Consider the following 57671-nt stretch of genomic DNA (forward strand, 5'->3'; position numbering starts at 1 on the left):
CCATCTGTAAGAACAATAAGTTTCTAAACAGTGATTGACCTTTGAACTGCATTTTGGCCAGCGCGAAGCCAATAAACATCGAGCTTAACGTTACCGCTACCGTCACCACCGTCGAAATAAAGAATGAGTTCAGCAATGTCTTTAAAAATGGCTTTTCCACCCGGCCACTGTTTTCAAAAAGAAAACGATAGTTATCAAGTGAATAAGCGGTATCAAACAGCCCGGAAGTGTAAATGTCGGCCGACTGTTTAAAGGAAGATAGCACCATCCAGATATAGGGATAGAGCCATGAGAGCGCCAGAGCAAACATAATCAGATGGACGATGAGACTGCTGATGTTTTTTTTCATTTAAACGATCTCTACCTTTCTTTCCAGCAATTTTCTGACCGCCAAAATGATCCCAAAACTGGTGAGCGCGATAAAAATTGACATGGTGGCCGCCCAGCTTGGCTGCATCTTCATAAACGCGGTTTCATACATCACAATCATCGGTGTAGTGGTGCTATTAAGTGGCCCGCCACCAGTAATAAGGTATGGCTCGGTAAAAATAGCGAAGGAGACCGTAATAGCGAGAACTAACACCATAATTAATTGCGGGTTGATCATCGGTAACGTGATATGGAATAAGCGCTTGACGGAACCAGTATTATCTAATGTCGCCGCTGAATAAATTTCTTTAGGAATACTGTTCAGCCCAGAAAATAAAATCAACCCGTAATATCCAACAAACTTCCATGTCACCACCAAGGCGATAGATAACATGGCTAAATCCGGGCTGGTTAACCAAGGCAGGGTAAAGCCAAACCAGTCATATAAAAAAGTATTCAACGGCCCATCCTGACTAAATATCTTGGAGAACACGATGGAATAGGCCACGCCGGATGAAACATTAGCCAGTAAAAAGCTCAGCCCAACAAAGGTTCTGCCATACTTCAATTTCTGTAAGCCAAACGCGAACAGGAATGAAGCGATAAACACAATCGGTAAGTAATACATTAAGAAACGCAGCACGTTTAACATCGACTTCCAGAACAATGGGTCCTGCAACACCAGAATAAAGTTATTCAGGCCATTGAACGTAGGGGTGCCGACAAATCGCCATTCAGTTAGCGATAAAACCGCCAGCCAAATAAAAGGATAAAACCAAAATATGCTGGTATATCCCAGATAGGAGGCAGCCAATATGCTGCCTACATGTTTATCTTTAAGCTTTAAAAAAGTCATAATGCAAGGCCACCTGCTTACTTTGATGCACAAAACGATAAATTAACTCATTCTTATTATTCGTGTTTTAAAATTCAGTGTTTTAAAATCGCATTCACTTCTTTTACTGACTGTTGCAGCGCTGCATCGGGAGTTGCGGTATTAAACGCCGTCTTCTCAATCATTTGTGTCATGCTGCGTTGGATTTCTACCGTTTCACCACTGGAAACAGGCGGGATCGCCACGTTGACATATTCGGCGTAGGCCGCTGCGTACGGGTGTTCCTGATAGTATTCTGCGAAGAAAGGATTGGTGAGCAAATCCCCTCTGGCGGGTGGCATGCCGGTCAGTTCCATCCAGCGTTTATCGAACTTTGGCTGGCTGAATACCCACTGAATAAACTCCCACGCCTCGGGCTTAACTTTAGAGTGGCTGAACAGCACCAGTCCTTTGCCATCAGCGAAGGTATGGGGTTTATCTTGCGTATTCTTGACCAGCATCGGGCCAATTTTTATGTGTTTTAAAATTTCTGGATATTGTTGCTGATAACGACTGATATCCCAGGGGCCGCGTACTGCGCCCAAGACTTTGCCGGTGACTAAGGGATCATCCTGGCCAAAGTCGTACAGAGTCCATTTTTTTGAAAACAGAGTATGCATAAAACCCAAAACGTCATGCCCGGCCTGGCTATCATAGGTGGCTTGTTGGTTGGAGATATAAGATTTACCGCCACTTTCGGCATAATAGAGGGCGATAAAATCAAACCAGCGGTCCCACCAGTTACGGCCAGAAGTGGCTTGTATCGCATAACGTTTATCCGGGATGGTGTATTTTTCGGAGAGGGCGTACACCTCGTCATAGGTTTTCGGAACATCGCTAAAACCCTGCTCGGCTAACAAATCGCCACGCCACCAAAATAGCACCGGGTTCATGTAAATTGGCAGGATGTAATTTTTGCCGTTATAGCGCCAATTATCCATGATATCCGTCATCTGGCGGGTATCAATTAAATTGTCATAACCCTCCATCGTCGAAAGATCAACCACCTGGCCTAAATCAGCAAGCTGAGAGCCAAAACCGGTAAAAATATTTTCTGAGATGTCAGGTGCGCGATCAGAAGCAATTGCATTCATTATGGCTTCTTCAGAGCTACCCGCTGCCGGAATGGTTGAAAAAACCACTTTCTTTTTATCCGGTTGTTTATTCCACTCCCCAACCACTTCGCTCCAGAAAGCTTCCTGAACATTATTCGGCGCGATCCACAGAGTGATATCCTGTTTTTCATTTTTAGTCGAAGTAGCATCATTGTCGCAGCCAGTCAGCACCACACAACTGGAGGCAATCGCCAAAGAAATCAGGGTGTTCTTTATTTTATCTAACATTGCTTTATTCCCAGGGCCATCGTTGAATGAAAAGGCTGGAAGACCAATTTTAACGTTAAAATAAAATAGCAGCGTAATTCCCATAATGATGTGAGGTATTTCACATCTCATCATTTTAAGTTTAACGTTAAAATCGTGACATTCATTCAAATTTTAACGTTAAAATTGATGTAGCATGCAGTTAGTAAGCTGTGGGTTTGATCATTTCACATGGAGGAGGATCTGATACAGGCAATTTGATTCATTCTTCTTCCCGGAGATTTTAACATGACCACAAGTAAGAAAAGAGAAACGCTTAAAACAATAGCTGAGGCGCTTAACGTGACACATACCACTGTCTCGAATGTGTTTAATCGGCCGGAAAAAGTATCACCTGAATTACGAGAAAAAATTTTAGCCTACACCGAATCGATCAATTATCACGGTCCTGCGGGGGCTGGGCGCTTTCTGCGGACCGGGCAATGCGGGACACTCGGTGTCATATTTAACGACAACCTGAGTTATGTTTTCTCTGATCGACATGATATTGCGTTGATGCGTGGCATTGCCGAAGAGTGTGAAAAGAATGGCATTAATATCGCTTTAATGCCGTTAAAAGCGAATAACGCGCTAAAAAAGCGGATGATGGGCGCCCTGGTAGATGGTTATATTTTAAATGCGACCTATAACAATGACGAAATTGTTCAGGCGGCATTAACCAGCGGGCTACCGGTGATTACCACCGATATCAAACTCCAGAGTTTCGCCTGTGTTTCGATAGATGACGGGGCCGCGATGCAAACCATCTGCCACCACTTGCTGGCAGCCGGACATAAAAAGTTCGGTATTGTCTCTTTCCCGGTGAACAGGCAGCCCGACGTGCTGTCATCTCTGGCTCAATTCTCTACTGAGTATGATAACGGGGTGGCCTTCGGGCGAATTAACGCCTGTATCAAGGCACTGGCTACCGCCGGAGTTGATTTACACACCAGCTATGTGGCCGAACAGCCGCACAGTGAAGCTGGCGGAGAAACTGCGGCCAAAGCGTTACTGGCAGCGCAGCCGGATATCTCGGCCATTATCTGTTTATCTGACCGTTTTGCGTTCGGCGTTTATCAGTTTTGCCAAAGCCACAATATTTCAGTACCCGGCCAGATTGCGATTACCGGATTTGACGATATCGACATTCAGGATCCTCCCATTGGTTTAACGACTATTCGTCAACCTATTGTTTTGAAAGGTCGAGAAGCTGCGAGAGCGCTTATTTCTGGCCAATTGGCCCGTGACATATCTTTAGATTTTGAACTTATCGTTCGTGATTCTGCATAATCAGATGGAAAGGAAATGGAAAAATTAACCTGTTTTAAAGCTTACGATATTCGGGGAAAACTCGGTACGCAGTTGAACGAAGAGATAGCCTATCGAATCGGGCGCGCCTATTGCCAGTGGTTAAAACCAGCAAAAGTGGTGGTCGGCGGAGATGCCAGGGCCACCAGTGCCGCTTTAAAAAACGCATTGGCAAAAGGGTTAATGGATGGCGGAGCTGATGTGATTGATATCGGCATGGTTGGCACTGAGGAAGTTTATTTTGCCACCCGCTTTTATGGTGTCGATGGCGGAATTCAGGTGACCGCCAGCCATAACCCGATTGACTATAACGGGATGAAGCTCGTTAAAAAAGATGCGCAACCCATTAGCGGTGATAATGGGTTGTATGAGATTCAGAAGCTGGCACAGGATAATCATTTTCTCCCCTCGGCAGTCAAGGGCCAGCTCGAAACCCAGTGCGTTCGCGAACACTATATTGAGCACTTATTAAGCTATATCGATCTGACTACATTAAAACCAATGAAAATTGTGGTTAATGCTGGCAATGGCGCAGCTGGCCCAACGCTTGATGCATTGGAAGCGCTAATGGCCAAACACAAGGTGCCGGTCAGTTTTATTAAAATTAACCATCAACCGGATAGCCGCTTCCCCAATGGCATCCCAAACCCGATGTTAGCGGAAAACCAGTGGTCAACCCGACAAGCGGTATGTGAACATCAAGCGGATCTAGGGATTGCCTGGGATGGGGATTTTGACCGTTGCTTCTTCTTCGACCACCTTGGTCATTTCATTGAAGGCTATTACCTTGTTGGCGTGCTGGCGGAAAGGTTCCTGCACGCCAACAATACCGAGAAAATAGCCAAAAATAGCGGGGAAATAGCCCACAGTACGGGGAAAATAATCCACGATCCCAGATTGATCTGGAATACCATAGATATTGTACAGTCACTGAATGGTACCGCGATCGAATCTAAAACCGGCCATGCTTTTATTAAAGACGCTATGCGCCACCATGATGCTATCTATGGCGGGGAAATGAGCGCCCACCACTATTTCCGCGATTTTGGCTACTGCGATAGCGGTATGATCCCTTGGTTATTAGTGATTGAATTACTGTCACACAGAGAAACATCACTATTTTCATTAATTGAATCCCGCAAAGCACTGTTCCCAGTATCGGGCGAGCTTAATTTCACCATTGACGATCCGGTAGCCAAAATTCAGCAAATAAAACAGTTTTATGCCGATAGCGCCATCAATATCACCGGAATTGATGGCCTGAGTATGGAGTTTGAATGCTGGCGCTTTAATATCCGCGCATCGAACACTGAGCCACTGGTGCGTTTAAATATTGAAACCCGCAGTGATATCAATCTGCTGGAGCAAAAAATCGCGCAATTGACTCAACTGTTACAAAAATGAATGACCTGAACGTTAAAAACCAATTCAATCTATCTTGCGTATTTGCTAAACGCGAGAATAAGTTACAGCATATTGTTGGAGCATATAATGGCTAGCGTTTCTCTCGCAAATGTCGTGAAGTACTATGATAAAATTAAAACCATTGATAACGTCAATCTTGAAATTGCATCAAAAGAGTTTATTGTCCTGGTTGGCCCTTCTGGCTGTGGAAAATCCACGTTATTAAGAATGATCGCCGGTCTGGAGGAAGTTAACAGCGGTGAAATTAAAATAGAGAATAAAGATGTGACCCATACGAATGCCGGTGCGCGCGGTGTCTCTATGGTATTCCAATCTTATGCACTTTACCCCCATATGACGGTGCGTGAGAATTTGGCATTTGGCCTTAAAAATATCAAAATTCCAAAGCCAGAAATCGCTGCCAGAATTGCCAATGCATCAGGTATTCTGCAACTGGATAATTATCTTGAGCGCCTACCACAGCATTTATCCGGTGGCCAACGTCAGCGCGTGGCTATTGGTCGATCCATTGTCAGTTGTGCCAACGTGTTTTTATTTGATGAGCCTTTATCTAACCTTGATGCCTCACTGCGTATCCAGATGCGACAGGAAATTGGCAAACTGCATGAGCGCTTGGGTAAAACCACAATATATGTCACTCATGACCAAATAGAAGCCATGACACTGGCGGACCGGATCGTGATTTTGAATCAGGGAAGAATAGAACAGATAGGAACCCCTGAGGAGGTTTATAACCATCCGGCCAATATATTTGTCGCCGGTTTTATCGGTGCGCCTAAAATAAACCTATTTAACGCAGTTTATGAGCAGGCTGGCTACGTTAATATTAATGGGCTCAGTACGTTTATTCCACGATTGGCGAAACTAAACCTGCCGGTGGGGGCCCCACTGACGTTAGCCATCCGCCCCGAACACTTTTCCTTAACTGACGGTACCGAACTGTCTCTGGTGGTGAAGACTGACATCACCGAAATGCAGGGTGACTCCACTGTAGTGCTATTTAATTCAGCGGAGCACGGTACGCTGCAAATGAAAGTCCCCTATCAACTGAAACTTACCGTTGGTAAAGAGGTGACTATCGGTGCTTCCTGCCATCATATTCTGGTGTTTGATGAACACGGCCAGGCAATACGCACTGAGCCAGTGTCGGGAACTGACCACGTCAAATAAACGAGTTGAGCTTTTAGGGCGCGCGATCTGACCCCCTAAAAGCGCGACCTTAAACCAGCAAATAGCCATCTACTCATTTAGTCGCATAATTATTCTAATTTATGATGATACGCAACCCAACCGCCGTGAAATCAATGAGCAAACTTGTTCCAGCTCATCATTCACCCTATCCATTTTTTGTGTCATTCGATGGGTCGGGCCCGCAACACTGATTGCACCAATAATATTGCCTGTATAATTAAATACCGGCCGCGCAATACAAGTCAGGCCCTCTTCATTTTCTTCATCATCGACGGAATAACCTTTCAAACGAATATCGGCCAATATTTCATACAGTTTTACCCGATCGATAATGGTTTTATCTGTAATGCGGGCCAGTGGCTTACCCAGCACGCAATCAATCTCTTCCAAGGGTTGGAAAGCCAACAGCGCCTTACCAATACCCGTACAATAAGCGGGCAGACGCGCACCTAATTTCGCATTAGTTTGAATCGACAGTGTCCCTTCATTTTTATATAGATAGACGACAAAACCACTGCTATAAACGCCCAGGAAACAGGTTTCTGATGTTTTCGCCGAGAGCTTTTTTAGATAAGGGATAGCAACCTCAACCAGGTTGATATTCATCAATCCTTTCATGCCTAGCTCCAGGCTTTTAAGATCCAAAATATACCGTTCAGTTATCGCATCTAATGCAACATATTGCCGTTCTTTTAACGTCTCTAATATCCTAAACGCAGTGGTTTTAGGGATCCCCGTGTGTTTAACCAATTCGGCTAATGATATTCCATCAGAGTGTTCGCTAATCTCTTCCAGAATGGTTAACACCTTATCGATATTGGAAGAGTTGGTGCTATCGCTCTTGGGCATCATCGTGCTCCTGTTTAAAAATCATCGTTTATTGTACCTGCCCTTATCAGACAGACAAACATCATCAATGGTCTTAACTGTGATCTACCTCTCTTTATTGATAAAATCGGAACGACATTCCTTATAATTGGATCTACTGTATTTAAAACGGAATGTCATTCCAATTTATTAATTTTGATTTTTGGTTCTGGTTAAGGAAAAAACATGCTTATTGTCACCATCGACTCCGGTACGACTAACACCAGAGTAAGAATATGGAAAGGCAGAACTGTCATAGCAAATGCCTGTGAAGCTGTCGGCATTCGCGACACGGTAAAAACAGGAAATCAGGACAGGTTAATAAAAGGAATCAAAAAAGCATTGGATTTGGCTCTTGGCCAAATCCAGGATGGCCCCACCCTGCCACAAATTATCGTGGCTTCAGGTATGATCACCTCCGAGGTTGGATTATGTCATCTTCCTCACTTAACCGTACCCGTTTCCCTGAAGACTCTGGCTAGAGGCACAATATCCAAAACCCTCCCTGAAATTAGCCCACATCCCATTTGGTTTATACCGGGTGTCAAAAATAGTGTTGCTGATATTGGGCTGCATAATTATGAAATGATGGATGTCATGCGTGGTGAAGAAGTTGAAACCTTCGGCCTACTTTCTCAACATAAAGTTGACGGACCTGCATTAATCATTTTACCGGGATCTCACTCAAAGTTTATTCACATAGACGAAAAACACCAAATTGTCAGTTCTGCCACCACCATGGCCGGTGAGTTATTAGATGTATTAACAAACCAAACCATTTTAGCCAATTCACTCCATCATCAATTTGCCAATGAGCTGGATATTGAATATCTCCTTAAAGGTGCCACCGCCTGCCAACAGGTCGGTATTGCACGTAGCTGCTTTTCTGTACGGATTCTAGATTTATTTACCGCAGCATCCACTAATCAAAAGGCCAACTTTCTGTTAGGTGCCGCGCTGTATTCAGATCTATTAGCGATCAAAAACAGTGAAGCGTTAGCGTTACAGAAAAATATCACTGTCATTATTAGCGGTAAAGCCATTATGAAAGAAGCGCTTGCCGTATTAATTAAACAAGATGCGTCCTTCACCGGGGAAGTGATTCTTATTAATGAAGATCCAAACAGCCCATTCTCAGGAATAGGTGCCATAGAGCTAATGAAAGAAAAAATTCCGAATATTATTCAAAAAAGCGTCATAGACCATCACTGATTAATTATTTTTACTGGGGAATCTAATGAAAACACCACTTGTAGCCATCCTTAGGGGTATCACCGCTAAGGAAGTCGATATACATATCCCAATATTAATTGACGCTGGATTTGATGCAATTGAGATCCCTCTCAATTCCCCTGATTGGGCAACCAGTATTGCTATCGCGGTAAAAAACTATGGTGAAAAAACGCTTATTGGTGCAGGTACTGTGCTTGACGTCATCAGCGTGGATAAACTCGCTAAATTAGGCTGTAGGTTGATTGTCACACCTAATACTAATTCTGATGTTATTAAGCAAGCGATTAAATATGGTATGGAAATTTTACCCGGATGTGCAACCGCAACTGAAGCATTCATCGCTATTGCCGCAGGTGCCAGCAAAATAAAACTGTTTCCTTCCAGCGTTTTTGGTCCCGATTATATCCGGGCATTGAAGTCAGTCTTACCACCACAGATACAGGTTTTTGCTGTTGGCGGTGTGACCCCTGATAATTTGGCTGAATATATGCAGGCAGGATGTGTCGGTGCAGGACTTGGTAGTGATCTTTACCGAGCTGGCCAATCAGCAGAAATAACAAAATCAAAAGCATTAGCATTTATTGCGTCATATCAGAACGCAAAAAAAAATTAGCTTTTTTAAGCTTATCTAACCCTATATTTCGAGGAATAAGTATGGAATATAATTATTTATTCAAAAACGCCATGGTTATTGATGGTTCAGGGCATGCCGAATATATTGCCGATGTTGCTATCAAAGACGATCGTATCGTCAAAATTTCCCCTCAGATTAATGATCCATCAGAACATATTATTGACTGTACCGGGCTTGTATTATCACCGGGATTTATAGATGTTCATACTCATGATGATTTGATCGTGATTAAACAACCCGAATATATTGAAAAAACCTCTCAAGGTGTCACCAGTATTATTGTCGGGAACTGTGGTATCAGCGCTGTCTGTGCAACTCTTAAGAATGAAGTCCCTGACCCTATTAATCTATTAGGTCAGCTCGAAGAGTTCACTTATCCAGACTTAGCCGCTTATCAGCAAAAAATTGCCGAGGTTGTCCCCTCAGTTAATGTCGGAACACTGATTGGCCATACCACATTAAGAAACAACTGCGTTGAAAACTTACTCGAACCCGCAGATGAAAAAAGTATTGCTGAAATGCGCAACGTGCTGAGCAAAGCCTTGGAGCAAGGGGCGCTAGGGCTGAGTACCGGTTTATCCTATGGCAACGCGATCAATTCATCAACTGAAGAGATCTGCTCATTAGCCGAGTTACTGGCTGATTATCAAGCCATTTATACCACCCATATGCGCACTGAATATGACGGCATCCTTGATGCAATGGATGAAGCATTTCTAGTGGGCCGTCATGCAAAAGTAGCGGTTCAGATCTCCCATCATAAATGTGCGGGTGTTAAAAACTGGGGGCGCACCATAGAAACCCTGGCCTTAATCGATAAATACCGACAACAACAAGATATCAATTGTGATTGTTACCCTTATCGCGCGGGTTCCTCCAATTTGGATTTAACTCAAGTCACTGAAGATTACGATATTCTTATTACCTGGTCTGACAGCCATCCTGAAATGGCAGGGAAAACCCTCAAAGAAATTGCAGCGCAATGGTCAGTGAGTATCTCTCTGGCGGCAGAAAAAATGCTGCCCGCTGGCGCTATCTACTTCCAAATGGATGAAGCCGATGTTCGTCGGGTATTAAAACATTCCAGTTCAATGGTTGGCTCTGATGGGTTGCCGCGTGATCCCAATCCGCATCCACGGTTATGGGGCACCTTCCCGCGCGTACTCGGTTATTACAGCCGTGACGAGAAGCTATTCCCCCTGACCACGGCTATCTACAAGATGACCGGCATGTCAGCAAAGCGCTTCGCGTTAAAGCAACGTGGGCTGGTTAAAGAAAACTATTTTGCTGATTTGGTGATTTTTGATGCTGAAAAAATCAACGAAAGCGGCACCTTCCAGCACCCCAAACAAAAAGCAGAAGGTATCGAATATGTGTTTGTGAATGGTGTGCTGACCTACCACCAGAAAACCATGACAGGCCAACGTGCTGGCCGATTTTTAGCGAAAGATAACAACAAATAAACCAGGGGAATCAAATGATTAAAAGATACGGTGTGAAAGGTTCTAAAGGCACTGGCGGACAAACATTACCTTTTGCCAAAGCGGTCGCTGCCGACGGTTGGTTATATGTCTCTGGGCAAACCCCCATGATTGATGGCGAGGTTATCGACGGCGGAATAATTGCTCAATCAACACTGGCGATTCAGAACTGCCTGGACATTATGATCGAAGCCGGTTTTGCCAAAGAAGACATTGTTCATATGAAAGTATTCTTGACCGATGCTCGCTACTTCTCCTCATTTAACAAGGTATTCCAATCATTTTTCGCTGAGCATCCTCCCGCCAGAGTCTGCTGCGTAGCCGATCTGGTTGTCGATTGCATGGTTGAAGTCGATATCACCTGCTTCAATCCAAAAATGAAGACTAAATGTTGATCATGCAATTGATTAATAAGGATATATTATGGAAAACAATAATTTCTTAATATGGTTTTTTCTCTATGCTGTTTGTATGATGACGGTTGGCTGGTATGTCACGCGCCATCAAAAAACCGGTGAAGACTTTATCCTCGGCGGTAGAAAAATGCCGATGCTACTTACGCTGGGTTCTACCGTCGGCACAATGGTAGGCACCGGATCAAGTATTGGCGCGGTCAGTTTTGGTTACGCAAATGGTTGGGCGGGAATGTTATATGGTCTTGGTGGCGCCACCGGTATTCTATTAACTGCCTGGTTATTTGCCCCGGTAAGAAACTTCCGCTTCATGACGATGAGTGAAGAAATTTGCTATTACGTCGGTGGCAGTAAGATTGTTAAAAACCTGGTGGCAATCCTGATCTTTTTAGCATCTATCGGTTGGCTGGGTGCACATATTCTGGGTGGCGGTCTGTATCTTGCCTGGGCGGCGAATATCGATATTAATACCGCAAAAGTGATCATTGCTGTTGGTTTTATTTTTTATGTGGGGATCGGTGGTTATAAAGCGGTCTCTTGGATTGATACACTCCAGTCTATTATTTTATTCTGCGGGTTTATTGTGCTGGCAGTGATGTCAGTTAGCTATGTCGGCGGTTGGGATGTGGTGGTCGAACATACTGACCCTAAAGCCTATACCCTCTTTGGTATTGGCAAAATGGGGCTCATGCCAGCAATTTCATTGGCTGTTGTTATTGGGATTGGGGTATTAGCGACGCCGTCTTACCGTCAACGTATTTACTCGGCGGCGTCAACCAAAGCGGTGCGGCAATCTTTTGTTATCACCGGCGTTTTATATATGGGATTCTCCTTCCTGCCAGCCATTATCGGTATGGCGACCAATGTGATGAACCCAAATATCGAGAATAGTAGTTTTGCCTTCTTATACGCGACAAATGCCCTACCACATGTATTAGCAATGGTAGTTCTTATCGCAGGGATGTCGGCCAATATGTCCTCCGGTAGTTCAGATGCTATTGCCGGGGTATCAATTATACTGCGTGATATTTACACCATGATCACCGGCAAAATGCCAGCGCCAGAGAAAGCCATTACACTATCTCGTATTTTCCTGCTGGGCGTTATCTCCCTGGCATTAATTTTCGCACTGACATCCAACGATATCATTGGCTATATTACTAAAATGATTTCGATGATTATGTCTGGTATGTGTATTACCGTTTTACTGGGTAAATTCTGGCATCGGTTCAACTGGCAGGGCTGTATTGCGGCCCTGCTTGGGGGCAGTTTGACCTCATTGACGGTGATCCTAATACCGCAATGGTCTAATACACTGGGTAACCCTGTTATTCCTTCATTGGTTGTCAGCCTGGTTGCTGCTGTCATCGTGACACTGATAACCCCTAAAAATAAACTGTCTCGTGAAGAGGTTCTGAAAATGATTACCGATGAACGAGAAAACACTGGAAAAACAGCAGCCACGAATAAATAAGCTAAAACATCGGCTCTCCGCCAGAGATTAAAGTCCCCCTGGCGGATCCTTTAAGGAGAATAAGATGCACGTTGATAAAAAATTAACCATTAACGCAGAACATAAGGCTGCTGCGATGTTTTCCTCCTCAGAGGGTAAAATAAATATACTCAATGAAGATACCTGCTTGCCTGCGGTAGTTATAAAAACTCAGGCTTTGGACAATAATATTCGATGGATGCAGCAGTATGCTAACCAGAGCCATGTCTCATTAGCGCCTCATGGCAAGACTACCATGACACCCGCCATATTTCGCCGCCAACTAGAAGGTGGTGCCTGGGGAATAGGTGTTGGCACGGCATATCAGGCTAAAGTTGCACTCGACGCTGGTGTGTCCAATATTATTATTGCTAACCAATTAGTCGGTAAATCAAATATCAAATTGATTTCTGAACTGCTCAAGCAATCCTCAGCCACGATTTACTGCTGTGTTGATCATCAGGATAATGCCATTCAATTATCCGATTTTTTTGCAGCACAAAACCAGAAAATGCAGGTGTTGCTTGAATTAGGTATTCCTGGCGGCCGCTGTGGTTGTCGAACCGAGCAAGAAGCCTACCAACTTGCCGCATTGATTAAGACGCTGCCCGGTTTGACATTATCGGGTATCGAGTTTTATGAAGGCATTATTCATAGCAACGATTTGCCAGCCGATATTGCTGTCATTGAAACTTTTATTCAAAAAGTCATCACAATCACCCGTAGACTTTTTAATGAAAATAGCTTCGATAACACATCTGATGTGTTATTAACCGGTGCAGGTTCTGTTTGGTACGATATTGTCTGTCGTCAAATGCAACAGGCCGCCCTGCCCGACAACTTTCGTTATATTATCCGGCCCGGCTGTTATATTACGCATGATCGGGGGGTCTACGCCGAAGCACAGCAATCATTAAGACAACGTGAACCACTGGCCTGCGAATTAGGCGGAGACCTGATCTCAGCATTGGAATTAGTTGCCTATATCCAATCACTGCCTGAACCGCATTTAGCTATTGTTAATTTTGGTAAACGAGATGCAGCCTTTGACTCAGGGCTACCACAACCTATCGCCCACTATCGAAATGGGCAATCGATACCCTTTAAATCAGCGAGTATGCGCACAGAGAATTTGATGGATCAGCATGCGATGGTCAAATATGACACTGATTTAGATCTGAAAGTGGGCGATATATTGATATTTGGCACTTCCCATCCCTGTATTACATTCGACAAATGGAAAACACTTTATCTGGTTGATGATAACTATGACGTCATAGAAGAGATTAACACTTTCTTTTAGGCATCGCCGGGATTAAGCAGACTGCGAATAGTCACCAACGGCCCATTGAGATGACACTCTATAGGCCGTTTGTCAATGGTGTGACCTCTCCCTCCTTCAAACGACAACTCGGGATAAAACCACTGATTCACAATGTAAAAAAGGGTAAACAGGCGCACATCATGGCCCATTGCCTTTAGGCTAATAGACTTTAGCTGTATTGGGCTATTTGCCTATGTCTTAAAGGAGCAGTAATGCAACAACAAATAAGCCAATGGTTAGCCCGGATGGGGCTAGAGTTTTCCGATGTGATGTCACTGATGATGGTCATTGGGCTGATCTTATTGATTTCTGTAGCAATCCATTTGGTGCTACACCGCGTGGTTCTTCGCGCCCTCCAGCATCGTGGCCAGCAGTCGCAACGCATTTGGCAGCAAGCTATCACTCAGCACAAGCTCTTTCAGCGAGTCGCACTATTGTTGCAAGGGATAATCATCAACCTCCAGGCAGTGCTGTGGTTGCAAAACGGCAGCCAAACACAAGCGGTTATCGTGACCGCCGCACAGGTGTGGATTATGGCCTTCGCACTACTGGCGCTGTTCTCACTGCTTGATACGCTGCTAACTCTGCTGCGACAAAGCCCTGTCACTCAACAATTGCCCCTGCGCGGCATCTTCCAAGGGGTGAAGTTGGTGGCGGCGATATTTATCGGCATTATGATCATTTCACTGCTCATGGGTCGATCGCCGCTATTATTGCTCAGTGGCTTGGGGGCGATGACTGCGGTACTGATGCTGGTATTCAAAGATCCCATCCTTGGCCTGGTGGCAGGCATTCAGCTCTCTGCTAACAATATGCTGAAAATTGGCGATTGGCTGGAGATGCAAAAATACGGTGCTGATGGTGCAGTGACCGATATTGGCCTGACCACGGTAAAAGTAAGAAATTGGGATAACACTATCACCACCATTCCAACTTATGCACTGATTTCCGACTCTTTCAAAAACTGGCGTTCAATGTCGGAATCCGGTGGCCGGCGCATCAAACGCAGTATCAATATTGATATTACCAGCGTGCATTTTCTGTCCGAACCGGAACAACAGCGTCTTGACCGCAACCCATTGCTATCACGCTACCTCAGCGAGAAAACACAGGAACTGAACCAATATAATCAGCAGATTGCTATTGATCTAAACTCACCGCTCAATGGCCGCCGCCTGACCAATGTTGGGACGCTGCGTGCCTATCTGGTGGCTTATCTACGCGCTCATCCGGGGATCCATCAAAATATGACCTTAATGGTACGCCAGTTGGCCCCAACACCTGAAGGTTTGCCGCTGGAAATTTATGTTTTCACCAATACCACGGTATGGGTGGAATATGAAAATATTCAGGCAGACATTTTTGACCATATCTTGGCGATCATTAGCGAGTTTGACCTGCGTATCCATCAGACCCCCAGCGGCAATGACATGCGCAGCATGCTCCTCGCCAGAGCCGAGCTGGCCTGATGAAATCATGTTTACTGCCAATTATCTTTGGCCGATGATTGTCAGTAAACTCCCCAAGCAGAGGCTGTCTTGACGAGAAAAGGAGAGTATTAGCAACACGGTGTCATTCCACTAAAGTATTTGCAAAGAGGAATGGCACATGACTCAACCTTTTGAACGACCGCAACAGCACCTTCGACCGGGTTCCCGGAAACCATCAACAGCATTGATCCACGCACCGTCCCTAATTAAAACAGCCTGTTGAAGTTACTTTATTTAGGGTTACAGAATACCCAAAGAAAATGGACAATGCCGATCCAGAGTTGGAATTTGACACTGTTCCAGTTAGCTATTTATTTTGAGGGGCCGTCTTAATAATGCGATAATGTGACACAGAATTCTGAACACTCTCTTCCCTGCTATATCTACAGTATTTATCTACAGTATTTGTGTTACGACCTATCCGTTCTATGATGCTTAAGGAAAATTAAGAATCAGTAATAAGGACATGCCCACTGCTAGCCCACAAATCAAGGAAGGGTAATGAAATCTTTTTTGGTAATTACCATATTAATTACAGCGACTATTCTGAGCTTCTTTTACATAGTCAAATTGTCAGGATGGTTAGTACATTGGAGGCATGGGTTATTTTGGTTATGAGTAGGTGAACCCGGTCAGGGGCATACTGAATAATTTATTTTAGGGAAAATACTGAAAAAACATGAGGATACTAAGAGAAAATGGCGGAGGAGGAGAGATTCGAACTCTCGAACGGTTACCCGTCGACGGTTTTCAAGACCGTTGCCTTCAGCCACTCGGCCACCCCTCCGCAACGAGCCGAACTATAGACAGAGCACTGCCACTTGTAAAGCCTGTTTGTGTTTAATCGGCCAAAAAGTCGCCATCCGATTATCGAATGATGAATTAATCGTCATCCGTTATGCTGAACGATGATTAGCTGTACAGCGACCGGTTTCTTTTCCATCACGCAGATGAAATCTTACGAACAACAGCACAGACCTCTTTGGGGTATAGACAAATGTTTGCTAAATTAGCAGCCGTTTCACTGATTGAATCACTGAGGTTGTATGTTGGAGTTTGAAGGTCGGATTATTGATACCGACACCCAAGGTTATCTGAAAAACAGCGCAGACTGGAGTGAGGCTTTAGCCCCCATACTGGCTGAACAGGAAGGCATTACACTCACCGAACCCCACTGGGAAGTGGTGCGTTTTGTGCGTGCTTTTTATCAGGAATTCAATACATCACCCGCTATCCGCATGCTGGTAAAAGCCATGGCCCAAAAATATGGCGAAGAAAAAGGCAATAGCCGATACCTATATCGTTTATTTCCTAAAGGGCCAGCGAAACAAGCAACTAAAATTGCAGGATTACCCAAGCCAGTGAAATGTATTTAACGAATAACAGCACGGCTTCAGCACGGTCAGTAGATTAATTACCGAATTTTAAATGTTTCAAACGGGGAAGCAGGATAAGGCTCCGTCAGTAGGCTGTCCACCCGCGCACCACGTGGCCCCCCCTGCTTAATCCACGCCAACAACTGTTCAACGGCTTGTTGCTCACCGTAGGCCACCACTTCCACACTGCCATCATCACAATTTTTGGCATAACCTGTCACGCCCAATTCCTGCGCCTGACGTTGGGTGCTATAGCGAAAACCGACGCCTTGAACGATTCCGTAAACATACGCAGCAATGCATACTTTTGGCATATTGACTCCTCATCTATACGCTAATCTATACCCTAAATAATTCGAGTTGCAGGAACCTTAACGTTTCCAGTATCGACGATGAACTCACCGCCGCGCTCTTAACCGATAACAACAGCATGAATCTGCAGCCTGGAAGATGTTCATTACGGTGAGATTCTCAAAGCCTATAACTTAACTCTGGCCGGAGACACAAGGAAGGCGAAAACCCTGCTGGGCCTGGAGGGAGCGTTCAGCTACAGTACGGTATTATCAAATATGATGACAAGCCATATCAGGAAACAATTCCCTGATACGCTAGCTACCATTATGCCGCCTGCGTGGGGGTGAGCGCACGGGCGCGATTTGACATTCGCCACGGTCCTCTGGCTGGGGGATGTCAAGGGACTATCGGGACACTGCGCAAAATAGCCATGGAGGGTGAATCCTCGAGTTTAGTACCGAAAAGAAGACGCTAAAGAGCTAAAACGAGATAACGAGATGAAAGCCCGTACCCGTTAACCCACCGGCCTACGGATGAACGCGCGGTGCATAAGGTTTTAGTCTCGTAACGGAGTGATTCACCCTATAACATCAGCATGGCGATAAAACGTCGGGAATGATTTTGTCTGTTGTTTTATGGACAATTTTTTCCATCTGACAACTTTCGCTTCTGGGGATGGGTGCTCTGAGGTGACGCGTTCGCCAACACCTACTCGGCCACAAATCAGCCCAAATGACAGCCAAGTATCAGGATAGTCGCGGTAGTGAGTGGGATGATATTACTATATGATTGTGACCTTATTTTGATTGATAATGACTTATCAATTTTAACCATTTGATTTAAAAAGAATATTATAATGCGCTTATTTCTTGCCAGAGGACGTGAAAAGTCCTTACTTCGTCGCCATCCATGGATTTTCTCTGGGGCGGTCCAACGCCTTGAAGGTAATGTCCTTCCCGGTGAAACCATCGATATCCTTGATAGCCAGGGTGGCTGGCTGGCCCGTGCCGCCTACTCTCCTGAATCACAAATTCTGGCACGAGTCTGGACGTTCCAACAAGATGAAGTGATAGACCGCGAATTCTTTGTCCGCCGTCTACAACGGGCGCAAACCTGGCGTGATTTTCTGGCCCAGCGCGATGGCTTGAATGGTTATCGTCTGGTTGCCGGTGAATCTGACGGTCTACCGGGTATCACCATTGACCGTTTCCAGAACTTCTTGGTATTGCAATTGCTGTCTGCCGGAGCTGAATATCAACGGGCGACACTGATCAGTGCGTTACAGCAATGCTATCCAGAATGTTCTATTTACGATCGTTCGAATGTGTCAGTGCGTAAAAAAGAAGGCTTACCACTAACCCAAGGAACTGTCTGTGGCGAAATGCCGCCAGCGCTGTTGCCGATTAGCGAGAATGGTATGCAACTGTTGGTCGATATTCAGCAGGGTCATAAAACAGGTTTTTATTTAGATCAGCGCGATAGCCGCCTCGCGGCCCGTAATTATGCTGATGGACGCCGCGTTCTGAACTGTTTTTCTTATACCGGGGCCTTTGCTGTCGCGGCATTGATGGGAAATTGCCAGCAAGTGATCAGCGTTGATACCTCACAACCAGTGTTGGATATTGCCAAACAAAACGTTGAACTAAACCAGTTGGATCTGAGTAAAGCCGAATTCATTCGTGATGACGTGTTCCAATTGCTGCGTAACTATCGCGAGCAAGGGGAAAAGTTTGACATGATCATTATGGATCCGCCGAAATTTGCAGAAAACAAAAGCCAACTGGCCAATGCCTGCCGTGGTTATAAAGATATCAATATGTTAGCGATACAGCTATTACGTCCGGGTGGGATCTTATTGAGTTTCTCTTGCTCTGGTTTAATGCCAACAGATTTATTCCAGAAAATTTTGGCGGATGCCGCATTAGATGCCGGCCATGATATACAATTTATAGAACAGTTCCGGCAGGCTGCGGATCACCCGGTTATCGCGACATATCCAGAAGGTTTATACCTGAAAGGATTCGCGTGCCGGATAATGTAACTTGAAATGCCCTACGACGCCCTCATATAGAAAGCAACATAACGTTTCTCAGGAGGTTATCATGATCGCCAGCAAATTTGGTATTGGGCAACAGGTCCGCCACAGCCTACATGGCTATTTGGGTGTGGTGATTGATATCGATCCTGAATATTCTCTTCAGCCACCGGCACCTGATGAAGTTGCAAACAACGACACTTTGCGTTCGTCACCTTGGTATCACGTGGTCATTGAGGATGATGAGGGGCAACCGGTACATACTTATCTGGCTGAAGCACAGCTAACTTATGAAGATGTCGATGCTCACCCAGAGCAACCTTCATTAGATGAGCTGGCTGCATCGATTCGTCATCAGTTACAGGCCCCACGCCTGCGTAACTAGGCTTTGCTTCCCGGCAATAAAACCCGGCTTTTACTGTCGGGTAATGAGATAGTTACCCTGTGAGCGGCACGCTGACAGGGTATTTTTTATTGCCAATAATTTGATCCTATCAACGCAGAAAACAGGGCTATTTCTCTAATCCCAAGCGCGGTATTTCAATCTTCGGGCAGCGATCCATCACAACCTTTAGCCCGGCATCTGCGGCCAATATTGCCGCCAACTCATTGATAACACCAATTTGCAGCCATAATACTTTAGCTCCGATGGCAATAGCCTCCTGTGCGACACCGTAGGCAGCCTCTGCATTACGGAAGACATCCACCATATCAATGGCATGAGGAATATCTGCCAGTTCAGCATAAGCCTGCTGGCCCAACAATGATTTCCCCGCTAATTTAGGGCTGATAGGCGTGACCTGGTACCCCTGCTGTAACAGATAAGTCATAACGCCATAGCTGGGTCGCGATCGATTATCACTTGCCCCGACCAATGCAATTGTTTTTACCTGTTGGAGAATGTCAGCAATGTTTTTATCGTGCATTTTTCAGTTCCTCTGACGCGCTAAAGAATCTTCCGATCCTTATGAATCTGGATGGATTTACCCATATTAGGCGATTATCTGAGTGTACATCATGCTGAGAAACGAGAATAAATGCTGCTTACTTGATTTGGTTTAATAGATGTAGAAGTAATAACGGGTAGATTGTTTTTTTATCTTTAGAATTCATCAAGGTAAAAACAGTATCTTCATAGCTAACATTTCAAAAAGTAAATAAATGTGAGCAAACGGAAAGATTTTGACACATAATCCAACGTGGCTAACAATGTAAGCGGGTATCATCTTCTGGAGCAACACATGAAATTTGGTTTAGTGGTCGCAGGGATTTTGGCCATTTGCTGTAGTGCCTCAGCGGTAGCCACAACCTTAAAACTTGCGCCGGAAATTGACCTGTTGGTGGTCGATGGCAAAAATATGTCAGGATCCTTGCTAAAAGGAGCCGATAGCCTGGAGTTAAACAGCGGTCAGCATCAAATCTTGTTCAAAGTTGCCAAACCTCTGCCGACAGATCCAAAAATATTGTATGTGTCTCCGCCACTCGTCGTGGTATTTAATACCCGTAATACGCAGTCAGTTGCCATAAAATTACCGGTTATTGATACTGAGCGGGATGGGCGTAAGTTTTCTAAAAACCCAGACTATCAACTTATTGATGATAATGGCCGCCCGTTATCTGTGCGCCATGATGTATTACATCAGGATGATATCGACACCACCGCGACACTTGAAAAAGCCATGGCTGCGTATAACGTTGGGCAATACAGTGCCTCAGTCCCCTCTTTTGCTACTATTCCGCCTTCAGCGGTGAGTGCCGTACCAGGTACTACCATTACCGTTGCAGGTACTAACACCACGCAGAGAACACCCCGTTTGCAAGGTGAGAATGTCGCCGAGCAAATGCTGCAATATTGGTTCCTGCAAGCCGATGCAGAAACCCAACAGCGTTTTCTACTATGGTCTAAACAACGATCAGGCTCTAAACAACAATTAAGTTCTAAACAACAGCCCGGTTCTAAACAACAATCAGACGCCAAACAACAATCAGAGGCAAAAAAATAACCGACCTAATAGCCTGGTTAAGCTGTCGCGGTTCTTAAACATCAGGTTATGCTTGCTCCCTCGCATTTTTTTGCGTTGCCGCTATGCACAAAATCCCCATTTCAGTAATCTGTCAGCAAATCACTGACACTTATTGAAGGATATTTTGATGGAACTGACGACCCGCACCCTGGCCGCATGTAAGCATATTGCCCTTGTATCCCATGACCATTGCAAAAAGTCGTTGCTAGAATGGGTAATGGAAAACAGAGACCTTTTGTCTCAGCACAAACTTTATGCCACTGGGACCACGGGAAACCTGGTACACAAAGCAACAGATATTAACGTTCACTGTTTACTCAGTGGTCCACTGGGCGGCGATCAGGAAGTGGGGGCGCTGATATCGGAGAAAAAAATCGATATTTTGATTTTCTTCTGGGATCCTCTTAATGCTGTTCCTCATGATCCGGATGTGAAAGCTCTGCTGCGCCTGGCAACAGTGTGGAATATTCCAGTAGCGACCAACCGTTCTACTGCCGACTTCTTAATTAGTTCAGCTTTGTTCAGCGGCGAAGTGACCATCGCCATCCCTGACTATGAGCGCTACTTAGAAAAACGACTGAAGTAAACATTAAGCCCGGTAATGATAAATACCGGGCTTAATATCTGGCGAGGATAACAAGAGGTGAAGCTACCCTAAATTTGATCAGGGTTTACGCTGAACCGGAACGCCTAACTCGCTAAGCTGACTCACAAAAACTGAGGGGTTTGCGGTATCTTGCAGTAACCATACTTGATGTTTCGCTCGAGTCATTGCGACATAAAGTAAACGCCGCTCTTCCGCATCTGGGAAATCTTCTGGTGCCGGTAACAAGACATCTTCCAGAATCGACTCCCGGGCCATTGCCGGAAAACCATCATCCCCGTCATGCAAACCGGCAATAATGACATACTCCGCCTGTTGCCCCTTACTGGCATGGATAGTCATGAAATCAATGGTTAGCTTTGGCCAGCGAGTGGCTGCTTTTTGCAAAATTTCCGGCCGTAAATGATGATAACGAGCCAAAATCAAAATGCGTTCATCATCCTTAACAAAACCACTTAACTTATCCAACAGTGTTTCAAGTTGTTCGTTCGGTAAAATAATGACTGACTTTTTGTTGCCTTTGCTCAAGCTGTTCAACGGTTTTTTCAATTGATATGGATTTTGCTGAATAAACCGATTAGCCACCTCACCGATACTCCCGTTAAAACGATAGGTCGTATCCAAAGTACATTCAGCGCCTTCACCAAAGTTCTGGCTAAAAGCCGTCGTGAGAGCAAGTTCTGCGCCACTGAAGCGATAAATAGCCTGCCAGTCATCCCCCACCGCAAACAAGCAAGTTTGCTTATTTTGTTTACGTAATGCGGCGAGCAACATGGCACGTTGCGGCGAAATGTCCTGAAACTCATCAACCAGAATATGCTTCCACGGGCTGACAAAACGCCCTTTCTCCAGCAAGTTTACGGCTTGATGAATCAGCCCGGAGAAATCAACAGCCCCCTCTTCCTTCAGCGCTGTTTTCCATGCTTTCAACAACGGGGCCATTAACCGTATACGTTTTTGGAACAGATCACGCACTTCTTCATCAGCCTGTTCAATCATTTCAGCCTGACTACCGCCATGCATCCGCATCAACCCTAGCCAACGTTCAAGTCGCCCCGCGAGCCGGGCTGCCAGACGTTTATCCTGCCAAAAATCGCCCTCATCAACCTCCCACTCAAGTTCATCAGTTAGCCATTCACGCCACCCTTTTGCCTGAGCTTTTTTCTCGCTGCACTGCTGTTGCCAATGATTAATCAACAACGACCTTCTGGCCTGGCTGTCAGATTCAAGTTTACTGATCACCGGCGTTTTACGGCTGCCTTGCTGGATAATCTGCAACGCAAGAGCATGAAAGGTTTTGGCCTGAATATCAGCTACACCCAACCGTTGCTTGATACGACTATTCATTTCATTTGCCGCCTGACGGCCAAACGCCAGTAGTAAAATCTGCTCAGGCAGTGCTTCATTGCGGCGCAATAACCAACCCGCACGCGCAACCAGCACAGATGTTTTACCACTGCCGGCACCGGCCAAGACTAACACCGAGTCTTCACCGTTAACCACTGCGCGGCGTTGTGATTCATTGAGTGGCGAGGTTTCTACACTGTGGAAGAAGTCTTGATATTCCACTAGCATACGGTTAGTCCATTGTTGATTACGATGTTCAACACTGCGACGACCTTGATCCAACCAACGCAAACAGAGCGAGTAATCGGCCCGGCAGGATTCAAATTCCATTAGCCGTTGCACCGGCATCGGTAGTGAATCGAAAGCCTCGCGAATAGACTGTTGTACCTGCCCTAACTCGCTGCGTTTAAACCATTTATCCTGTTGTTCAATCCGCTCAATTGCTGCCACTTGTTTATGTAAAACCTCAACACAAACCTGGCTCATCTCCTCACTCCATTGCTGCCAGATACCCAGTAAGTACTGATAGAAATGTTGTGTTTCCTGCCATTCGGTACCATGTAAACGCACAACTTGTTGGTCCGGCAATTCAAACTCCAGCTCGCCCCAGACAATACCGCGTTTACATTGAATATTAACCAACTGGTTAAAAGGGATCAGGTATTGATGTTTATCACCGCATACTTCGATGCCAGCATTCAATAAGCGGACCCGATTGTAGGGGTGCTGAGCCAGATGCTTGCCAAAGGATGTCGCTTTAAGTTCCATATCTGCGCGCCATAACTCGTATTAAGTGAATAGAAATAACATAATGGAGTGTAAATAAAATTATTGAGTTTAAACAACCGGTATCCGATAGTTAACAAAGGAAACCAACCCATCCTATACGTTATAGAATGGTTAACGTTTGTTATCACTCATCCGCATTGCGGTTTTTTCATTCAGCCAGGCAGATAAATCACTATGCGTACTGTACTGAATATTCTTAATTTTGTTTTAGGTGGTTTCTTCACCACGCTGGGCTGGTTATTAGCAACCGTGGTCAGCGTTATTCTGATTTTCACCTTACCATTAACCCGCTCTTGCTGGGAAATCACCAAGTTATCATTTCTTCCATATGGCAATGAGGCGATACATGTCAATGAATTATACCCAGAAAAAAGTAATGCTCTCATAACCGCTGGCGGTTCTTTACTGAATATTGTTTGGTTTATTTTATTTGGCTGGTGGCTATGTTTATCACATATCGCAACCGGGATTGTGCAGTGTATAACCATAATTGGGATCCCGGTCGGCATTGCCAATTTTAAAATTGCTGCTATCGCTTTATGGCCTGTGGGTCGCCGTGTCGTTTCAGTGGAAATGGCTCAGCAAGCAAGAATAGCTAACGCCCAACGTCAGTATCAGCAACGCTGAATTTTCAGTTTTAGAGGTTTTTTGTGCGCACTTTCATCACTGGTTTACGTCGTTATGTTTACAATAGCAGCCTGCTTTATCATGTTCGTATTTTTATCGCATTGGCTGGGGTAACAGCTATTCCATGGTGGATTGAACAGCCTAAACTGACCATTCCCTTAACACTGGGTGTCGTTGCCGCCGCACTCACTGACCTTGATGACCGCCTGGCTGGGCGGCTACGTAACCTATTCATTACGTTGATCTGTTTTTTTATCGCATCCGCATCTATCGAGTTGCTATTTCCTCATCCTTGGTTTTTTGCTCTCGGCCTGACGTTTTCAACCTGCGGTTTTATTCTGCTGGGTGCCTTAGGGCAACGCTATGCAACCATTGCCTTTGGCGCATTGTTAATCGCCATTTACACTATGCTGGGTGCCTCGATGTACCCTATCTGGTACCAGCAGCCACTGTTACTGATACTGGGTGCTGTTTGGTATAACGTTCTGACCTTATGTGGCCATCTTATTTTTCCTATCCGCCCATTACAGGATAATCTGGCCCGCTGCTATCATCAGCTTGCTCACTATTTGGAAGCAAAAGCTAACCTCTTTGACCCTGATCTTGAACCTGATGTTGATCAACCGATTATTGATGTTGTGATGGCTAACGGCACATTAGTCGCCACTTTGAATCAGGCCAAAGCTTCGCTGGTTACGCGGCTGAAAGGTGACAGAGGCCAGCGCGAGACCAGACGAACACTTCACTACTATTTTGTCGCACAAGATATTCATGAACGCGCCAGTTCATCGCATGTCCAATATCAGGCGCTGCGAGAGAGATTTCGCTATAGCGATGTGCTATTCCGATTTCAACGTTTACTCAGCATGCAAGCCAGAGCCTGTATGCAGCTCTCTCAATCCATTTTAATGAGACAAAAATATCAACATGACTCACAACGCTTCGAACGCGCCTTTACTTTTTTAGATGCCGCACTGGCCAGAGAACTTGCCCAAAATAAGAATATTCAACAAGTTAAGGCTCTGTCACATTTACTGAAAAACTTACGGGCCATTGATGCCCAACTCGCGGGAATTGAATCAGAACAAGTATTAGCTGAAGGCCCACACCCTGAAAGCCGCCTGTCTGACGATCGCATCACCGGATGGAGTGATATCAAACTGCGTATCAGCCGCCATCTGACCCCACAATCCGCGCTATTCCGTCACGCGGTACGTATGTCAGTGGTACTGTGTGTAGGTTATGCATTTATTCAATTTACCGGCATGCGCCACGGCTATTGGATCCTACTGACCAGCCTTTTTGTCTGTCAGCCCAACTATAATGCAACACGCCGCCGTCTTGCGTTACGTATTATTGGTACTTTGGCGGGTATCCTTATCGGCTTACCTATCCTTTATTTCGTGCCTTCTATTGAGGGGCAACTCATTCTGATAGTCATTACTGGTGTGCTGTTTTTTGCCTTCCGCAATGTTCAGTATGCTCACGCCACGATGTTTATTACCTTGCTGGTTTTGCTCTGTTTTAACCTATTAGGCGAAGGGTTTGAGGTTGCCGCACCACGCGTATTTGATACTTTACTCGGCTGTGCAATTGCCTGGGTAGCGGTGAGTTTTATCTGGCCAGACTGGAAGTTCCGCCAACTCCCTGCGGTGGTTCATAAAACACTCAACGCCAACTGCCGCTATCTGGATGTCATTCTGCTGCAATACCATCAAGGGAAAGACAATAGTCTGCCCTACCGCATAGCACGCCGCGATGCACATAATTGCGACGCTGAATTAGCATCAGTGATTTCAAATATGTCCGCTGAACCCAAAAACGACAAAGAAACTCAGGAAGCTGCATTCCGTTTGCTCTGCCTGAACCACACCATGCTGAGCTATATATCAGCTTTGGGTGCCCATCGTGAAAAACTGGGTAACGATGCCACACTGAATTTACTCAACGACGCCATCTGTTATGTCGAAGGCACACTTGAGCAAGAGCAGCCCGACAGCGCGAAAATGGCACAGGTGTTAACAGATTTAGCTACCCGGCTACAGAACTGTAACCCTGAGCCGGAGAGCAAAGACCAATTGGTTTTACAGCAAATTGGTTTATTGCTTGAGCTGTTACCTGAACTCAGCGAATTGAATAAGCGCGTCAGCCATACTGGCTAATTAAATCTTTTGCCACTCATTATGACCTCCCTTATGACCTGTCGTCATACAGTTTCATATTGTGTGGTTTTGGGCGAGTGGATGTGTATTTCAAACCATTCGATAAGCTCACTACGCATCATTAAAGGCAATGCAGCATGGTGATAGCCACTGATAGCCCCGGCAAGAGCCAACAAAACATTTACCCCGAGCGAACGCCTTAAAGCGCGTAATTTCAGATAACAACACTTAGCGCCCTCAAGGCGCAACTCGGTCGCATTCTTGATCCCGACCTTCCATAATAACCGTTCGAGACTGGCACTAAGATTGGGTAAATCTTTCAAGCGAACCGCAGGGCCTTTTTTGCTTAACACCTCAGCTTTAGCCCCTTGGTAAGCCTGCCTGGCAAAATTATGCAATGTACTTACATCATCCCACAGCAGAGAGTCAACCCAATAGTAACGCAGCAAAACGGGTAGCCCACGTTTAGCATAAACAAGATTCGTCATTCCCCTGGCACGGAATAGATTCTCAACCTTATCATGGGCACGTAAATACAGTTCTCCCTCCGAAACCAGCGCAAACATAATGCCGTTCGCCAACAGCCCATAGCCACCAAATTGCGAACGAACCGTGATATTCCCTAAAAAATCAAAACATATCTGAGCTTGTATTATCTTGTTTTCTGATGTGTTTTTCATCACTACTCCTTTAGTAAAAATCTGAATCAACGTCCCTATCCAGTTGCCATAAATGTAAGAGGAACAACTAATTGAAAAATACGCAATATGGATTCCCTAGCCAAACACAAAATGAATTTGCACGTCTTTACATCACAATTATGCGAAGCGTCTTGTAAAAATTTAGTTGATCTTCGAACAAGTAGTGACTACTGTATATCCATACAGCACACTACAGGCGAGGTTCATTATGCTTACTCAATCACTAAAACCTTATCATGCTAATTATCATTCTCTTGTCAGCCGTGACGCAGCGGAACGAGTTGATGCTCCAACAGATAGTGGCCTTATCAGTGAACTTGTGTACAGCGAAAGCCTGCCTGCGGTAACCCAGTTATTGCTTCCTTTATTACAACAGCTTGGTAAGCAGTCTCGTTGGCTCCTATGGTTGGCACCGCAACAGAAATTAAGTCGTTTATGGTTGCAGCAATCAGGTTTGCCCATCAGTAAGGTTGTTCAATTGAGGCAAATCAATCCATTATTGACTGTTGATGCAATGGAAAAAGCATTATTGACGGGGAATTACAGTGTCGTTCTTGGCTGGCTACCCGAGTTGTCAGAAAGTGATCGTATCCGCTTACGGTTGGCAGCAAAGTTAGGGAATGCTTATGGGTTTGTTATGCGTCCGTTGAATGACACAAAAGTGAACCAAGGACAGTGCGCTACGTTAAAAATTCATTCTTCTTTGTATCATTAAGTAAATTTAGGATTTATCCCATGAATTATTACAATATTTAGCGCTTACTCCTGTAAAACTGGCATAAAGCGAGTCGGAATGCGGCTTGCGGCAGAAAATTGCGCCCATAAAAAGCGGTTTTTAACCACTAAAGCGTTAAAGATTATGCACAATTTTGCTTTTTTTTAAGGCGGTTTATCACATCACACTTGTAACTTTCTCGCCACGTTGTAGACTTTACATCGCCAAGGTTGCTCTAAAACGCCAAATTATACTGGCGGCGTGAACAACGGGAGCGTTAATACCTTGACGAAGAATTTTAACCAAGGGCTTAGCTTTTTAAAGCTCATTGCCTATTTGGATGATAACGAGGCGTAAAATGAAAAAGACAGCTATCGCATTAGCAGTGGCACTGGCTGGTTTCGCTACAGTAGCGCAAGCCGCACCGAAAGATAACACCTGGTACACCGGTGGTAAACTGGGTTGGTCCCAGTATCAAGATACTGGCACTGGCGGTATCTATGGCGACGTTGGCAACGACGGTCCTACCCATAAAGACCAACTGGGTGCTGGTGCGTTCTTGGGTTACCAAGCAAACCAATACCTAGGCTTTGAAATGGGATACGACTGGCTTGGCCGTATGCCTTACAAAGGCGACGTTCGTAACGGCGACTTTAAATCACAAGGCGTTCAACTGGCTGCAAAACTGAGCTATCCAATTGCTCAGGACCTGGACCTGTACACCCGTTTGGGTGGTCTGGTTTGGCGTGCAGACTCAAGCGCGTTTGATGCTACAAGCGGCGTACGTGATAACAACCATGATACCGGTGTTTCTCCACTGGTAGCATTGGGTGCTGAATACGCATGGACCAAAAACTGGGCAACCCGTATGGAATACCAATGGGTTAGCAACATCGGTGATAAAGCTACCGTTGGTGCTCGTCCAGACAACGGCATGCTGAGCGTGGGTGTTTCTTACCGTTTCGGTCAGGATGATGCCGTAGCTCCAGTAGTTGCTCCAGCTCCAGTTCCAGCTCCAATTGTTGACACTAAGCGTTTCACACTGAAATCTGATGTGCTGTTCGCTTTCAACAAAGCAACTCTGAAACCAGAAGGCCAGCAAGCTCTGGACCAACTGTACGCACAGCTGAGCTCTATCGATCCTAAAGACGGTTCTGTAGTGGTTCTGGGCTTCGCTGACCGTATCGGTCAACCAGCACCTAACTTAGCTCTGTCTCAGCGTCGTGCTGACAGCGTGCGTGATTACCTGGTTTCTAAAGGTATCCCTGCTGACAAAATCACCGCTCGCGGTGAAGGCCAAGCAAACCCAGTTACTGGCAACACCTGTGACAACGTGAAACCACGTGCTGCTCTGATTGAGTGCCTGGCACCAGATCGTCGCGTAGAGATCGAAGTTAAAGGCTACAAAGAAGTAGTAATTCAGCCACAGGCTTAAGTTTACTCCTTTCGTAAAAACCCCGCATTGCGGGGTTTTTTTTATCCTACTTTCCTGCAATTAGTCAGGAGCCTTAATGTATGGCTTTATCTCAATAGTGTTTGCCCGGTTTATACCCTGTTGCTGACCCAATACTGAGTTAGCTTTCCTTACCAAGGATATCCTTCAAATCCTGCTTCAGAGATGACATCTGGCTGGCGTACTTCTCTTTACGCTCAGCATCTTCGATTAACTGAACCACAGTATCAGACAGCGTATTACCACGACGCCGGGCAAGCGCTGCCAAGCGTTGCCATACCAGAAACTCCAGATCGATCGATTTCTTGCGGGTGTGTTGGTGCTCCGCATTAAAATGGCGCTTACGTCTGGCACGGATAGTCTGCTTCATCCGGGTTGCCAGTTGCACATTCATATGAGTATCAATCCACTCCAGCACTTTAACGGGTTCACTTTCCAGTTTTATCAGTTGCTCTACCGCATCCATCGCTGCACTGTTTTCAATATGGCGAGTAATGGCTTCACCTTCACGGTATTTTTTTACCAAATATGCCCATTTCCAACCACTTTCCAGATTTTCCAGTTGTTGATATTTCATCGTGAGCTCTTTAGTGACCGTGTAACTTAAATCAAGCATAACAGCTTTACACAGAATTTCACCCTACTAAAAGCCTATGATTAGTTTGTTTTTTGTACTAAATACTGTCGATGTCTAACTCCTTACCACCAACTACCACTCTACGTATATGCAGCCTGCTTTATTCTTGTATAATCGCCCTTTCCCTTTTTGACGATTGCATCTATTACTTTGACCAATAACCGACTTGAATGGCAGTCACTGCTGCCGAACACAACGCCATATGATGCGTTATTTGCCACTGCCTCCCTGTTGGGGCCTGTTTCTTTCGCCGCGACTCAGCCCCGGTTAGAGAATGGAATGACACTATTTTGTCACCCACAATCTCAACCGCGGTTTATGCTGATCAAAGCACAAGAAAGCACTGAGTATCTGGCATTGATCGCGCAAGCGATTAAAGAGCTGCAACCTGAGGCTTCAGCCCTGTTTGGTGGCGATTATCTGGTGCACGGCCACCAAGTAACCTGGCAACCAGCACAGCGTGGTGATGAGCGTTTTGCGGCGCTTTCACGCTGTCTCTATCAGGAATGGGTAGAACCCGAACAGCTGTTTGGCTGCGTCAGGTGGCATAAAGACCAAATAACCCTGCAACCAGGCCTGGTCCATCAGGCTAATGGCGGTGTATTGATCTTGTCGGTACGGGCATTACAAGCGCAACCTTTGATGTGGCTGCGCCTGAAGCAAATGATTGTTCAGCAACGTTTTGACTGGTTATCGCCTGATGAAACCCGCCCATTGCCGGTACATATTCCCTCCATGCCACTGGATCTTCGCCTGATCCTGGTCGGCGATCGTCTGGGTCTTGGCGATTTCCACGATATGGAACCCGAACTGGGCGAACTGGCTATCTATGGTGAGTTCGAAGTAGAACTGCCACTGGTCGATATTGATGGCATGTCTTTATGGTGCGGTTACATCAATACGCTATTGCAGCAAAAACAGTTGCCCTCTTTATCTGCCGATGCCTGGCCAATTCTGCTCCGTCAGGCGGTGCGTTACAGTGGCGACCAAGGCAGCCTGCCACTGTGTCCGCAATGGCTAACCCACCAGTTGGCAGAAGCCGCACTTTATGCCGAGGAAGATACGATAACAGCCAATGCGCTGGACGTTGCACTGAATGCCCGTGAATGGCGTAATAGCTACCTTGCCGAGCGGATGCAAGATGAGATTGAACTCGGGCAAATTCTGGTTGAAACCGAAGGGCAAGTTGTCGGTCAGATCAATGGTCTGTCCGTGTTGGAATACCCAGGCCACCCTTATGCCTTTGGTGAACCCGCCCGTATCAGTTGTGTGGTTCACTTAGGTGATGGTGAGTTTGTTGACGTTGAACGTAAAGCTGAACTGGGGGGTAATATTCATGCTAAAGGCATGATGATTATGCAGGCATTCTTGATTTCAGAACTGGAACTTGATCAGCCACTGCCATTCTCAGCTTCGATTGTTTTTGAGCAATCCTATGGTGAGGTTGATGGCGATAGCGCATCGCTCGCTGAGCTTTGTGCACTGGTTAGTGCCCTTTCACAGCAGCCGATCAACCAGCAAATCGCGGTGACAGGTTCTGTTGACCAATTTGGTAATGTGCAGCCTATTGGTGGCGTGAATGAAAAGATTGAAGGTTTCTTCGAGGCTTGCCAACGTCGTGGGCTTACGGGCAGTCAGGGGGTTATTTTACCCTCCACCAATGTCCGTCATTTGTGTCTAAATCAGGCGGTGATTGATGCAGTTCAACATGGTCAATTCCATCTATGGGCTGTTGATACTGCCGCTGAAGCACTACCATTATTAACAGGAATGGTTTACGCCGATGAGCAACAACCTAGCCTGCTAGGTATAATTCAAGAGCGAATCTCGCAGGTAAACCCGCAGGATAGACGCCGTTGGCCATGGCCATTACGCTGGTTGAACTGGTTCAACCAGGGCTGATCGGACTTGTTCAGCGTACAGCTGTACGCTATTCTGCGCACTTCACTAAAATAAGGCTTACTGAGAACATGGTAGATAAACGCAAATCCTATACAAAAGAAGACCTTGAAGCATCTGGCCGTGGCGAACTGTTTGGCGCTGGCGGGCCACCATTGCCAGCAGGCAATATGTTGATGATGGACCGTGTCGTCAAAATGACTGAAGACGGCGGTAACTTTAACAAAGGTTATGTGGAAGCGGAACTGGATATCAATCCAGACCTATGGTTCTTCGGTTGCCACTTTATCGGCGACCCAGTAATGCCAGGTTGCCTGGGCCTTGATGCCATGTGGCAATTGGTCGGTTTCTATCTTGGCTGGTTGGGTGGCGAAGGCAAAGGCCGCGCTCTGGGTGTGGGTGAAGTTAAATTCACCGGCCAGGTTCTGCCAACGGCCAAGAAAGTGACATACCGTATTCATTTTAAACGCGTGATCATGCGTAAGTTGATCATGGGTGTAGCGGATGGTGAAGTATTGGTCGATGGCAACGTGATTTATACCGCCACCGACTTGAAAGTAGGCCTGTTTAAAGACACTGCTGCTTTCTAATATTCTCGTCGTTTTCCCCCGTGCAGGGGGGACCAAATCCCCTGCACCGTCATCATATTGCTCAATATATTAGTATGCCAAATGGCATTTTTTTTAGCCTTGTAACTACAATAAATGTAGTCACTGATTAGTTTCACGGTTTTCAGCGCAATAATTAGCAACATCCACAGGGATCCAGCGAGGAGTGATATGCAAAGAACCTGCCTTGAAGACATGCCTTGCCCGGTTGCCCGCTCTCTTGAACGGGTAGGTGAATGGTGGAGTATCTTGATCATCCGTGATGCCTTTCAGGGGTTAACACGGTTTGATGAGTTTCAGCAAAGTTTGCAACTGTCACCCACCATCCTGACCCGGCGTCTCAAATATCTGGTGGAAAGCGGTATCCTTGAGAAACGGCTCTATAATCCTCGCCCTGCCCGCTATGAATATTTACTGACTGAGCGCGGCAATGATTTCTTTCCAGTGATAGCGGCCCTATTGCACTGGGGTAACCAGCACTTTGCGCCGGAAGGCCCAGCGGTGATACTCACCGATCGCCGCACCGGCACCCCTGTAGAGCCTATCTTGCTGAACAGAGCCACCATGCAACCCATTCGTAGGCAAGATGTCACCCTCGCGGCAGGCTCTGTCAGGAGCGATATAATTAATAAACGGTTGGCACTGATGCATGACAAACAGTCAATCGATGCCAGGCAGCCCTCCCATTCAATTCAGTCTCAAAAGGAAAAATGATGAATACACGCCGTGTAGTAATTACAGGAATGGGTGTGGTTTCCCCATTAGGCTGTGGTATCGAAACTGTTTGGCAACGTTTGCTGGCAGGGCAATCCGGCATTCGTGCTCTACCGGATGAGATAGTCGGCGATCTACCTGCCAAGATTGGCGGGCAAGTGCCGACCCTCACAGCCGATCCCAAGGCGGGCTTCGATCCCGACAAAGCGGTTGCACCAAAAGATCAAAAGAAAATGGATCGATTCATTGAATTCGCGATGGCCGCGGCAGATGAAGCCATCGCCCATGCTGGCTGGCTAGCCGATGATTCAGAGAAGCAAGAGCGAACCGCAACCGTCATTGGCTCCGGTATCGGAGGCTTCTCGTCTATTGCCAATGCTGTGCGCACAACTGACAGCCGTGGACCTAAACGCTTGTCCCCTTTCACCGTGCCATCATTTCTGGTTAATCTGGCTGCGGGCCATGTCTCGATCAAACATCATTTCAAAGGGCCGATTGGTGCTCCGGTAACTGCTTGTGCGGCAGGGGTACAAGCTATCGGGGATGCCGTTCGCATGATCCGCAATCATGAAGCGGATATCGCACTATGTGGTGGTGCTGAGGCTGCGATTGATAAAGTCAGTCTGGCTGGATTTGCCGCAGCACGCGCATTATCAACCGGTTCTAATGACACACCGGAAAAAGCCTCACGACCATTTGACAGTGCACGTGATGGCTTCGTCATGGGTGAAGGGGCCGGTTTGCTGATTATCGAGGAACTGGAACATGCTCTTGCCCGTGGGGCACAGCCTTTAGCCGAGATTGTTGGCTACGGTACCAGTGCCGATGCCTACCATATGACGTCTGGTGCTGAAGATGGCGACGGCGCTTACCGGGCGATGAAAATTGCTTTGCACCAGGCTGGGGTTAAACCAGAGCAGGTTCAGCATCTGAACGCTCATGCAACCTCAACACAAGTGGGTGATCTTGGCGAAATAAATGCTATTAAGCATCTGTTTGGTGAGGGTGATACCTTAGCCATTACATCAACAAAGTCTGCCACCGGCCATTTATTAGGCGCAGCTGGCGGGCTGGAAACCATCTTCACTGTGCTGGCATTACGCGATCAAATCGTGCCAGCCACGCTGAATCTGGAAAATCTGGATCCTGCGGCCACGGGGCTTAATGTGATTGCTGGCAAGGCCCAACCCCATGAGATGACCTACGCGCTCTCAAACGGTTTCGGTTTTGGCGGGGTTAATGCAAGTATCTTGCTGAAACGCTGGGCGGAATAGTCAGGTAAGCGAAAGCAGCTAGCAACGCGGCAACATCAAGTCGAACGGATAAAACATCAAATCGAACGGATAAAACGAAAACCTCCGCTTAAGCGGAGGTCACTCCTTGCTTTGATTAATGTGACAGAGAGCCGCTTAAGCGGTCACAGCCCTGTCCTCCATGGCTTGTCGCCACCCTCCTAACCAATGCGACCTGGCGTCTAAAGCTTGATAAGGGCAAATTTCCCTTGAACGCCCTGATATACCTGCCTGATACCCACGTGACAACGCCCTTTCCAAACGATCTCTTTTCTGTCTCTTCATCATGCCTCATTTCCCTCATCTTTCGGTCTGGTGGAAAAAAAACAGTGACTACTTTATGTGCAGCCACAGTTAAATGATAGACCTTAGGAAACAGAAATGCAATGCGCAATATTCACGCCAATGTCACATTTGTGAGCTACGCACACAGTGTTAGCTAAGTGATTGATTTGCAGTGATAGAGAGTAATTGGTTGATATTTATTGATAATCCTCTTTCACGATAACTTTATTATTATCGATGAAAGAGGATTAGACTAATTTAGAATATAACTTAACTTACTGTAGTTGAGCAGCAATCGCCTTAGCTTCCTGCTGCCAACCTTCTGCCAAGGTGCGTATCAGGGCATCATAACCATCTTCACTCTGTTTAAGTTCTAAATCAAAGGGTTGCTTAATCAGTTGCCCCTGATGTTTCAATATCCACACACCGCGAATGATGGCACGGCCGTCATAGCGGCCATGGAACCCGGTTACGGTCACATTGAGGACATCCTGTGAGCTATCCAGCGGTTGTGAGGAAACCAACCAACCCGGCAGCGCATTACTGAGATTGGTCACCAAAGTTTGCTGCAACTGCTGGTCCAACGGACTGGCCCAAAGGTTGTTACTGGCAATCACATATTGCACATCGTTGGTTTGATACACCACCCCAGTAGCAGCCAGATAATCTGCCACCCCAACATGTTCAATCCACAGTTGCCGTGATGCAACACGACTACTGGCTGCCGCTGGTGCACTGAGTGCCGGCAACTGGTAGTACGTTTTACTGGTTTCGCTGCTGCAAGCGCTGAGTAACAGCGCGGCGATAACTGCCATCCATTTCATCATTTTTTGGCCTTCTTAGGCTGAGGATCCTGACTTCCTGCTGCTTCAAATACCAGTGCGTTGCTCTTTTCATTCAGCGTCCGCAATACCGGCTGTAATTCACGCAAGACCTGATCTAACCGCTGCATATCTCCCACCATTTTATTGTAAACCGGTGAGCCTGGCTGGAAGCCCTTCATACTGCGATTCAACTCGTTCAGCGTTTTTTGCAGATCTTTTGGCAGGTTCTGCATCGCCGGACTGGCGGTAATTGCAGTCAGTGCTTCCAGGGTTTTCTGCGTCTCACGCATGGTCTTCTGGCTTTCAGCCAAGGTCTTGGTGACCTCATTTAACATTGGGTCTAGCGGCAGATTATTAATCTTATCCAGCGTTTGCATCAGTTTCTGTTGAATTTGCGCCAAACCACCACTGACGGTTGGCAACAATGGATAACCTGCGACTTCCTGTGGCCCTTTCCACGGTTTAGCATCTGGATAGAAATCCAAATCCACAAACAATGCCCCGGTCAATAGATTGCCAGATTTCAATGAGGCACGCAGACCACGCTCTTTGGCCGTTTTCAATATTTGTGCAAAGTTACTATCCGGCCCCAGGTCATCGCGGAAGCGACCCGGCTCAATACGGATGAGCACGGGAATACGGAAATCATTATCCACGCGCTGCTTCATACCATCGGTAAAGAACGGGACATCAGCGACAGTACCCACACGGATACCACGGAATTCTACCGGCGCACCGGACTGCAAACCACGAACAGAATCGGAGAAGAACAGCAAGAAATCTTCATGTTCGGTGTACAACGAGTTTTCAATATTACTGCGGTTATCAAACAATTTGAACTCGGCTTTATTTTCAGTGATAACCTTGCCCAGCTCTAAACCATCCGGCACATCAAAGCTGACACCACCACTGAATAAGGTTGCCAACGATGCCATTTCTACTCGCATCCCTTGTGAAGAGAGATCGACAGCCACGCCGCTGTCCTTCCAGAATCGGACATTAGTGGTGACCAGGCTGTCATAAGGTGCGCCAATAAATAACTGATAACGCATCAAGCGTGACTTGGCATCGAAAGTGCTGGTCTCTACCGAACCCACCCGATAGCCGCGGAACAGCACCGGATCACCCGCATTTAACTGCCCAGCTTGGTCGCTGTCGAGAATAATGCGGATCCCTTTAGCATCCGGTGAAGCCAGTGGCGGCGAGTCCAGTAACATAAATTCGTCTAATGTTTTCCCTTTACTGCCCGGTTGCAGCTCAATATAAGCACCGGAAAGCAGCGTCCCAAGACCGGAAACACCTTCACGACCAATCTGCGGCTTAACCACCCAGAAAACAGTATCACTGTGTAACAGGGTATTCATGCCTGAATTCAACCGTGCCTGCACGATAACATGGTTAAGATCTTCACTTAGAGTGACTTGCTCAACGATACCGACATCCACGCTACGGCTCTTTATTTTTGTTTTACCCGCTTCAATACCTTCAGCATTCAGTGTGGTCAATACCACCTGTGGCCCCTGGTGGCTAAAATGATAAAACAGTATCCATGCACCAATCAGTACCGTGATAATCGGGATGATCCACACTGGCGACCACCGCTTGATTTTTTCAATTTCCGCCACATTCGGGCTGGGATTATTGTCCGTCACCTTGCGGCTCCTTTTGGGTTGATTCACTGATCCGATCCCAGGTTAAACGGGGATCGAAGGTTAATGCAGCACACATTGTCAGGATAACCACCATTGCAAACAACAGTGCGCCAATCGCCGGATAAATACTCATCAGTTGCCCGATACGGACTAATGAGGAGAGCACAGCAATCACAAAGACATCGATCATTGACCAACGGCCAACAAACTCCACAACTTCATAAATAAAATGCATCCGTTCAGTATCGGTATTGCCCTTACCTTTTGCGTCCCAACATAACCAGCCAATCGCCAACATCTTCAATGATGGCACCATGATGCTGGCAATAAAAATCACCAATGCCACTGGATAGGAACCTTCGCTCCACAGGAAAATCACCCCAGCCATGATAGTGGAACCCATTTGGCTGCCTAAGCTTTCGGTAATCATGATTGGCATCAGATTGGCCGGAATGTACAGCAGAACAGAGGTGACTAATAATGCCATCGTCCACTGCAAACTATTGCGACGACGAACATAACCATGAGTATGGCAACGTGGGCATTGCACCTGAGACTGCGGCAGGATCGCGGTACAACAAGAACAAGAGCGCAATCCCTGACGCAGGCCGGTACGACCGGCAATCAATGGATAGGGCAATACCGGCGCACGCGCGATATCCTGCCACATCCAATGGCGATCGACACATTGGAAAGCACGCACCTGTAACAGGCAAAATAAGCAATAGGGAATAAAGCTGCTGCCGATGCCAATGTCACCGTAGGCCATCAGTTTAACAAAACTGACCAGGACACCGGCCAGGAAGATCTCAACCATGCACCAACTTTTAAATTGGAATAATGCTTTTGCTATTGCCGTTTTCAAGCGGGCAGGCATTCGCACCCGCAGGCAAAGCAGAATGATAGCCACCATACAGAATGCCGGGATCAACTGGACCAGCACCATAAATAAAGTCGCCATGCTGGCATAGTTATCCGACAGCATCACTCTGGGTATCTGAAGCAGGGTAATTTCGCTGGTGATCCCCGCCACACGCATATTGACGAAGGGAAACATGTTGGCCAGCAATAACATAAATAATGCACTAACGGCATAACCCACCGGGCGCTTGCGTGGTTCATCCCACCGCGAAGTCAGTGTGGTTTTACAGCGTGGACATACTGCTTTGGAGCCATACGGCAGAGGAGGTAAGGCCACTGACATGTCGCACTGCCGGCACAGGATGACATCCCCTGACTGCCCGGAGTGCTCGCTATGCTCAGGCTGAATTACAGCACACAATATCGAATCCCTCACGGCTGGCCTATATATCCCCTTCTTATTTGAAGGGGATAGCTGAACACTATTCTATCGAAAACATAATATAACAATAGACACTATATCATCATAAAGTTGGCTATTACGTCACCAGACAGAAAGGTGATTACGCATTTTTAGCCATTTTTCTGAGCTTCCAGCGCTTCCCAACGACTGAATGCCACGTCTAACGCCTGTTCGGCATCGGCTAATGCTTTCAAGACCTGTTGTGTCTCTTCATGCGGACGGGAGAAGAAATCTGCATCACTGACCTGAGCCTGTAACCCACTGATTTCTTTTTCCAGTTTTTCTAGCTGTTGTGGTAACTGATCCAACTCACGTTGTAAGTTATAGCTTAGCTTGCCAGAGCGTTTAGGCGCGGGGGCATTGCTTTTTACTGGCGCGGCGGTTTTGCTTTCTTCAACTTTAGCGGCCACCTGACGAATAGGTTTTGCTTCGGCGCGCTGCTGGTGGGCATCATAATAGCCCCCCACAAAGCTGCTGATTTGACCATTACCTTCAAAGATCCAGCATTCAGTCACCGAGTTATCAACGAATTGACGATCATGGCTTACCAGTAACACGGTGCCCTGATAGCTATCAACCATCTCTTCCAACAACTCCAGCGTTTCAACATCCAGATCGTTGGTCGGTTCATCGAGGATCAGTAAGTTACTTGGCTTCAGGAACAATTTAGCCAATAACAAACGGTTACGTTCACCACCAGATAAGGCTTTCACCGGTGTCATGGCCCATTTCGGGTGGAATAAGAAGTCTTGCAGATAGCCCAGTACATGGCGTGAACGGCCATTGACCATCACTTCCTGCTTACCTTCCGCCAGGTTATCCATCACCGTGCGTTCTGGATCAAGCTCTGCACGATGCTGGTCAAAATAGGCGACTTCCAGCTTGGTGCCACAATGAACTTTGCCGCTGTCTGCATTAAGCTGACCGAGCATCAGTTTCAATAAAGTGGTCTTACCGCAACCGTTCGGGCCGACCAGCGCAATTTTGTCACCACGCTGTACCTGCACCGTGAAATCTTTCACCAGCACTTTGCCATCAATCTGATAATTAACGTTTTCCAGATCAAAGACAATTTTGCCAGAACGCGCCGTCTCTTCCACTTGCATCTTAGCCGTGCCCATCACTTCGCGGCGCTCTGAACGCTCCGTCCGCAGTGCTTTCAGGGCACGAACGCGGCCTTCATTACGGGTGCGTCGTGCTTTGATGCCTTGACGTATCCACACTTCTTCTTGCGCCAGTTTGCGGTCAAATTCAGCGTTTTGCAGTTCTTCAACCCTCAGTGCTTCTTCTTTGCTGGCAAGATACAATTCGTAGTTACCCGGCCATGACACCAATTTACCGCGATCAAGATCGACAATACGGGTCGCCATCGCACGAATAAAGGAACGGTCATGAGAGATAAACACGATACTGCCCTGGAATTCTTTCAGGAAACCTTCCAGCCAGTTAATGGTTTCGATATCTAAATGGTTCGTCGGCTCATCCAGCAGTAGCACCTTGGGTGAACTTACCAGAGCACGGCCTAATGCCGCTTTACGCAACCAGCCACCGGACAGCGAAGAGAGTTCTGCATCAGCAGATAAACCCAACTGAAGCAGTACTTCCTGAATGCGGCTGTCTAACTGCCACAATCCTTGATGATCCAGAATCTCCTGTAATGCCGACAGACGATTAAGGTTTTTCTCGCTTGGGTCTAACTCAACCAGATGCAAGGTCGCATGGTAGGCTTTCAGATGTTCGGCCTGTTCCTGCACCCCTTCCGCCACAAAATCAAACACAGTACCGGCCACATTGCGCGGTGGATCTTGTTGCAGACGCGCCACAATCAGATCCTGCTCATAAATGATGCGACCATCATCCAATACCACTTCTTTGCTCAGAATTTTCAGCAAGGTGGATTTACCCGCGCCATTGCGGCCCACCAGACAAACACGCTCGTTTGCCTCAATATGCAATTCAGTATTATCTAATAAAGGTGCATCGCTGAACGACAACCAGGCACCGGACATGCTAATTAACGACATAGTTTTTACTTTTCCTCGCGGCTGTGAGTAACCAGCCAACAGTTGTGGATCTGACGATTACGGGCAAAGTCTTCTGATTGCGTCTGTGCTGTTATCTCTTTCGCTTCCAGCCCTAACGCCTCTATCCCGGCCAAATCCATCTGGAAACCACGCTTATTGTTAGAGAACATGATTGTCCCCTTACGGCGCAGTAACCGTTTAAGTTCTTTCATCAGCACTAAATGATCGCGCTGAACATCAAAAGTCGTCTCCATACGCTTGGAGTTGGAGAACGTCGGTGGATCAATAAAGATCACATCGAATTGCTCATCGGTGTTACTCAACCAGGAGAGGCAGTCGGCCTGAACCAAGCGATGCTGCTGGCCAGTTAAGCCATTGACCCGCAGGTTCTTCTCCGCCCACTCCAGATAAGTGCGCGACATATCGACGGTAGTGGTACTGCGCGCCCCCCCCAGCCCTGCATGGACACTGGCAGTACCGGTGTAAGCAAACAGGTTAAGAAAGTCTTTACCTTGGCTCATTTTACCCAGCATCTGGCGGGCAATCCGGTGGTCAAGGAACAGACCGGTATCGAGGTAATCGGTCAGGTTAACCCATAGCTTGGCGTTATATTCACTCACCAGCAAGAATTCACCTTTCTGCGCCAATTTCTCGTATTGGTTTTTACCTTTTTGCCGCTCACGCGTTTTCAGCACCAATTGATTTGATGGCAGATCCAACACCGCAAGGGTGGCATTAATCACATCAAATAAACGCTGACGGGCCTTCTGTGCATCAATCGTTTTCGGTGGCGCATATTCCTGCACTACCACTTTGCTACCATAGCGATCGACTGCCACATTGTAATCCGGCAAATCGGCATCATACAGACGGTAGCATTCGATACCCTGCTGCTTAGCCCACTTATCCAGCTTTTTCACGTTTTTACGCAGGCGGTTGGCGTAGTCCTCTGCCACCTGGAAACCCGCAGCACCTTGCGGATTTGCCGTCAATTGATAGTTTTTCTGTACACAATCCAACGGGCCATTTTTGGCTTTAAATTCGCGTTCTGCGCGTAATTGCAAGCAGCTCAGTAATTCCGGCGAGGCACTGAACAGTGACAAACGCCAGCCACCGAACGCTGCTTTCATAATACGGCCAAGCATATTGTGCAACGCAATCAATGCCGGTTCGCTTTCCAACCGTTCACCGTAAGGCGGGTTACTGATAACAGTGCCCACCGGCCCTTCCGGCAATGGATTCACCAACTTGCTGACATCGTTGGCATTAAAGGTAATCAGCTCTAATACCCCGGCACGACGGGCGTTAGCCCGCGCCATTTCAATCACCCGACGATCAATATCTGAACCAAAGAAACGGGACGACGTTTCCTGCAAACCCGCACGGGCGCGAACCTGCGCTTCAGTGGTCAATTCATGCCAAAGCTCTTGGTTGAAAGCACTCCATCCGGTAAAGCCCCAATGTGAACGATGCAGGCCCGGCGCACGATCAGAGGCCATCATGGCGGCTTCAATCAGTAACGTGCCAGAACCGCACATTGGATCGACCATCGGCGTGCCAGGCTGCCAGCCAGAACGCTGGATAATCGCCGCTGCCAGGTTTTCTTTCAACGGTGCCTGACCCGTTAGATCACGATAACCACGCTGATGCAGACCTTCACCACTAAGATCAAGCGCCACACTGGCCATATCCCGTTGCAGGAAAACATTCACCCGGATATCCGGTTGCTGCTTGGCAACCGTCGGGCGCTGATCTAACTTGCGGGTAAAGCTATCCACAATGGCATCTTTTACTTTCAACGCGCCGTACTGACTGTTGCGGATCTCGTCATTCACGCCGCTAAAATGTACGGCAAAGGTTTTATCCACACCAAAAATTGACGGCCAGTCGATCGCCTGCACCCCAAGGTACAAGTCTAAGTCACTGTAAACTTTAAATTCGTTAAGCGGTAACAAAATGCGCGAAGCCAATCGGCTCCACAGCAAGCTTTGGTACATGAGTCGATCGTCGCCCTGAAAATGTACCCCACCCTGTACTATTTTACAGTCGTGAGCGCCCAACGCTTCGAGTTCGCTTTTTAACAGTTCTTCCAGTCCACGCGCCGTGCTGGCAAACAGAGAGTTCATATCGCACTATCACCAAAAAGAAAATTGTTGCGCATTATAGCTAATCCCAGCAGCTTGTCATAAAGTTGCTCCTTCTTATTTAATACTCGCACGGAGGCAATGGTGATTACCCTCTCCCGACTCTACGTTCATCCAGTCAAATCCATGCGCGGTTTGCAGCTTTCGCATGCCCAAGTCAGCAACAGCGGTCTGGCGTTTGACCGTGTATTTATGATTACCGAACCGGATGGTACTTTCATTACTGCGCGTCAGTATCCGAAGATGGTGATGTTTACCCCCGCCTTAATGCCAGACGGTCTATATCTCACTGCCCCCGATGGCGAGAGTGCCAGTATCCGCTGTAATGATTTTTTAGCCAATGCAGAACCGACCGAAGTTTGGGGAAACCATTTTACTGCGTTAATTGCCCCATCAGCTATCAACAACTGGCTCAGTGGCTATTTTCAACGCGAAGTGCAATTACGCTGGCTTGGCACTGAATTAACCCGTCGGGTAAAACCGATACCAGAAATCCCGCTTTCCTTTGCTGATGGTTTTCCTTACCTGCTGATCAACGAAGCCTCGTTTAAAGCATTACAGCAACGTTGTCCTGGCAGCATTAAGCTGGAGCAATTTCGACCCAATTTAGTGGTCACCGGTGCCAGTGCATTTGCCGAAGACAGTTGGCAAGTTATTCGTGTCGGCGATATTACCTTTGATTTAGTTAAGCCATGCAGCCGCTGTGTGTTAACCACAGTCAGTGTGGAGCGTGGGCGGAAACACCCAACCGGCGAGCCATTAAGAACACTACAGACATTCCGAACTGCGGAGAATGGTAATATTGATTTTGGCCAGAATATGGTGGCCAGAAACAGCGGTATTATTCGGGTCGGTGATGACGTAGAAATTCTGTCAACCAAACCTCCACGACCTTATCGTGCAGGAGCAGTAGTTGAAAGCCTTGCTACGCCGCTGGATCAATCCAAAGCAGTAACCATTGAATATAACGGCATTCGCTTTAACGGCAATAATCAACAGGTATTGTTGGAGCAATTGGAACAGCAGAATATTCGTATCCCATATTCATGCCGTGCCGGAATATGTGGGAGTTGCAGAATTACGTTACTTAATGGTGATGTGGCACCATTAAAACAAAGTGCTGTTGGCAATGACGGAACAATTCTTTGTTGCAGTTGCATTCCCAAAGGGAATATTACCCTCAGCGGTAAATAAGATAATCCCGATGAGCGCAACTAACAACCCTACGGCGTCAAGTACGAAGAGTATTATACCGCTCTGTCGAAAGCCGGAGCAGTGTAAATCTCTTCGATGACCAGTGGCAACAAACGGTCATTCATTATCTTAATTGCATCACCTAATACCATCTGCCGCCCGGCTAATACGACTTGTGATTGTGCTAATAAACACAAACTCGCGGAGTCACCTGACTCAACGACTAACAAGCGCATATCTTCACCACTATCCAATACTTTCACTAATGCCAGTTCACCATTTTGTGGTGTAAGCGTTTTAGGTTGTTGTGCAAAATACCAGCTCTTGGGCATTAATGGTTTTAAGAAACGAAATGCAATCAGAGCATTTAACACTAATTCTGAACGCTGTTCATGGCTCAGTTTAATTTGGCGGCATTGGTCTTCAAATTCAAAATAAAGCGCCGCATCGTCAACACAAAAAGCAGATTCATCGAAAGCGTCTGGGGTCAGCATTTTAGACGGGAAACGCGAGCGAAATATCATACCATTAGCTAAATCCAACATGAGTCGATCGTGTTCGGTATCAAAATACCAACGCCATTTATCATCTGGTTTAATCCGCATATTTTTCTTCCCGCCATAATGCCAACATCATTGACTGAGTTTCTGACCCATCAAGTGGGACTAATTTCATATAAGGCTTTCGCTGTATATTTAATCTACCGAAGTAAAATATAGACGAGCCGGAGGAAGAAATAAACCCCCCGGCCAGTAATGATGGTAAATAATTAGATATGAGTGACGATATTTTTAATCAAACCTGGCCCACGGAAAATAAATCCAGAATAAATTTGAATCAATGAAGCACCGGCAGCCATTTTTTCTCGAGCGGCAGTTACAGAATCAATTCCACCCACACCGATAATGGGCAGACGCCCTTGTAGTTCTTGCGATAAGCGACGAATCACCTCAGTGCTACGTAATTGTAATGGTCTACCACTTAAACCACCGGCTTGCTCGCAATAATTTAATCCCTGAATTAGAGAACGGTCTAAAGTTGTATTAGTGGCAATAACACCATCTATATTATGACGAACTAAACTGTCGGCTATTTGGATCAATTCTTCTTCGGTAAGATCCGGCGCGATCTTTACCGCCACTGGAACATACTTATGATGCCGCTGATGTAATTCAGTTTGTTTGTTTTTAATTGCCGCTAATAAATCATCCAATGCATCACCATACTGTAGGGATCGTAATCCCGGAGTATTGGGTGAAGAGATATTAATCGCAATATATCCAGCATAAGGATAAATTTTATCCATACAAATCAGGTAATCGTCTTTACCTTGCTCTACCGGCGTATCTTTATTCTTGCCAATATTAATACCTAAAATACCGCCGAAATGTGATTTTTTGACATTCTCAATTAAGTTATCAACCCCGTGATTATTAAATCCCATACGGTTGATCAAACCTTCGGCTTCAACGATCCTGAACAACCTTGGCTTATCGTTACCTGACTGTGGCCGTGGCGTCACAGTCCCGACTTCGATAAAACCAAACCCCATTGCCCCTAGAGCGTCAATACACTCGCCGTCTTTATCCAATCCCGCGGCCAAACCTAACGGATTTTTAAATGACAGGCCCATGCAGCTCACCGGCTTAGTTGGCACCGACTGGCGAACGAAAAACTCGAGCGGTGTGCCGGTAACACGTTTTAACTGGCGAAAAGTGAATTCATGGGCACGTTCCGGATCAAGCTGAAATAGTGCTTTTTTGACGAGTGGATAGTACATGTAATCTCCTGACCGGCTTTCAACCTATGGATAGACGCGGGAATGGTAAATTCATCTATCAGGAAAGTAAACGATTGCTAAGTAAAGAATATCTGACTTAACTATATTGATAACAGAGTGTTAACAATCTATAGGCAAGAATAAATGGACGTAAAAAGCGGAGAGCATAACTGCCCTCCGTAATATGAAGATAAGGCTAGTAGGCGGTATTATTGATTGATTCAATCATTATACAGCCAATGCCTTGCTTATCTTCTCGTACAAATCACCGGATAAGTTATCCAGTGTTTTCAATTGCTCCAATGCCTGACGCATCAAAGCCTGACGCCCGACATCGTAACGCTTCAGTCTAATCAACGGTTCGATCAACCGCGCAGCCACTTGTGGGTTACGGTTATTCAAATCACTGAGAATTTCCACCAGGAATTGATAACCGCTACCATCACTGGCATGGAATGCGGCCGGATTACCGGAAGCAAAACTACCGATCAATGAGCGGGTCCGATTTGGATTGCTCAAGCTAAATGCCGGATGCTTAAGCAAAGCGCGCACTTGAGTCAGGACATCAGCCGCCGGACTGGTTGCTTGCAGAGCGAACCATTTATCCATAACCAAACCATCATGGTTCCAGCGCACATCAAAGGCAGCCAATAACTCATCGCGACAAGGCAACTGCGCGGCAACGGCCGCTGCCAATGCCGCCAGTGAATCCGTCATATTATCTGCCTGATGGTATTGTGAAGAGACCAGCTTGTTAGCAAACTCTTCATCCGCAAAGGCCAAATAATGCAGGCAAATATTGCGTAATGCCCGCTTAGCAATATCACCATGTTCAATACGATAAACTGGGGTTATATTCGCCACGTATACGGCCAACAGCTCATCAGCTAATGCCAGCGCCAGACAACGTGTAATGGCGTCATGCACCGCACTGATGGCCTGCGGATCAATTGAGGTAAATAGCTCCGCCATTTCATTTTCTGACGGCAATGTCAGAATCTGTGCTGCCAGTGCAGGATCAAGGTTTTCATCAAGCAATATTGCGCGGAAAGCATCTGCCACGTGATTTGGTAAACTCAACGGCTGTTTCTGCTGGTACCTGGCAACATTAAGCTTGATATAGGTTGCCAGTAAACTTTGCGCTGCATCCCAACGGGAGAATTCATTGCGCGCATGCTGCATCAAGAAGGTAACTTGCTGATCACTGTAAGTATAATCCAGTTTTACCGGTGCGGAGAATTCACGCAGTAGCGATGGGATCGGGGTATGTTCGACGTTATCAAAGGTAAAGGTCTGCTCAGACTCCGTCACATTCAAGACATGATGAACCGGTAAACCCTTTTTCTGTAGCGCGATCACATTGCCTTTACTGTCATATAACTCAATATCCAATGGAATATGCAATGGCAGTTTTTCAGGCTGGTCTGCGGTGGGTAAGGTTTTCTGGCTAACGTGTAGATGATATAGCTGCTTTTCAGCATCATAATCATCACGCACTGTCAGTATTGGGGTGCCAGATTGGCTATACCAACGACGGAATAAGGATAAATCAACATTAGATGCATCTTCCATTGCCTGCACGAAATCATCACAGGTTGCTGCACTGCCATCATGGCGCTCAAAATAGAGCTGCATACCTGCCTGGAATTGCGATTCACCCAGCAGCGTGTGCATCATACGGATAACTTCTGCACCTTTCTCATACACCGTAAGGGTATAGAAGTTGTTCATCTCGATGACTTTATCCGGACGAATGGCATGGGCCATCGGACTGGCATCTTCCGCAAACTGTGCGGCACGCATTACGCGCACGTTTTCAATGCGACTCACCGAACGTGAACCTAAATCAGAACTGAACTCTTGATCCCGGAATACCGTCAACCCTTCTTTCAAGCTGAGCTGGAACCAATCACGGCAAGTCACTCGGTTACCGGTCCAGTTATGGAAATACTCATGTCCAATAACTGCTTCAATATTCAGATAATCTTTATCTGTCGCCGTCTCAGCTTTAGCCAGAACATATTTTGAGTTAAATACATTCAAGCCTTTATTTTCCATGGCTCCCATATTGAAGAAATCAACCGCAACAATCATATAAATATCGAGGTCATACTCCAGACCAAAACGGGTTTCGTCCCATTTCATGGAGTTTTTCAGAGAAGTCATTGCCCAGTCAGCACGATCTAAATTACCCCGGTCAACAAAAAGCTCCAGCGCCACTTCGCGGCCGGAACGGGTAATGAATTTATCGCGTAGTACATCAAAATCACCGGCAACCAGTGCAAACAGATAACAAGGTTTCGGGAATGGGTCTTGCCATTTTACCCAATGACGGCCATCTTCCAGAGAGCCTTGCCCCACAGGGTTACCGTTGGAAAGCAAATATGGATAAAGCGATTTATCGGCAACGATGCGAGTAGTGAAACGGGCAAGAACATCAGGACGATCTAAATAATAGGTAATATGGCGGAAACCTTCAGCTTCACACTGCGTACACAACGCGTTACCGGAAAGATACAACCCCTCAAGCGCGCTATTGGTTGCAGGGTGAATATCATTGACGACTGTCAGGGTGAAATGCGCCGGTAATTGCTCAATTATCAGCGCGTTATCTTGTAGACGATAATGAGGCCATGCTTGCCCATCTACGCTGATACTGATTAGCGTCAGATCTTCACCATTAAGAACCAGTGGCGTTACTTCTGTTACCTGGCGTTTGACCTTACTCACCGCCGTTACCGTCGTTTTTTGCGCATCCAGTACGAAGTCCAGATCGATATCGGTGATAGTGTAATCCGGCGATTGGTAATCGTGACGGTATTTAACTTGCGGCTGTTGTGTCATAGAAACCCTTTTGACGTCATCAGTGAATATAGTTATCAGATCTGTATTAATCGTCGTTGAGGGCCAGTATCACGGCGACCAGAATATGACTACCAGCCAGTGAGCCTCAGACTTAGATAGGTTTTCAATGTATCACAATTGTAAAAAAAACCTAGATGAGAGCCGGTGCTTCTACGGTAAATACGCATTGAATGTGCTTTTTTCGAGCCGTCTCGCAACGCCATTGTCTTATTGCATTTTTTATATAATTCCCTCCTATTATCTAGATAGCTAAAAACTGACCTTAATTGGATTGATCGTTTAACAAAATACCGTTTTCACCGCTAATGGCACGTTTAATCCTAGACCTCTGATTAGAATTTATGGTGTGATGAAGCTTCAATAACAAGATAATACCGGTATACTCCTGCAACTTTATAGACTATGCCGACTGCGGAAAATGCGCCTACAAGGATGCTGTATAACGCCATGACCCAAGACGCCTCACCGATTTTGACTTCATTGCTTGATACAGATGCTTACAAGCTTCATATGCAACAAGCCGTGTTCCATCGTTATCGCAATATTACCGTAGCCGCTGAATTCCGCTGCCGCGGCGATGAACTGTTGGGCAAATATGCCGACGAAATTCGCCACCAGATAACGCTGATGAGCCAATTAGCATTGACTCATGATGAGTTTCTGTACCTCTCAGACTTACCTTTCTTCCAGAGTGACTATCTCAATTGGCTACGGGAGTTTCGCTTTAATCCTGAGCAGGTCACCGTATCGGCGAGTGGCGGTAAATTAGATATTCGTATTACCGGTTTATGGTGCGAAACGATTTTATGGGAGGTACCGCTGCTGGCGGTTATCAGTGAAATTGTCCACCGTCACCGTTCTATTAATGTCACGACAGCTCAGGCCATCAAACAACTGCGCAGCAAACTTCAACAATTTAAAACACTCAGTGCTGATGTTGATATTAGTCACTTTAAATTAATGGACTTTGGTAGCCGTCGCCGTTTCTCACGCAATATACAGCATGCCATTGTCAGCAGCTTAAAAGACCAGTTCCCCTACCTTGTCGGTACCAGTAACTATGATTTGGCACGCAAGCTGTCATTAGCGCCAGTCGGTACTCAGGCCCATGAATGGTTCCAGGCTCACCAGCAGATAAGCCCGGTACTGGCCAACAGCCAACGGGTTGCACTACAAGTCTGGTTAGATGAGTATCCGCACCAACTTGGGGTCGCCTTGACCGACTGTATTACCATGGATGCATTCTTGCGTGATTTTGATGAAAAATTCGCCGAACGCTATCAGGGGTTACGTCACGACTCTGGTGACCCGTTCGAATGGGGTGAAAAAGCTATCGCCCATTATGAAAAACTGGGTATCGACCCTATCAGCAAAACATTGGTATTTTCAGATAACCTGGACTTGGAAAAAGCCTTGTCGCTATACCGTCATTTCTACCAACGGATTAAATTGGTGTTCGGTATTGGTACTCGCTTAACCTGCGATATTCCTGGGGTTAAGCCACTCAACATTGTGATTAAACTGGTTGAGTGCAACGATAAACCGGTCGCTAAGCTTTCCGATAGCCCTGGCAAAACTATTTGTCATGACCCGGCTTTTGTTGATGAGTTACGCGAAGCGTTTGCCCTGCCACTGGTAAAGAAAGCCAGCTAGTTTGCAGCACCGGATTGCACCTTTGTCGATGAATAACTGGGTAGCTAATACTGCCCAGTACTCCATTTTAGTTGTACGTTTTACCCGCATACCCTTCCCCCAATTAAACTCAGCTCTGATTTGTGCCGCCTTTATTAAGGATAATGATAGAAATGTTGATCGGATCCGGTGATTTCTACTTGTGTCCTGCACTGCCACAAGTAACATAGCGATATCCCCATTTCTTTGGGTTGTTAACTATTTCGATATCAAAATTATCCAAAACTATTAAAGAGAGAAATCTATGAGCGTAGTGCCTGTAGTCGACGTACTGCAAGGCCGTGCTGCGGTTGACAGTGAAGTCACCGTACGCGGTTGGGTGCGTACCCGGAGAGATTCTAAAGCAGGTATCTCCTTCGTTGCCGTTTATGACGGTTCCTGCTTTGACCCGTTACAGGCCGTCGTAAATCATACTTTGCCTAATTATCAGGATGAAGTGCTGCATCTGACTACCGGTTGTTCCGTGGAAGTGACCGGAACGGTAGTGGCATCACCAGGCGAAGGCCAACGTTTTGAAATTCAGGCAACGGCTATCAACGTGGTGGGCTGGGTTGATGATCCCGATACCTACCCTATGGCAGCAAAACGTCATAGTATCGAATACTTACGTGAAGTGGCTCACTTGCGCCCACGAACTAACCTGATTGGCGCGGTTGCCCGTGTTCGCCATACATTGGCACAAGCGATTCATCGTTTCTTCGATGAGAACGGCTACTTCTGGGTTTCTACTCCACTTATCACCGCATCCGATACTGAAGGTGCCGGTGAGATGTTCCGTGTATCAACTTTAGATCTGGAAAATCTGCCACGCACTGATACCGGTGCGGTTGATTTCAGCGAGGACTTCTTCGGTAAAGAAGCCTTCCTTACTGTATCCGGTCAGCTCAACGGTGAAACCTACGCCTGTGCGTTATCCAAAGTTTACACTTTCGGCCCAACCTTCCGTGCAGAGAACTCCAACACCAGTCGTCATCTGGCTGAATTCTGGATGGTTGAGCCTGAAGTCGCATTCGCTTCATTAGATGATGTCGCCGCTTTGGCGGAGAAAATGCTGAAATACGTTTTCCAGGCGGTACTGAATGAACGTGCCGATGACATGACGTTCTTTGCCGAGCGGGTAGATAAAGATGCCGTCGACCGGTTGCAACGTTTTGTCACCTCAGACTTCGCTCAGGTTGACTACACCGATGCTATCGAGATCTTGCAGGCATCAGGTCAAAAATTTGAGAACGACGTGTCTTGGGGCATCGACTTGTCTTCTGAGCATGAGCGTTATTTGGCTGAGAAGCACTTTAAAGCACCGGTCGTGGTCAAAAACTATCCGAAAGACATTAAAGCTTTCTATATGCGTATGAATGAAGATGGCAAAACCGTTGCGGCAATGGACGTACTTGCGCCGGGAATTGGTGAGATCATCGGTGGTTCACAACGTGAAGAACGTTTGGATGTATTGGATGCACGCCTGGCAGAAATGGGCCTCAATAAAGAAGATTATTGGTGGTATCGTGATCTGCGTCGCTACGGCACAGTACCGCATTCAGGTTTCGGCCTTGGATTTGAGCGTTTAATCTCCTATGTAACCGGCGTTCAAAACGTTCGGGATGTCATCCCATTCCCACGTACTCCGAGAAATGCCAGCTTCTAAGTTCGTCATTTAGAAAAAAATTATATCGTTGCATAAATAAAAGCCAGCTCAGCTGGCTTTTGTCATTTTTAAAGTTCGATCTAAGTCACAAAGTTCCCTTATATTTACATTTAGTAACACATAGTTTCCCACTGAAACATATTCAGGTAATTGGTAGCATTTTCGGTCTGGATTATAAACCCTGTGAATGGAACACTGCGTTCAGACACAGACGACACCAAACTCTCAACAATAGTTCCATAAAAATTATTGGCGGCAGTGGCAGGTGTCCGAATAAAACCAATGAGGGTAATAATAATGATGAAGCGCAATATTCTTGCAGTAGTAATCCCAGCATTGTTAGCAGCTGGCGCGGCTAATGCAGCAGAAATCTACAACAAAGACGGCAACAAACTTGACCTGTACGGTAAAGTTGACGCGCGTCACCAGTTCTCTGACAACGCTGGCCAAGACGGCGACAAATCTTATGTTCGTTTCGGCTTCAAAGGCGAAACTCAAATTACTAACGAACTGACCGGTTACGGCCAGTGGGAATATAACGTTCAGGCGAACAACGCTGAAGGCGCCGACGCTCAAGATGGCAACGCAACCCGTCTGGGCTTTGCTGGTCTGAAATTTGCTGAATTCGGTTCATTCGACTACGGCCGTAACTACGGCGTAATCTATGACGTTAACGCATGGACTGACATGCTGCCAGTGTTCGGTGGTGATTCAATCTCCAACTCTGACAACTACATGACTGGCCGTTCTACTGGCTTGGCTACTTACCGTAACACCAACTTCTTCGGTCTGGTTGATGGTCTGAACTTTGCTCTGCAATACCAAGGTAAAAATGACCGTGGTAATACTGGTGATGCGCTGACAGAATCTAACGGTGACGGCTTCGGTATCTCTTCTACTTATGATATCGGTTACGGCGTGAACTTCGGTGCTGGTTACTCTACAGCTAACCGTACTACTGCTCAGAAAGATGCTCACCTGGCTAACCTGACATTTGCTGAAGGCGATAAAGCTCAGGCATGGAACGTTGGTGCTAAATTCGACGCAAACAACGTATACTTGGCTGCAATGTATGCTGAAACTCAGAACCTGACTCCATTTGGTCACAATTCAGTTGCTAACAAGACTCGTGACATTGAAATCACTGCACAGTACCAGTTCGACTTCGGTCTGCGTCCATCTCTGGGCTATGTTCAGTCCAAAGGTAAGGATCTGAACAACAATACTGATGACAATCATGATCTGTTGAAATATGTTTCTGTTGGTACTTACTACGCGTTCAACAAAAACATGACCACCTATGTTGATTACAAAATCAACTTGCTGGACGAAGACAACTTCACCCGCGCTAACGGTCTGAATACCGACGACGTTGTTGGTGTTGGCTTGGTTTACCAGTTCTAAGTCAGACTTAACCAGGCAGTTTCTCTGCTGACGTAAGTTGGAAAAAAAGACAGGGCTTCGGCTCTGTCTTTTTATTTTTATCCTTAGTTAATTTAGGGATATTACGCTACCAATAGGTCTATTCTGCCGATTTTTCACCCCGAATCCCCCCGTCTCACAACATTCATTTCTTTTTGTCGCAAACGGTTGGCAAAGGCAGCAACTGGCGCTACCCTGATGGTTCTGTTTGCTTAACGCTAAGCCATGGAAGCCTCTGACATGTTTGAAAAAATCACTGCTGCACCTGCTGACCCAATTCTGGGCCTGACCGATATTTTCCGCGCGGATGACCGCCCTCATAAAATCAACCTGGGGATCGGTGTCTACAAAGACGAAACCGGTAAAACGCCGGTGCTGACCAGCGTGAAGAAAGCTGAGCAGTATTTGCTGGAAAATGAAGTTACCAAAAACTATTTGGGTATTGATGGCCTGCCGGTTTTCGCCAGTTGCACACAGGAACTGTTGTTCGGTGCCAACAGCGCTATCATTAATGATAAACGTGCTCGTACCGCGCAAACTCCTGGTGGTACCGGCGGGTTACGTATTGCCGCTGATTTTATCGCCCATCAGACCAGCGCCAAACGTGTCTGGGTCAGTAACCCAAGTTGGCCAAACCATAAAAACATTTTTGCCGCTGCTGGTCTGGAAGTCGTTGAATATGACTATTATGATGCTGCAAACCATGCACTGGACTTTGATGGGCTATTAAATAGCCTGTCAGAAGCCCAGTCAGGTGATGTGGTGTTGTTCCATGGCTGCTGCCATAACCCAACCGGTATCGACCCAACAGAAGCCCAGTGGAGCCAATTGGCGGAACTGTCTGTTGCTAAAGGTTGGTTGCCACTGTTTGACTTTGCCTACCAGGGTTTTGCCAAAGGTCTGGAAGAAGATGCTCAGGGTCTGCGTATTTTCGCGGCAACACATCAAGAACTGATTGTTTGCAGTTCTTATTCGAAAAACTTTGGTCTGTATAATGAGCGTGTCGGGGCTTGCACCATTGTTGCTGCTAGCAGCGAAGTGGCTGATGTCGCTTTCAGCCAGGTTAAAGCCGTTATCCGTGCTAACTATTCTAACCCACCCGCTCACGGTGCTTCAGTAGTTGCCACCATTTTGAGCAACCCGGCACTGCGTGCAATTTGGGAACAAGAACTGACTGATATGCGCCAGCGCATTCACCGTATGCGTCAGTTGTTTGTTAAAACTTTGCAGGAAAAAGGCGCGAAACAGGATTTCAGCTTTATCATTAACCAAAATGGTATGTTCTCGTTCAGTGGCCTGAGCAAAGAACAAGTCCTGCGTCTGCGCGATGAATTCGCTGTTTATGCCGTTAACTCTGGTCGGGTTAACGTTGCAGGGATGACACCTGGCAACATGGCACCACTGTGTGAAGCTATCGTCGCGGTGCTCTAATTAAGTTTCAGTGAGCTAATGGTCAAAAGGGTGTATTAGGCACCCTTTTATTTTGACGCATATGCCAAACCAAGTAGATGTTAATGAAACATATATTTGGCAAATTCGCTCATCGGCATCGGTCGCCCATACATATAACCTTGCAGATAATCAACATTATGGGCCTGTAAATAGCGCATTTGTGTCTCGTTCTCTACCCCTTCAGCAATAGTCTGTAATCCCAGCCGGGTAGCCAAATCAATCACATTATCCACAATGTGGCTCGACAGCGCATCTGAGCCGATCATGCCGACAAAACTTTGGTCAATTTTCAGGAAATCGACTTTAAACTTCTGTAAATAAGTCAGACTTGAATGCCCAGTGCCAAAATCATCAATAGCAATAAACACCCCCAAGGTATGAAGTTCTGCAAATAATCTGTCAGTAATTTCATCTGTAACAATCAATTTTCGCTCAGTCAATTCCAGTGTGATATTAATTTTATTTCCACCAAAAGCCTGAATGAAATTACGGCAATCATCGACCAAGCTCAGGTCGTGGCAATGATTCGCACTGATATTAAAACCGAAGTGGAAACCTTCAGGCAGTTGATTGACATGAGGAGCAAAAGCCACGCTGACTTGCTGCATCATAGACCGAGTCATCGGCACGATAAGTTCACTGTCCTCCGCCATCGGAATAAATTTATTCGGTTGAATTAAGCCATGGCCGGGATGCTGCCAACGCATTAATACCTCGCATCCAACCCAACATTGCTCTTTACCTGACACAATAGGTTGCATGTAAGGAATAAATTCATTGTTATCCAATGCCTGTTTTAATACCTGCGTCGGTGATACAGCCCTGCCTGATAACCAAAAAACAAGGGTGGCAGAGCCAACACTCATTAAGATGAAGAAGATCAGACTGCCTTGATTATATTGCCAAGCATAAGCCCTATATTGCTGGTTAGAAAGCGTGGTACTTAATGAATAAGCATATTTTTCTGAAGCCAGATATAAAGGCTCACTTCCTGCGGGAGGCTTACCTGAATGTACAACACCCGTCGCATCCATCCATTTATCGCCCACTCTCAGTTGTAACTCAATATCGCCACTCAGTAAGTTAAGAATACTGCGCAAGTAATAACCATCGACAGCGACCAGTACGCTGTAATCACCCCGTACATGCCGGTAGACCATCAAAGCACGATCAGGCGTGACATCATTACCGCCCATTAATTCTAATTGACCATTTATAAACATAGCTAAATCAAACGGAGTTGTAAGCGGACCATATATTGAGGAGCAGTAAATATTACCGCCCTTAGTCAAAGAGACTGACCGAACATCGGGTATTAGTACCACTTGATCCCGTAAATTCTGCACAACGTCTAAACAGGGTTTCCCTAAACCAGTTTCGACCTGAATGGCCGCATGTTGCAAATTATTAAATATCTGATCAAACCGCGCTCTACCCTGTAATAATTTAGTCTCCGCATCCTTATGCATATTTGCTTTTGTTTGCGCATAAATCACTATTGCGCCCACCAACAGAAATAAGAGTAATACTATGCAAGAAAAACCCAGCCGGGACAGGAGTTTATTCAGTCTGAAACGACGAAATGGCATAGTGGATTCCATTAAAAGGCGCTCGCAATACTACGAAATAAAGACGACAGTAAAACTATTCCAGCCCCATAACTCAAGGTTTAAGGCTCACAAAATGTTTTAACTATCGATTAAATATAACGTAAAAAGGCACCTGAATGGCGCCTTCCTTGATATTCCCTCTATTTATGATGCTAATAAACGGCCATCATCACCAAACCGCCGGTTCTTCACGGATAAACGGGTTAGTCTGCCGTTCGTGACCTAATGTAGACATTGGGCCATGACCGGGAATAAATGTTATATCATCGCCCAAAGGCAATAATTTGCTACGGATGGAATTAATCAGTTGCTGATGATCACCACGCGGGAAATCACTGCGCCCAACCCCACCATTAAAGATAACATCACCGACCAGTGCCAGGCGGCCTGATTGATCAATAAAGACAATGTGACCTGGCGTATGCCCTGGGCAATGCAATACCGACAACTCAACTTCACCGACGGTGATTTTGTCACCCTCTTCCAACCAGCGAGTCGGGGTAAAGGCTTCACATTCACTTAGCCCAAACATTCTGCTTTGAGCTGGCAACCCTTCTAACCAAAAAGTGTCTTCTTTTTCAGGGCCATAAATAGGTACCTGAAAATGTGCGGCTAACTCAGCGGCAGCACCCACGTGGTCAAGATGGCCATGTGTCAGTAAAATCTGGCTGACCTTAACCCCTTGACGGGTAACTTCAGCCATGATCTTGGCAGCATCACCACCAGGATCCACCAATGCAGCTTGCCCTGTTGCCTCACACCAGATTAACGTGCAATTCTGGCTAAAGGCCGTTACCGGAATTATTTGATATTTCATAGAGCTCCAACCCCAATACACTCATCAATATATTCAAGGTATTGGCATAAAAATGCAAGTTACCAGGTTCGTGTTGGCCCGGTATCAATATGCACAAAGTTACTGCGAGGATAATATCCTACACCACCCGCACGCATTTTTAATGCCGCTTTGCGAATATTGCTCAATTGAATACCTTCAATATGAAAATCCATCGCCTGCC

At 46.3% G+C, this 57671-nt stretch carries 50 protein-coding genes and 1 tRNA gene (2 of these 51 cut by a window edge); 29 read left to right on the forward strand and 22 right to left on the reverse strand.

Annotation, left to right across the window (positions count from 1 at the left end; all coding sequences use genetic code 11):
* From AEP37_RS02940 to AEP37_RS02950, 3 genes are all read right to left on the reverse strand, one after another.
* Positions 1 to 349, reverse strand: the start of a protein-coding gene (locus AEP37_RS02940; protein ID WP_049609601.1) for a carbohydrate ABC transporter permease. The gene continues 476 nt to the left of window position 1, outside the view; 349 of the gene's 825 nt are visible here — the first part of the coding sequence; it begins with the start codon at positions 347 to 349; the stop codon falls past the left edge of the window.
* Entirely contained in the window at positions 350 to 1225 is an 876-nt protein-coding gene (locus tag AEP37_RS02945) for a carbohydrate ABC transporter permease (RefSeq protein WP_049609604.1), read from the reverse strand.
* A 74-nt stretch (positions 1226 to 1299) separates the two neighbouring features.
* The gene (locus AEP37_RS02950) at positions 1300 to 2586 is read right to left on the reverse strand and encodes an ABC transporter substrate-binding protein (RefSeq protein ID WP_049609921.1); all 1287 of its coding nucleotides are present in this window, start codon (positions 2584 to 2586) and stop codon (positions 1300 to 1302) included.
* A gap of 267 nt (positions 2587 to 2853) precedes the next feature.
* On the opposite strand from AEP37_RS02950, the gene AEP37_RS02955 reads away from it, so the two are divergent.
* The 3 genes from AEP37_RS02955 (at position 2854) to AEP37_RS02965 (ending at position 6507) form a co-directional block, all read left to right on the forward strand.
* Positions 2854 to 3894, forward strand: coding sequence for a LacI family DNA-binding transcriptional regulator (locus AEP37_RS02955; protein ID WP_049609607.1), 1041 nt, complete (start codon positions 2854 to 2856; stop codon positions 3892 to 3894).
* A gap of 15 nt (positions 3895 to 3909) precedes the next feature.
* Positions 3910 to 5316, forward strand: a complete 1407-nt coding sequence (locus AEP37_RS02960) for a phosphohexomutase domain-containing protein (protein WP_049609609.1) — start codon at positions 3910 to 3912, stop codon at positions 5314 to 5316.
* An 87-nt stretch (positions 5317 to 5403) separates the two neighbouring features.
* Positions 5404 to 6507 carry an ABC transporter ATP-binding protein gene (locus tag AEP37_RS02965; RefSeq protein WP_049609611.1) on the forward strand — a complete coding sequence of 368 codons (1104 nt, stop codon included), beginning with the start codon at positions 5404 to 5406 and terminating at the stop codon, positions 6505 to 6507.
* A 99-nt stretch (positions 6508 to 6606) separates the two neighbouring features.
* On the opposite strand, the gene AEP37_RS02970 is transcribed toward AEP37_RS02965, so the two are convergent.
* Positions 6607 to 7380: an IclR family transcriptional regulator gene (locus AEP37_RS02970; protein WP_235801356.1), complete on the reverse strand. Its 774-nt coding sequence runs from the start codon at positions 7378 to 7380 to the stop codon at positions 6607 to 6609.
* Between the two features lie 201 nt (positions 7381 to 7581).
* Between AEP37_RS02970 and AEP37_RS02975 the strand changes: the two genes are divergently transcribed.
* The 7 genes from AEP37_RS02975 to AEP37_RS03005 all read left to right on the forward strand — a co-directional run bounded on the left by AEP37_RS02975 (position 7582) and on the right by AEP37_RS03005 (position 15441).
* The gene (locus AEP37_RS02975; RefSeq protein WP_049609619.1) at positions 7582 to 8607 is read left to right on the forward strand and encodes a 2-dehydro-3-deoxygalactonokinase; all 1026 of its coding nucleotides are present in this window, start codon (positions 7582 to 7584) and stop codon (positions 8605 to 8607) included.
* Positions 8608 to 8632: 25 nt separating this feature from the next.
* Positions 8633 to 9241 carry a 2-dehydro-3-deoxy-6-phosphogalactonate aldolase gene (locus AEP37_RS02980; RefSeq protein ID WP_049609623.1) on the forward strand — a complete coding sequence of 203 codons (609 nt, stop codon included), beginning with the start codon at positions 8633 to 8635 and terminating at the stop codon, positions 9239 to 9241.
* Positions 9242 to 9282: 41 nt separating this feature from the next.
* The gene (locus AEP37_RS02985) at positions 9283 to 10725 is read left to right on the forward strand and encodes an N-acyl-D-amino-acid deacylase family protein (protein WP_049609627.1); all 1443 of its coding nucleotides are present in this window, start codon (positions 9283 to 9285) and stop codon (positions 10723 to 10725) included.
* Between the two features lie 14 nt (positions 10726 to 10739).
* On the forward strand, positions 10740 to 11138 hold the full coding sequence (locus AEP37_RS02990; protein ID WP_049609629.1) for a RidA family protein: 399 nt from the start codon (positions 10740 to 10742) through the stop codon (positions 11136 to 11138).
* Positions 11139 to 11166: 28 nt separating this feature from the next.
* Entirely contained in the window at positions 11167 to 12630 is a 1464-nt protein-coding gene (locus tag AEP37_RS02995; protein WP_049609632.1) for a sodium:solute symporter family protein, read from the forward strand.
* Positions 12631 to 12694: 64 nt separating this feature from the next.
* Positions 12695 to 13951: an amino acid deaminase gene (locus AEP37_RS03000; RefSeq protein WP_049609634.1), complete on the forward strand. Its 1257-nt coding sequence runs from the start codon at positions 12695 to 12697 to the stop codon at positions 13949 to 13951.
* Positions 13952 to 14184: 233 nt separating this feature from the next.
* Entirely contained in the window at positions 14185 to 15441 is a 1257-nt protein-coding gene (locus tag AEP37_RS03005) for a mechanosensitive ion channel family protein (RefSeq protein ID WP_049609637.1), read from the forward strand.
* 720 nt (positions 15442 to 16161) lie between these two features.
* On the opposite strand, the gene AEP37_RS03010 is transcribed toward AEP37_RS03005, so the two are convergent.
* Positions 16162 to 16249, reverse strand: a tRNA-Ser gene (locus tag AEP37_RS03010).
* 259 nt (positions 16250 to 16508) lie between these two features.
* Between AEP37_RS03010 and tusE the strand changes: the two genes are divergently transcribed.
* The gene (gene tusE / locus AEP37_RS03015; protein WP_049609641.1) at positions 16509 to 16838 is read left to right on the forward strand and encodes a sulfurtransferase TusE; all 330 of its coding nucleotides are present in this window, start codon (positions 16509 to 16511) and stop codon (positions 16836 to 16838) included.
* 38 nt (positions 16839 to 16876) lie between these two features.
* Here tusE and yccX read toward each other — a convergent pair whose 3' ends face one another.
* A complete protein-coding gene (yccX, locus tag AEP37_RS03020; RefSeq protein WP_049609646.1) occupies positions 16877 to 17152 on the reverse strand; it encodes an acylphosphatase in 276 nt (91 codons plus the stop codon).
* Between the two features lie 210 nt (positions 17153 to 17362).
* Between yccX and AEP37_RS27845 the strand changes: the two genes are divergently transcribed.
* The 3 genes from AEP37_RS27845 to hspQ all read left to right on the forward strand — a co-directional run bounded on the left by AEP37_RS27845 (position 17363) and on the right by hspQ (position 19552).
* The gene (locus AEP37_RS27845; RefSeq protein ID WP_408068319.1) at positions 17363 to 17479 is read left to right on the forward strand and encodes a hypothetical protein; all 117 of its coding nucleotides are present in this window, start codon (positions 17363 to 17365) and stop codon (positions 17477 to 17479) included.
* Between the two features lie 503 nt (positions 17480 to 17982).
* Positions 17983 to 19173 (forward strand): 23S rRNA (cytosine(1962)-C(5))-methyltransferase RlmI, encoded by a 1191-nt coding sequence (gene rlmI / locus AEP37_RS03025; protein ID WP_082170664.1) that lies wholly within the window; start codon positions 17983 to 17985, stop codon positions 19171 to 19173.
* 61 nt (positions 19174 to 19234) lie between these two features.
* Positions 19235 to 19552: a heat shock protein HspQ gene (gene hspQ / locus AEP37_RS03030; protein ID WP_049609653.1), complete on the forward strand. Its 318-nt coding sequence runs from the start codon at positions 19235 to 19237 to the stop codon at positions 19550 to 19552.
* A 127-nt stretch (positions 19553 to 19679) separates the two neighbouring features.
* Here the strand turns inward: hspQ and AEP37_RS03035 are convergent, their stop codons facing one another.
* Positions 19680 to 20093 (reverse strand): CoA-binding protein, encoded by a 414-nt coding sequence (locus AEP37_RS03035; RefSeq protein WP_049609658.1) that lies wholly within the window; start codon positions 20091 to 20093, stop codon positions 19680 to 19682.
* Between the two features lie 315 nt (positions 20094 to 20408).
* Here AEP37_RS03035 and AEP37_RS03040 point away from each other — a divergent pair, with 315 nt between their 5' ends.
* Complete coding sequence (locus AEP37_RS03040) at positions 20409 to 21170, forward strand: DUF2057 family protein (RefSeq protein ID WP_082170665.1); 762 nt, start codon at positions 20409 to 20411, stop codon at positions 21168 to 21170.
* A gap of 148 nt (positions 21171 to 21318) precedes the next feature.
* Entirely contained in the window at positions 21319 to 21777 is a 459-nt protein-coding gene (locus AEP37_RS03045; protein WP_049609663.1) for a methylglyoxal synthase, read from the forward strand.
* A 78-nt stretch (positions 21778 to 21855) separates the two neighbouring features.
* Here AEP37_RS03045 and helD read toward each other — a convergent pair whose 3' ends face one another.
* Positions 21856 to 23910 carry a DNA helicase IV gene (gene helD / locus AEP37_RS03050; protein WP_049609666.1) on the reverse strand — a complete coding sequence of 685 codons (2055 nt, stop codon included), beginning with the start codon at positions 23908 to 23910 and terminating at the stop codon, positions 21856 to 21858.
* A gap of 195 nt (positions 23911 to 24105) precedes the next feature.
* Between helD and AEP37_RS03055 the strand changes: the two genes are divergently transcribed.
* Together AEP37_RS03055 and yccS are read left to right on the forward strand one after the other, a co-directional pair.
* Positions 24106 to 24558, forward strand: coding sequence for a YccF domain-containing protein (locus tag AEP37_RS03055; protein ID WP_049609669.1), 453 nt, complete (start codon positions 24106 to 24108; stop codon positions 24556 to 24558).
* Positions 24559 to 24581: 23 nt separating this feature from the next.
* On the forward strand, positions 24582 to 26720 hold the full coding sequence (gene yccS / locus AEP37_RS03060) for a YccS family putative transporter (protein WP_049609672.1): 2139 nt from the start codon (positions 24582 to 24584) through the stop codon (positions 26718 to 26720).
* Positions 26721 to 26764: 44 nt separating this feature from the next.
* Here the strand turns inward: yccS and AEP37_RS03065 are convergent, their stop codons facing one another.
* Positions 26765 to 27400, reverse strand: coding sequence for a TfoX/Sxy family DNA transformation protein (locus tag AEP37_RS03065; RefSeq protein WP_049609675.1), 636 nt, complete (start codon positions 27398 to 27400; stop codon positions 26765 to 26767).
* 229 nt (positions 27401 to 27629) lie between these two features.
* Here AEP37_RS03065 and sulA point away from each other — a divergent pair, with 229 nt between their 5' ends.
* Together sulA and ompA are read left to right on the forward strand one after the other, a co-directional pair.
* Positions 27630 to 28136 carry an SOS-induced cell division inhibitor SulA gene (sulA, locus tag AEP37_RS03070; RefSeq protein ID WP_049609677.1) on the forward strand — a complete coding sequence of 169 codons (507 nt, stop codon included), beginning with the start codon at positions 27630 to 27632 and terminating at the stop codon, positions 28134 to 28136.
* Between the two features lie 358 nt (positions 28137 to 28494).
* The gene (gene ompA, locus AEP37_RS03075; protein ID WP_049609680.1) at positions 28495 to 29571 is read left to right on the forward strand and encodes a porin OmpA; all 1077 of its coding nucleotides are present in this window, start codon (positions 28495 to 28497) and stop codon (positions 29569 to 29571) included.
* Between the two features lie 139 nt (positions 29572 to 29710).
* On the opposite strand, the gene matP is transcribed toward ompA, so the two are convergent.
* Positions 29711 to 30166, reverse strand: coding sequence for a macrodomain Ter protein MatP (gene matP / locus AEP37_RS03080; protein WP_049609682.1), 456 nt, complete (start codon positions 30164 to 30166; stop codon positions 29711 to 29713).
* Between the two features lie 210 nt (positions 30167 to 30376).
* Between matP and AEP37_RS03085 the strand changes: the two genes are divergently transcribed.
* From AEP37_RS03085 to fabF, 4 genes are all read left to right on the forward strand, one after another.
* The gene (locus tag AEP37_RS03085) at positions 30377 to 32128 is read left to right on the forward strand and encodes an AAA family ATPase (protein WP_049609685.1); all 1752 of its coding nucleotides are present in this window, start codon (positions 30377 to 30379) and stop codon (positions 32126 to 32128) included.
* Between the two features lie 68 nt (positions 32129 to 32196).
* Positions 32197 to 32715: a bifunctional 3-hydroxydecanoyl-ACP dehydratase/trans-2-decenoyl-ACP isomerase gene (gene fabA / locus AEP37_RS03090; RefSeq protein WP_049609928.1), complete on the forward strand. Its 519-nt coding sequence runs from the start codon at positions 32197 to 32199 to the stop codon at positions 32713 to 32715.
* A gap of 189 nt (positions 32716 to 32904) precedes the next feature.
* Positions 32905 to 33447: a winged helix-turn-helix transcriptional regulator gene (locus tag AEP37_RS03095; RefSeq protein ID WP_049609688.1), complete on the forward strand. Its 543-nt coding sequence runs from the start codon at positions 32905 to 32907 to the stop codon at positions 33445 to 33447.
* Positions 33447 to 34721 (forward strand): beta-ketoacyl-ACP synthase II, encoded by a 1275-nt coding sequence (fabF, locus tag AEP37_RS03100; RefSeq protein ID WP_049609691.1) that lies wholly within the window; start codon positions 33447 to 33449, stop codon positions 34719 to 34721. The genes AEP37_RS03095 and fabF overlap by 1 nt, the downstream gene beginning before the upstream one ends.
* Before the next feature lie 135 nt (positions 34722 to 34856).
* On the opposite strand, the gene rmf is transcribed toward fabF, so the two are convergent.
* The 6 genes from rmf to rlmKL form a co-directional block, all read right to left on the reverse strand.
* Positions 34857 to 35024, reverse strand: a complete 168-nt coding sequence (rmf, locus tag AEP37_RS24580) for a ribosome modulation factor (protein WP_005170911.1) — start codon at positions 35022 to 35024, stop codon at positions 34857 to 34859.
* A gap of 275 nt (positions 35025 to 35299) precedes the next feature.
* Positions 35300 to 35851: a membrane integrity-associated transporter subunit PqiC gene (gene pqiC, locus AEP37_RS03105; protein WP_049609694.1), complete on the reverse strand. Its 552-nt coding sequence runs from the start codon at positions 35849 to 35851 to the stop codon at positions 35300 to 35302.
* The gene (gene pqiB, locus AEP37_RS03110) at positions 35848 to 37500 is read right to left on the reverse strand and encodes an intermembrane transport protein PqiB (RefSeq protein ID WP_049609697.1); all 1653 of its coding nucleotides are present in this window, start codon (positions 37498 to 37500) and stop codon (positions 35848 to 35850) included. Before pqiB ends, pqiC begins: the two co-directional genes overlap by 4 nt.
* A complete protein-coding gene (gene pqiA, locus AEP37_RS03115; RefSeq protein ID WP_072086235.1) occupies positions 37487 to 38782 on the reverse strand; it encodes a membrane integrity-associated transporter subunit PqiA in 1296 nt (431 codons plus the stop codon). The genes pqiB and pqiA overlap by 14 nt, the downstream gene beginning before the upstream one ends.
* A 152-nt stretch (positions 38783 to 38934) precedes the next feature.
* A complete protein-coding gene (locus AEP37_RS03120) occupies positions 38935 to 40848 on the reverse strand; it encodes an ABC transporter ATP-binding protein (RefSeq protein WP_049609703.1) in 1914 nt (637 codons plus the stop codon).
* Positions 40849 to 40853: 5 nt separating this feature from the next.
* The gene (gene rlmKL, locus AEP37_RS03125; protein ID WP_049609705.1) at positions 40854 to 42974 is read right to left on the reverse strand and encodes a bifunctional 23S rRNA (guanine(2069)-N(7))-methyltransferase RlmK/23S rRNA (guanine(2445)-N(2))-methyltransferase RlmL; all 2121 of its coding nucleotides are present in this window, start codon (positions 42972 to 42974) and stop codon (positions 40854 to 40856) included.
* 99 nt (positions 42975 to 43073) lie between these two features.
* On the opposite strand from rlmKL, the gene AEP37_RS03130 reads away from it, so the two are divergent.
* Positions 43074 to 44186 (forward strand): YcbX family protein, encoded by a 1113-nt coding sequence (locus AEP37_RS03130; RefSeq protein WP_082170667.1) that lies wholly within the window; start codon positions 43074 to 43076, stop codon positions 44184 to 44186.
* A 53-nt stretch (positions 44187 to 44239) separates the two neighbouring features.
* On the opposite strand, the gene AEP37_RS03135 is transcribed toward AEP37_RS03130, so the two are convergent.
* The 3 genes from AEP37_RS03135 to pepN all read right to left on the reverse strand — a co-directional run bounded on the left by AEP37_RS03135 (position 44240) and on the right by pepN (position 48810).
* Positions 44240 to 44791, reverse strand: a complete 552-nt coding sequence (locus tag AEP37_RS03135) for a cell division protein ZapC (RefSeq protein ID WP_049609707.1) — start codon at positions 44789 to 44791, stop codon at positions 44240 to 44242.
* 164 nt (positions 44792 to 44955) lie between these two features.
* Positions 44956 to 45966 (reverse strand): quinone-dependent dihydroorotate dehydrogenase, encoded by a 1011-nt coding sequence (gene pyrD / locus AEP37_RS03140; RefSeq protein ID WP_049609710.1) that lies wholly within the window; start codon positions 45964 to 45966, stop codon positions 44956 to 44958.
* 228 nt (positions 45967 to 46194) lie between these two features.
* Positions 46195 to 48810 carry an aminopeptidase N gene (pepN, locus tag AEP37_RS03145; protein ID WP_049609714.1) on the reverse strand — a complete coding sequence of 872 codons (2616 nt, stop codon included), beginning with the start codon at positions 48808 to 48810 and terminating at the stop codon, positions 46195 to 46197.
* A 468-nt stretch (positions 48811 to 49278) separates the two neighbouring features.
* Between pepN and pncB the strand changes: the two genes are divergently transcribed.
* From pncB to AEP37_RS03165, 4 genes are all read left to right on the forward strand, one after another.
* Positions 49279 to 50484, forward strand: coding sequence for a nicotinate phosphoribosyltransferase (pncB, locus tag AEP37_RS03150; protein WP_049609934.1), 1206 nt, complete (start codon positions 49279 to 49281; stop codon positions 50482 to 50484).
* A 283-nt stretch (positions 50485 to 50767) separates the two neighbouring features.
* The gene (gene asnS, locus AEP37_RS03155; RefSeq protein WP_049609717.1) at positions 50768 to 52168 is read left to right on the forward strand and encodes an asparagine--tRNA ligase; all 1401 of its coding nucleotides are present in this window, start codon (positions 50768 to 50770) and stop codon (positions 52166 to 52168) included.
* A gap of 300 nt (positions 52169 to 52468) precedes the next feature.
* Entirely contained in the window at positions 52469 to 53572 is a 1104-nt protein-coding gene (gene ompF / locus AEP37_RS03160) for a porin OmpF (protein WP_049609937.1), read from the forward strand.
* Positions 53573 to 53830: 258 nt separating this feature from the next.
* Positions 53831 to 55021 carry an amino acid aminotransferase gene (locus AEP37_RS03165; RefSeq protein ID WP_049609720.1) on the forward strand — a complete coding sequence of 397 codons (1191 nt, stop codon included), beginning with the start codon at positions 53831 to 53833 and terminating at the stop codon, positions 55019 to 55021.
* Positions 55022 to 55101: 80 nt separating this feature from the next.
* Here AEP37_RS03165 and AEP37_RS03170 read toward each other — a convergent pair whose 3' ends face one another.
* The 3 genes from AEP37_RS03170 to AEP37_RS03180 form a co-directional block, all read right to left on the reverse strand.
* Positions 55102 to 56643: an EAL domain-containing protein gene (locus tag AEP37_RS03170; protein WP_331462900.1), complete on the reverse strand. Its 1542-nt coding sequence runs from the start codon at positions 56641 to 56643 to the stop codon at positions 55102 to 55104.
* A 178-nt stretch (positions 56644 to 56821) separates the two neighbouring features.
* Positions 56822 to 57469: an MBL fold metallo-hydrolase gene (locus AEP37_RS03175; protein ID WP_049609725.1), complete on the reverse strand. Its 648-nt coding sequence runs from the start codon at positions 57467 to 57469 to the stop codon at positions 56822 to 56824.
* Positions 57470 to 57528: 59 nt separating this feature from the next.
* On the reverse strand, positions 57529 to 57671 hold the end of the coding sequence (locus AEP37_RS03180) for a YcbK family protein (RefSeq protein ID WP_049609728.1). It continues 406 nt past the right edge of the window; only the last 143 of its 549 coding nucleotides appear in the window; its start codon lies beyond the right edge, outside the window; the stop codon is at positions 57529 to 57531.

The organism is Yersinia pekkanenii (assembly GCF_001152565.1).
In the GTDB taxonomy this organism is placed as follows: domain Bacteria; phylum Pseudomonadota; class Gammaproteobacteria; order Enterobacterales; family Enterobacteriaceae; genus Yersinia; species Yersinia pekkanenii.

Coding starts and splice junctions, on each gene's coding strand:
- AEP37_RS02975 (WP_049609619.1), top strand. CDS start 7,582: ATGCTTATTGTCACCATCGACTCCGGTACGACTAACACCAGAGTAAGA.
- AEP37_RS02955 (WP_049609607.1), top strand. CDS start 2,854: ATGACCACAAGTAAGAAAAGAGAAACGCTTAAAACAATAGCTGAGGCG.
- AEP37_RS03175 (WP_049609725.1), bottom strand. CDS start 57,469: ATGAAATATCAAATAATTCCGGTAACGGCCTTTAGCCAGAATTGCACG.
- yccX (WP_049609646.1), bottom strand. CDS start 17,152: ATGCCAAAAGTATGCATTGCTGCGTATGTTTACGGAATCGTTCAAGGC.
- ompA (WP_049609680.1), top strand. CDS start 28,495: ATGAAAAAGACAGCTATCGCATTAGCAGTGGCACTGGCTGGTTTCGCT.
- AEP37_RS03055 (WP_049609669.1), top strand. CDS start 24,106: ATGCGTACTGTACTGAATATTCTTAATTTTGTTTTAGGTGGTTTCTTC.
- rlmKL (WP_049609705.1), bottom strand. CDS start 42,974: ATGAACTCTCTGTTTGCCAGCACGGCGCGTGGACTGGAAGAACTGTTA.
- fabF (WP_049609691.1), top strand. CDS start 33,447: ATGAATACACGCCGTGTAGTAATTACAGGAATGGGTGTGGTTTCCCCA.
- tusE (WP_049609641.1), top strand. CDS start 16,509: ATGTTGGAGTTTGAAGGTCGGATTATTGATACCGACACCCAAGGTTAT.
- AEP37_RS02985 (WP_049609627.1), top strand. CDS start 9,283: ATGGAATATAATTATTTATTCAAAAACGCCATGGTTATTGATGGTTCA.
- AEP37_RS03135 (WP_049609707.1), bottom strand. CDS start 44,791: ATGCGGATTAAACCAGATGATAAATGGCGTTGGTATTTTGATACCGAA.
- sulA (WP_049609677.1), top strand. CDS start 27,630: ATGCTTACTCAATCACTAAAACCTTATCATGCTAATTATCATTCTCTT.
- fabA (WP_049609928.1), top strand. CDS start 32,197: ATGGTAGATAAACGCAAATCCTATACAAAAGAAGACCTTGAAGCATCT.
- rmf (WP_005170911.1), bottom strand. CDS start 35,024: ATGAAGAGACAGAAAAGAGATCGTTTGGAAAGGGCGTTGTCACGTGGG.
- ompF (WP_049609937.1), top strand. CDS start 52,469: ATGAAGCGCAATATTCTTGCAGTAGTAATCCCAGCATTGTTAGCAGCT.
- AEP37_RS02995 (WP_049609632.1), top strand. CDS start 11,167: ATGGAAAACAATAATTTCTTAATATGGTTTTTTCTCTATGCTGTTTGT.
- AEP37_RS02970 (WP_235801356.1), bottom strand. CDS start 7,380: ATGATGCCCAAGAGCGATAGCACCAACTCTTCCAATATCGATAAGGTG.
- helD (WP_049609666.1), bottom strand. CDS start 23,910: ATGGAACTTAAAGCGACATCCTTTGGCAAGCATCTGGCTCAGCACCCC.
- AEP37_RS03040 (WP_082170665.1), top strand. CDS start 20,409: ATGAAATTTGGTTTAGTGGTCGCAGGGATTTTGGCCATTTGCTGTAGT.
- matP (WP_049609682.1), bottom strand. CDS start 30,166: ATGAAATATCAACAACTGGAAAATCTGGAAAGTGGTTGGAAATGGGCA.
- AEP37_RS03000 (WP_049609634.1), top strand. CDS start 12,695: ATGCACGTTGATAAAAAATTAACCATTAACGCAGAACATAAGGCTGCT.
- pncB (WP_049609934.1), top strand. CDS start 49,279: ATGACCCAAGACGCCTCACCGATTTTGACTTCATTGCTTGATACAGAT.
- AEP37_RS02990 (WP_049609629.1), top strand. CDS start 10,740: ATGATTAAAAGATACGGTGTGAAAGGTTCTAAAGGCACTGGCGGACAA.
- AEP37_RS03035 (WP_049609658.1), bottom strand. CDS start 20,093: ATGCACGATAAAAACATTGCTGACATTCTCCAACAGGTAAAAACAATT.
- pqiC (WP_049609694.1), bottom strand. CDS start 35,851: ATGATGAAATGGATGGCAGTTATCGCCGCGCTGTTACTCAGCGCTTGC.
- asnS (WP_049609717.1), top strand. CDS start 50,768: ATGAGCGTAGTGCCTGTAGTCGACGTACTGCAAGGCCGTGCTGCGGTT.
- AEP37_RS02960 (WP_049609609.1), top strand. CDS start 3,910: ATGGAAAAATTAACCTGTTTTAAAGCTTACGATATTCGGGGAAAACTC.
- AEP37_RS03005 (WP_049609637.1), top strand. CDS start 14,185: ATGCAACAACAAATAAGCCAATGGTTAGCCCGGATGGGGCTAGAGTTT.
- AEP37_RS02980 (WP_049609623.1), top strand. CDS start 8,633: ATGAAAACACCACTTGTAGCCATCCTTAGGGGTATCACCGCTAAGGAA.
- pyrD (WP_049609710.1), bottom strand. CDS start 45,966: ATGTACTATCCACTCGTCAAAAAAGCACTATTTCAGCTTGATCCGGAA.
- AEP37_RS03065 (WP_049609675.1), bottom strand. CDS start 27,400: ATGAAAAACACATCAGAAAACAAGATAATACAAGCTCAGATATGTTTT.
- AEP37_RS03045 (WP_049609663.1), top strand. CDS start 21,319: ATGGAACTGACGACCCGCACCCTGGCCGCATGTAAGCATATTGCCCTT.
- AEP37_RS03095 (WP_049609688.1), top strand. CDS start 32,905: ATGCAAAGAACCTGCCTTGAAGACATGCCTTGCCCGGTTGCCCGCTCT.
- pepN (WP_049609714.1), bottom strand. CDS start 48,810: ATGACACAACAGCCGCAAGTTAAATACCGTCACGATTACCAATCGCCG.
- hspQ (WP_049609653.1), top strand. CDS start 19,235: ATGATCGCCAGCAAATTTGGTATTGGGCAACAGGTCCGCCACAGCCTA.
- AEP37_RS03120 (WP_049609703.1), bottom strand. CDS start 40,848: ATGTCGTTAATTAGCATGTCCGGTGCCTGGTTGTCGTTCAGCGATGCA.
- AEP37_RS03130 (WP_082170667.1), top strand. CDS start 43,074: ATGGTGATTACCCTCTCCCGACTCTACGTTCATCCAGTCAAATCCATG.
- AEP37_RS02945 (WP_049609604.1), bottom strand. CDS start 1,225: ATGACTTTTTTAAAGCTTAAAGATAAACATGTAGGCAGCATATTGGCT.
- AEP37_RS02950 (WP_049609921.1), bottom strand. CDS start 2,586: ATGTTAGATAAAATAAAGAACACCCTGATTTCTTTGGCGATTGCCTCC.
- AEP37_RS03165 (WP_049609720.1), top strand. CDS start 53,831: ATGTTTGAAAAAATCACTGCTGCACCTGCTGACCCAATTCTGGGCCTG.
- AEP37_RS02965 (WP_049609611.1), top strand. CDS start 5,404: ATGGCTAGCGTTTCTCTCGCAAATGTCGTGAAGTACTATGATAAAATT.
- AEP37_RS03170 (WP_331462900.1), bottom strand. CDS start 56,643: ATGGAATCCACTATGCCATTTCGTCGTTTCAGACTGAATAAACTCCTG.